53 protein-coding genes (2 of these 53 only partly in view) are annotated in these 55,938 nt (G+C 65.8%); 24 read left to right on the top strand and 29 right to left on the bottom strand.

What is annotated here, in order from left to right; genetic code table 11:
* Positions 1–1,646, bottom strand: the 5' portion of a protein-coding gene (cckA, locus tag WOC76_RS09990; protein WP_341107176.1) for a cell cycle histidine kinase CckA. 874 nt of this gene lie to the left of the window's left edge; the window shows 1,646 of its 2,520 coding nt (coding positions 1–1,646); it begins with the start codon at positions 1,644–1,646; its stop codon lies off the left edge, out of view.
* Between the two features lie 294 nt (positions 1,647–1,940).
* On the opposite strand from cckA, the gene WOC76_RS09985 reads away from it, so the two are divergent.
* The gene (locus WOC76_RS09985) at positions 1,941–2,831 is read left to right on the top strand and encodes a hypothetical protein (protein WP_341431399.1); all 891 of its coding nucleotides are present in this window, start codon (positions 1,941–1,943) and stop codon (positions 2,829–2,831) included.
* A 66-nt stretch (positions 2,832–2,897) separates the two neighbouring features.
* Here WOC76_RS09985 and dksA read toward each other — a convergent pair whose 3' ends face one another.
* Both dksA and WOC76_RS09975 read right to left on the bottom strand, forming a co-directional pair.
* The gene (gene dksA, locus WOC76_RS09980; RefSeq protein WP_341107181.1) at positions 2,898–3,314 is read right to left on the bottom strand and encodes an RNA polymerase-binding protein DksA; all 417 of its coding nucleotides are present in this window, start codon (positions 3,312–3,314) and stop codon (positions 2,898–2,900) included.
* A 141-nt stretch (positions 3,315–3,455) separates the two neighbouring features.
* Positions 3,456–4,673, bottom strand: coding sequence for an NADP-dependent isocitrate dehydrogenase (locus tag WOC76_RS09975; protein ID WP_341107182.1), 1,218 nt, complete (start codon positions 4,671–4,673; stop codon positions 3,456–3,458).
* Positions 4,674–5,132: 459 nt separating this feature from the next.
* Here WOC76_RS09975 and WOC76_RS09970 point away from each other — a divergent pair, with 459 nt between their 5' ends.
* Positions 5,133–5,318 (top strand): hypothetical protein, encoded by a 186-nt coding sequence (locus WOC76_RS09970; RefSeq protein ID WP_341107183.1) that lies wholly within the window; start codon positions 5,133–5,135, stop codon positions 5,316–5,318.
* A gap of 54 nt (positions 5,319–5,372) precedes the next feature.
* Here WOC76_RS09970 and WOC76_RS09965 read toward each other — a convergent pair whose 3' ends face one another.
* Complete coding sequence (locus WOC76_RS09965) at positions 5,373–5,516, bottom strand: hypothetical protein (RefSeq protein WP_341107184.1); 144 nt, start codon at positions 5,514–5,516, stop codon at positions 5,373–5,375.
* A 29-nt stretch (positions 5,517–5,545) separates the two neighbouring features.
* Between WOC76_RS09965 and WOC76_RS09960 the strand changes: the two genes are divergently transcribed.
* The gene (locus WOC76_RS09960; protein WP_341107186.1) at positions 5,546–6,187 is read left to right on the top strand and encodes an outer membrane protein; all 642 of its coding nucleotides are present in this window, start codon (positions 5,546–5,548) and stop codon (positions 6,185–6,187) included.
* Positions 6,188–6,269: 82 nt separating this feature from the next.
* Here the strand turns inward: WOC76_RS09960 and WOC76_RS09955 are convergent, their stop codons facing one another.
* Together WOC76_RS09955 and WOC76_RS09950 are read right to left on the bottom strand one after the other, a co-directional pair.
* Positions 6,270–6,818 carry a hypothetical protein gene (locus WOC76_RS09955; protein ID WP_341431398.1) on the bottom strand — a complete coding sequence of 183 codons (549 nt, stop codon included), beginning with the start codon at positions 6,816–6,818 and terminating at the stop codon, positions 6,270–6,272.
* A gap of 165 nt (positions 6,819–6,983) precedes the next feature.
* Complete coding sequence (locus WOC76_RS09950; RefSeq protein WP_341107189.1) at positions 6,984–8,318, bottom strand: peptide MFS transporter; 1,335 nt, start codon at positions 8,316–8,318, stop codon at positions 6,984–6,986.
* A gap of 109 nt (positions 8,319–8,427) precedes the next feature.
* Between WOC76_RS09950 and WOC76_RS09945 the strand changes: the two genes are divergently transcribed.
* From WOC76_RS09945 to WOC76_RS09935, 3 genes are read left to right on the top strand one after another with little or no spacing between them, the layout of a single operon-like run.
* Positions 8,428–8,850, top strand: a complete 423-nt coding sequence (locus WOC76_RS09945; RefSeq protein WP_341107190.1) for an SxtJ family membrane protein — start codon at positions 8,428–8,430, stop codon at positions 8,848–8,850.
* Positions 8,851–8,867: 17 nt separating this feature from the next.
* Positions 8,868–9,020 carry a DUF5989 family protein gene (locus tag WOC76_RS09940; RefSeq protein WP_341107192.1) on the top strand — a complete coding sequence of 51 codons (153 nt, stop codon included), beginning with the start codon at positions 8,868–8,870 and terminating at the stop codon, positions 9,018–9,020.
* Positions 9,021–9,030: 10 nt separating this feature from the next.
* On the top strand, positions 9,031–10,866 hold the full coding sequence (locus WOC76_RS09935; RefSeq protein WP_341107194.1) for a carbamoyltransferase family protein: 1,836 nt from the start codon (positions 9,031–9,033) through the stop codon (positions 10,864–10,866).
* Positions 10,867–10,982: 116 nt separating this feature from the next.
* Here the strand turns inward: WOC76_RS09935 and WOC76_RS09930 are convergent, their stop codons facing one another.
* Together WOC76_RS09930 and WOC76_RS09925 are read right to left on the bottom strand one after the other, a co-directional pair.
* Positions 10,983–11,450 (bottom strand): flavodoxin family protein, encoded by a 468-nt coding sequence (locus tag WOC76_RS09930; protein ID WP_341107196.1) that lies wholly within the window; start codon positions 11,448–11,450, stop codon positions 10,983–10,985.
* A gap of 12 nt (positions 11,451–11,462) precedes the next feature.
* On the bottom strand, positions 11,463–11,642 hold the full coding sequence (locus WOC76_RS09925; protein ID WP_341107197.1) for a hypothetical protein: 180 nt from the start codon (positions 11,640–11,642) through the stop codon (positions 11,463–11,465).
* A gap of 175 nt (positions 11,643–11,817) precedes the next feature.
* Here WOC76_RS09925 and argC point away from each other — a divergent pair, with 175 nt between their 5' ends.
* Positions 11,818–12,738 carry an N-acetyl-gamma-glutamyl-phosphate reductase gene (gene argC / locus WOC76_RS09920; protein ID WP_341107199.1) on the top strand — a complete coding sequence of 307 codons (921 nt, stop codon included), beginning with the start codon at positions 11,818–11,820 and terminating at the stop codon, positions 12,736–12,738.
* A 6-nt stretch (positions 12,739–12,744) separates the two neighbouring features.
* Here the strand turns inward: argC and WOC76_RS09915 are convergent, their stop codons facing one another.
* Positions 12,745–13,764: a transglycosylase SLT domain-containing protein gene (locus tag WOC76_RS09915; protein WP_341107200.1), complete on the bottom strand. Its 1,020-nt coding sequence runs from the start codon at positions 13,762–13,764 to the stop codon at positions 12,745–12,747.
* A gap of 217 nt (positions 13,765–13,981) precedes the next feature.
* On the bottom strand, positions 13,982–14,443 hold the full coding sequence (locus WOC76_RS09910; protein WP_341107202.1) for an outer membrane protein assembly factor BamE: 462 nt from the start codon (positions 14,441–14,443) through the stop codon (positions 13,982–13,984).
* A 221-nt stretch (positions 14,444–14,664) separates the two neighbouring features.
* On the opposite strand from WOC76_RS09910, the gene WOC76_RS09905 reads away from it, so the two are divergent.
* From WOC76_RS09905 to WOC76_RS09870, 8 genes are all read left to right on the top strand, one after another.
* Entirely contained in the window at positions 14,665–15,261 is a 597-nt protein-coding gene (locus WOC76_RS09905; RefSeq protein ID WP_341107203.1) for a YceD family protein, read from the top strand.
* Positions 15,262–15,456: 195 nt separating this feature from the next.
* Positions 15,457–16,530, top strand: a complete 1,074-nt coding sequence (gene plsX / locus WOC76_RS09900) for a phosphate acyltransferase PlsX (protein WP_341107205.1) — start codon at positions 15,457–15,459, stop codon at positions 16,528–16,530.
* Positions 16,527–17,516: a beta-ketoacyl-ACP synthase III gene (locus WOC76_RS09895; protein WP_341107207.1), complete on the top strand. Its 990-nt coding sequence runs from the start codon at positions 16,527–16,529 to the stop codon at positions 17,514–17,516. Before plsX ends, WOC76_RS09895 begins: the two co-directional genes overlap by 4 nt.
* A 259-nt stretch (positions 17,517–17,775) precedes the next feature.
* Entirely contained in the window at positions 17,776–18,270 is a 495-nt protein-coding gene (locus tag WOC76_RS09890; RefSeq protein WP_341107208.1) for an integration host factor subunit alpha, read from the top strand.
* A 59-nt stretch (positions 18,271–18,329) separates the two neighbouring features.
* Complete coding sequence (gene radA, locus WOC76_RS09885) at positions 18,330–19,718, top strand: DNA repair protein RadA (protein WP_341108804.1); 1,389 nt, start codon at positions 18,330–18,332, stop codon at positions 19,716–19,718.
* 199 nt (positions 19,719–19,917) lie between these two features.
* On the top strand, positions 19,918–20,529 hold the full coding sequence (locus WOC76_RS09880; RefSeq protein WP_341107209.1) for a CvpA family protein: 612 nt from the start codon (positions 19,918–19,920) through the stop codon (positions 20,527–20,529).
* An 88-nt stretch (positions 20,530–20,617) separates the two neighbouring features.
* Positions 20,618–22,108 (top strand): amidophosphoribosyltransferase, encoded by a 1,491-nt coding sequence (gene purF / locus WOC76_RS09875; protein WP_341107211.1) that lies wholly within the window; start codon positions 20,618–20,620, stop codon positions 22,106–22,108.
* Positions 22,109–22,140: 32 nt separating this feature from the next.
* The gene (locus tag WOC76_RS09870; RefSeq protein WP_341388184.1) at positions 22,141–22,872 is read left to right on the top strand and encodes an SDR family NAD(P)-dependent oxidoreductase; all 732 of its coding nucleotides are present in this window, start codon (positions 22,141–22,143) and stop codon (positions 22,870–22,872) included.
* Between the two features lie 32 nt (positions 22,873–22,904).
* Here WOC76_RS09870 and WOC76_RS09865 read toward each other — a convergent pair whose 3' ends face one another.
* Complete coding sequence (locus tag WOC76_RS09865; RefSeq protein ID WP_341107212.1) at positions 22,905–23,444, bottom strand: DUF992 domain-containing protein; 540 nt, start codon at positions 23,442–23,444, stop codon at positions 22,905–22,907.
* A 293-nt stretch (positions 23,445–23,737) separates the two neighbouring features.
* Between WOC76_RS09865 and WOC76_RS09860 the strand changes: the two genes are divergently transcribed.
* Complete coding sequence (locus tag WOC76_RS09860; RefSeq protein ID WP_341107213.1) at positions 23,738–24,580, top strand: EcsC family protein; 843 nt, start codon at positions 23,738–23,740, stop codon at positions 24,578–24,580.
* Here the strand turns inward: WOC76_RS09860 and WOC76_RS09855 are convergent, their stop codons facing one another.
* Complete coding sequence (locus WOC76_RS09855; protein ID WP_341107215.1) at positions 24,581–25,801, bottom strand: alginate O-acetyltransferase AlgX-related protein; 1,221 nt, start codon at positions 25,799–25,801, stop codon at positions 24,581–24,583. It abuts the gene before it with no gap.
* Positions 25,802–25,804: 3 nt separating this feature from the next.
* A complete protein-coding gene (locus tag WOC76_RS09850; protein ID WP_341107217.1) occupies positions 25,805–27,322 on the bottom strand; it encodes an MBOAT family O-acyltransferase in 1,518 nt (505 codons plus the stop codon).
* Between the two features lie 143 nt (positions 27,323–27,465).
* On the opposite strand from WOC76_RS09850, the gene tyrS reads away from it, so the two are divergent.
* Positions 27,466–28,728: a tyrosine--tRNA ligase gene (tyrS, locus tag WOC76_RS09845; RefSeq protein WP_341107219.1), complete on the top strand. Its 1,263-nt coding sequence runs from the start codon at positions 27,466–27,468 to the stop codon at positions 28,726–28,728.
* Here the strand turns inward: tyrS and WOC76_RS09840 are convergent.
* Both WOC76_RS09840 and WOC76_RS09835 read right to left on the bottom strand, forming a co-directional pair.
* Positions 28,725–30,422: a hypothetical protein gene (locus WOC76_RS09840; protein WP_341107220.1), complete on the bottom strand. Its 1,698-nt coding sequence runs from the start codon at positions 30,420–30,422 to the stop codon at positions 28,725–28,727. The genes tyrS and WOC76_RS09840 overlap by 4 nt on opposite strands.
* A gap of 102 nt (positions 30,423–30,524) precedes the next feature.
* A complete protein-coding gene (locus WOC76_RS09835) occupies positions 30,525–34,067 on the bottom strand; it encodes an AsmA-like C-terminal region-containing protein (protein WP_341431397.1) in 3,543 nt (1,180 codons plus the stop codon).
* Positions 34,068–34,197: 130 nt separating this feature from the next.
* Here WOC76_RS09835 and WOC76_RS09830 point away from each other — a divergent pair, with 130 nt between their 5' ends.
* Positions 34,198–34,773 (top strand): peroxiredoxin, encoded by a 576-nt coding sequence (locus WOC76_RS09830; RefSeq protein ID WP_341431396.1) that lies wholly within the window; start codon positions 34,198–34,200, stop codon positions 34,771–34,773.
* A gap of 78 nt (positions 34,774–34,851) precedes the next feature.
* Here WOC76_RS09830 and WOC76_RS09825 read toward each other — a convergent pair whose 3' ends face one another.
* Positions 34,852–35,769: a tetratricopeptide repeat protein gene (locus tag WOC76_RS09825; RefSeq protein WP_341107228.1), complete on the bottom strand. Its 918-nt coding sequence runs from the start codon at positions 35,767–35,769 to the stop codon at positions 34,852–34,854.
* 158 nt (positions 35,770–35,927) lie between these two features.
* Here WOC76_RS09825 and WOC76_RS09820 point away from each other — a divergent pair, with 158 nt between their 5' ends.
* The 3 genes from WOC76_RS09820 to WOC76_RS09810 all read left to right on the top strand — a co-directional run bounded on the left by WOC76_RS09820 (position 35,928) and on the right by WOC76_RS09810 (position 38,137).
* Entirely contained in the window at positions 35,928–36,251 is a 324-nt protein-coding gene (locus WOC76_RS09820) for a YbjQ family protein (protein ID WP_341107229.1), read from the top strand.
* 49 nt (positions 36,252–36,300) lie between these two features.
* Positions 36,301–37,527, top strand: a complete 1,227-nt coding sequence (gene rnd / locus WOC76_RS09815; protein ID WP_341388166.1) for a ribonuclease D — start codon at positions 36,301–36,303, stop codon at positions 37,525–37,527.
* A gap of 235 nt (positions 37,528–37,762) precedes the next feature.
* Entirely contained in the window at positions 37,763–38,137 is a 375-nt protein-coding gene (locus tag WOC76_RS09810; protein ID WP_341107231.1) for a group I truncated hemoglobin, read from the top strand.
* A gap of 63 nt (positions 38,138–38,200) precedes the next feature.
* Here WOC76_RS09810 and ppx read toward each other — a convergent pair whose 3' ends face one another.
* From ppx to WOC76_RS09745, 13 genes are all read right to left on the bottom strand, one after another.
* Positions 38,201–39,733, bottom strand: coding sequence for an exopolyphosphatase (gene ppx, locus WOC76_RS09805; protein ID WP_341431395.1), 1,533 nt, complete (start codon positions 39,731–39,733; stop codon positions 38,201–38,203).
* A complete protein-coding gene (locus WOC76_RS09800; RefSeq protein ID WP_341107232.1) occupies positions 39,726–41,960 on the bottom strand; it encodes an RNA degradosome polyphosphate kinase in 2,235 nt (744 codons plus the stop codon). Before WOC76_RS09800 ends, ppx begins: the two co-directional genes overlap by 8 nt.
* 69 nt (positions 41,961–42,029) lie before the next feature.
* Complete coding sequence (locus WOC76_RS09795) at positions 42,030–42,734, bottom strand: hypothetical protein (RefSeq protein WP_341107234.1); 705 nt, start codon at positions 42,732–42,734, stop codon at positions 42,030–42,032.
* Between the two features lie 3 nt (positions 42,735–42,737).
* Positions 42,738–44,015 (bottom strand): AI-2E family transporter, encoded by a 1,278-nt coding sequence (locus WOC76_RS09790; protein ID WP_341388159.1) that lies wholly within the window; start codon positions 44,013–44,015, stop codon positions 42,738–42,740.
* Positions 44,016–44,018: 3 nt separating this feature from the next.
* Complete coding sequence (locus WOC76_RS09785; RefSeq protein ID WP_341107237.1) at positions 44,019–44,567, bottom strand: CDP-alcohol phosphatidyltransferase family protein; 549 nt, start codon at positions 44,565–44,567, stop codon at positions 44,019–44,021.
* A gap of 28 nt (positions 44,568–44,595) precedes the next feature.
* Positions 44,596–45,387 (bottom strand): ABC transporter permease, encoded by a 792-nt coding sequence (locus WOC76_RS09780; RefSeq protein WP_341107239.1) that lies wholly within the window; start codon positions 45,385–45,387, stop codon positions 44,596–44,598.
* Entirely contained in the window at positions 45,384–46,298 is a 915-nt protein-coding gene (locus WOC76_RS09775; RefSeq protein WP_341107241.1) for an ABC transporter permease, read from the bottom strand. Before WOC76_RS09775 ends, WOC76_RS09780 begins: the two co-directional genes overlap by 4 nt.
* A complete protein-coding gene (locus tag WOC76_RS09770; protein WP_341107243.1) occupies positions 46,295–47,347 on the bottom strand; it encodes an ABC transporter ATP-binding protein in 1,053 nt (350 codons plus the stop codon). The genes WOC76_RS09775 and WOC76_RS09770 overlap by 4 nt, the downstream gene beginning before the upstream one ends.
* On the bottom strand, positions 47,344–48,048 hold the full coding sequence (locus WOC76_RS09765; RefSeq protein ID WP_341107244.1) for a class I SAM-dependent methyltransferase: 705 nt from the start codon (positions 48,046–48,048) through the stop codon (positions 47,344–47,346). Before WOC76_RS09765 ends, WOC76_RS09770 begins: the two co-directional genes overlap by 4 nt.
* A complete protein-coding gene (locus tag WOC76_RS09760; protein ID WP_341107245.1) occupies positions 48,045–48,530 on the bottom strand; it encodes a DNA polymerase III subunit chi in 486 nt (161 codons plus the stop codon). Before WOC76_RS09760 ends, WOC76_RS09765 begins: the two co-directional genes overlap by 4 nt.
* 72 nt (positions 48,531–48,602) lie before the next feature.
* Positions 48,603–48,917 carry a BON domain-containing protein gene (locus WOC76_RS09755; protein WP_341107248.1) on the bottom strand — a complete coding sequence of 105 codons (315 nt, stop codon included), beginning with the start codon at positions 48,915–48,917 and terminating at the stop codon, positions 48,603–48,605.
* A gap of 69 nt (positions 48,918–48,986) precedes the next feature.
* Positions 48,987–49,391 carry a DUF4383 domain-containing protein gene (locus tag WOC76_RS09750; RefSeq protein WP_341107250.1) on the bottom strand — a complete coding sequence of 135 codons (405 nt, stop codon included), beginning with the start codon at positions 49,389–49,391 and terminating at the stop codon, positions 48,987–48,989.
* Between the two features lie 202 nt (positions 49,392–49,593).
* Positions 49,594–51,138: a leucyl aminopeptidase gene (locus WOC76_RS09745; RefSeq protein WP_341107252.1), complete on the bottom strand. Its 1,545-nt coding sequence runs from the start codon at positions 51,136–51,138 to the stop codon at positions 49,594–49,596.
* Positions 51,139–51,506: 368 nt separating this feature from the next.
* Here WOC76_RS09745 and lptG point away from each other — a divergent pair, with 368 nt between their 5' ends.
* The 3 genes from lptG to WOC76_RS09730 form a co-directional block, all read left to right on the top strand.
* Positions 51,507–52,592 carry an LPS export ABC transporter permease LptG gene (gene lptG / locus WOC76_RS09740; protein WP_341107254.1) on the top strand — a complete coding sequence of 362 codons (1,086 nt, stop codon included), beginning with the start codon at positions 51,507–51,509 and terminating at the stop codon, positions 52,590–52,592.
* Positions 52,592–55,162 (top strand): LPS-assembly protein LptD, encoded by a 2,571-nt coding sequence (locus tag WOC76_RS09735; RefSeq protein WP_341107255.1) that lies wholly within the window; start codon positions 52,592–52,594, stop codon positions 55,160–55,162. The genes lptG and WOC76_RS09735 overlap by 1 nt, the downstream gene beginning before the upstream one ends.
* An 87-nt stretch (positions 55,163–55,249) precedes the next feature.
* A protein-coding gene (locus tag WOC76_RS09730) for a DsbA family protein (RefSeq protein ID WP_341107256.1) crosses the window boundary here: on the top strand, positions 55,250–55,938 show its 5' portion. The gene runs 103 nt beyond the window's last position; 689 of the gene's 792 nt are visible here — the first part of the coding sequence; the start codon lies at positions 55,250–55,252; its stop codon lies beyond the right edge, outside the window.

Here is a 55,938-nt window from a genome sequence, read left to right as displayed (position 1 = left end):
AGCAGCAATTGCAGTTCCGACAGCGCGTCGCCGAGCTGGAGCACCTGCGGCCGCAGCGTCTGACGCCGGGAGAAAGCGAGCAACTGGCGCGTCAGTCCGGCCGCGCGCTCGGCCGTCGCCTTGATCTGGCGGATGTCCTTGAAGCTCGGGTCGGTCGGCCGATGGCTCGAGAGCAGGAAATCGGAATAGCCGATGATCGCCGTCAACATATTGTTGAAATCATGCGCGATGCCGCCCGCGAGCTGGCCGACCGCGTTCATCTTCTGCGACTGGGCGAATTCTTCCTGAAGCTTGCGCTGCTCGCTGGTGTCGAGCGCATAGATCGTCGCGCCCTTCTGGCCGCTGTCCTCGGCGGGAGAGACGAAGAAGCGCGCCGAACGCGGGCCGGCGCCCTCCTCGAAGGAGACATTCACGGGCTTCGCGTCGCCCTTGCCGTCGATTGCGTCCTCTATCGCCTTCCGCAGCGCCTCGGCGTCGCGCTCGCCGAGCCCCGCGAGCAGCGACCAACCCTCCCGCGCCGCGCCCACCTTCAGCGCCCGCGGCAAAAGCTTGGCGAAGGCGGCGTTGGAATCGAGCACGCGGCCCTCGACGTCGAGCGTCGCGATGGCCATGGGCGTTGAATTGAAGAAACGCGCGAAACGCACTTCAGCGGCGCGCAACCCCTCTTCGGATTTCTCGCCCGCAGCGCGATTGAGCACCAAAGTCCGCGACGCGCCGGCGGCGCCGTCCTGGCCGAAGGCGACCTGATGCAGCAGCCGCACCGGCAGCGGACGGCCATCGCGGCAGCGCAGATCCAGGTCGATCTGATCGGTGCGCACCTCGCCCGGCGCGCCCGACACCGCCGCCAGCAGCGCCGCCCCATTATTGGCCACGATGGAGGCGAGCGTGGCGCCTCCCGAGCCGACCTGAGTGAGATCGTAGCCGAGCCAGTTGGCAAGCGTCTTGTTCATGTAAGGCACAGCGCCGTCGGGCGCGGCCGAGAAGAAGCCTGCCGGCGCGTGATCGAGAAAGTCGATCGCGTGCTGCAACTCCTGAAAGACGCCCTCCTGCCGCTGGCGCTCGCCCGTCACATCCGCCACGCGCCACAGCGACGCCCGCGGCCCCGACTGCGGCAGCGGGCGCACCTGAATGCGGTACCAGCCGACCGGCGCCCCGTCCGTGAGCGGCGGCGAAAGGCGCAACTCCTCGACATGCGGGGTGCCGGCCCGGGCCGCCTGGGCGAGGCGGTAGATCGCCTCGGAGACCTCAGGCGGCCCGGAGAACAATCGCTCGACAACCTGGAGGCTCGAGGCGTCGCGGGCGCCGCAAAGGTCCATATAGGCGTCGTTGGCGTAAGCGATCTGCCTGTCGCCCATGGTGACGAGCAGGCCCTCCGTCGTGGACTCGGCGATGAGCCGGGTGATGTCGTTGCGCGCGACGCGGGGCGAGAAATGGATCAGCCCGACCGCATAGGCGAAGAGGAAGAAGACCCCCGCCACCGCGAAGAGGGCGAGCGAGAGCATGACGAGGCGCGGAGCCATTGTCGCGGGCGCAAGGAAATAGGCGCCGAGAACGGCGAGAATCGCGAGAGCGAGAGCGAGCACCAGCCAGGCGCTGCCCGGCCGCTCGTTTCGGTCAAATGCAGACGACGCCGTCCTGTCGGTCATACTGAACGCCCCGGATCCCCGCGCCCGGAGCTTGGCGATCCGGACGATTCGATTCTGCATGCCAGAATATGGTTAATGAAGGCGATCGTCGAAAAAGCCCGCGCCGCGCTCGATTTGCGAAACCGCGCGGCGCGTGGAATCGGTCGAAAGAATGGCCGCCGGCCGGCAAGATGGCAACGACTCATGGGGTATTTCGCGTCAAATTAACCAATGATTAACCTTTTGGCGCAGGGTTGCCAGAAATACTGTTAGATTGGCAACGTAAACGCGCGTTCGAAGAGAGACCCGCACTTCATGCAAGACAGATTCTCACAGCTGCTCCCAATACTTGGGGCAATCGTGGCGTTCCTCATCGCCGCGCTCCTCGTCCTCTACATCATCCGTCTGCTCTTCGGGCGCAGAATCCGTTCGGCGAGCGCCAAAAAGGGCCCGCGGCGGCTGGACGTGATCGACGTTTTCGATCTCGATCGCGAACGTCAGCTCGTCATCGTGCGACGCGACGACACAGAGCATCTGCTGCTGATCGGCGGGCCGAACGACCTTCTCGTCGAAGGCTCGATTTCGCCCTCGGAGGCGATGGCCGCGCGCACGGTCCGGGAGGCGCGGCCCGCGCAGGCTCCTGCTCCGGCCTGGCCGCCAGGCCCCTCGGTCGAACCAGCGGCGCCCGGCCCCGCGCCGAAGCCCGCCGCCGTCCCCGGTCCTGGTCCTGGTCCGGCGCCCAAACCCGCCGCCGCCGGCCCGCTCAACCTGCCGCCGGATCTCTTTGCGCCCGCGCCGAGCAAGCAGCCGGCCCCGCCGGAGCCCGCGCCCGTCCCGCACCCGCGGCGAGCGCCCGCCGCCGCCAGCCCCGCCCCGCCAGCGCCGCCGTTTCAGCGTCCCGCTGCGCCGCCGCCTCGTCCGGCCGCGCCCCGCCCCGCGACGCCGCCATTCCTCGCCCGGACGCAGCGGATGATCCAGCCCAAGGGGGACACGGCGCCGCCGTCGTCCGCGCCTGCGCCCAGCTCGCCCACAGCAGCCCCGCCCGCGGCCGCGAGACCCCCGGCGCCGCCCGCCGCGCCGCCACCGTCTCCGCCGGGCCCTCCGGCTCCGGCGGCCGCTCCCCTGCCCGCGCCGGCAGATGTCGATCCGCTGGAGTCGCTGGAAGCGGAAATGGCCCGCCTGCTCGGCCGGCCCGAGAAGGAATAAAAAAGAAAGGGCGTCGCGGTGCTGGCGACGCCCTTTTCTTTCTGATTGCTGTAATCGCCGACCCGATCAGTCGTCGCGATAAACTTTCTCCCGCCGCTCATGGCGCTCTTGCGCCTCGATCGAGAGCGTCGCGATTGGCCGCGCGTCGAGCCGCTTCAACGAAATGGGCTCCCCCGTCTCTTCGCAATAGCCATAGGTGCCGTCCTCGAGCCGGCCGAGCGCGGCTTCGATCTTGGCGATAAGCTTTCTCTGGCGGTCGCGGGCGCGCAATTCGATCGCCCGGTCTGTTTCCGAGGAGGCCCGGTCCGCGAGGTCAGGATGATTTTCGTTTTCGTTCTGGAGCGCCGCGAGCGTCTCGCGGCTTTCGTGCAAAATATCTTCTTTCCAAGCAAGCAGCTTGCGCCGGAAATATTCCCGCTGCCGGTCGCACATGAAAGGTTCGTCTTCCGACGGTTTGTAGGTCTCGTCCAGATCCACCGTCATTGCCGCTATTCTCCCATGGGGCTATAGGCGGCGCCTATATAGACGGGCCGCGTGTCAGATACAATCGAAGTATGTGGCGAAGCTGGCTTGAAACCGACCGATTTCCGGTTCCGCCGTCGTGCGGCGCCCATCGGCTCCCGATCACGCTCGGACCATCGCCTTGCGAAGGTTTTCATCGACCTTGTCCAGGAAGCCGGTTGTCGACAGCCATTTTTGATGATGGCCGACGAGCAGCGCCAAATCCTTGGTCATGCAGCCCGATTCGACGGTCTTTACGCAAACCTCCTCCAGCGTCTTCGAGAAGCGCGCCAGTTCGGCGTTGTCGTCGAGCTTGGCGCGATGGGCGAGTCCTCGCGTCCAGGCGAAAATCGACGCGATGGAATTGGTGGAGGTCTCGTGGCCTTTCTGGTGCTCGCGATAATGGCGCGTCACCGTGCCATGGGCCGCTTCCGCCTCCACGGTCTTGCCGTCGGGCGTCATCAGCACGCTCGTCATGAGGCCCAGCGAACCAAAGCCCTGAGCGACAATGTCGGACTGCACGTCGCCGTCGTAGTTCTTGCAGGCCCAGATATATCCGCCAGACCATTTGAGCGCCGACGCCACCATGTCGTCGATGAGGCGATGCTCGTACCAAAGGCCGAGCGCCTCGAACTGCGATTTGAACTCCCTGTCGTACGCCTCCTGGAAGATGTCCTTGAAGCGGCCGTCATAGGCCTTGAGAATCGTGTTCTTCGTCGAGAGATAGACGGGAAATTTGCGCTGGAGGCCGTAATTGAAAGTGGCGCGCGCGAATTCGAGGATGGACTCGTCAAGATTGTACATCGCCATGGCGACGCCGGCGCCGGGGAATTTGAAGACTTCCTTCTCGATGACCTGCCCGTCCTCGCCCTCGAATTTGATGGTGAGACGGCCCTTGCCCGGAACCTTGAAATCGGTGGCGCGATACTGATCGCCATAGGCGTGGCGGCCAACGACGATGGGCTGCGTCCAATGCGGCACGAGGCGCGGGACGTTGTTGCAGATGATGGGCTCTCGGAAGATGACGCCGCCGAGGATGTTGCGGATCGTGCCGTTGGGCGACTTCCACATTTCCTTCAGGTTGAATTCCTTCACCCGCGCTTCGTCGGGCGTGATGGTGGCGCATTTGACGCCCACCCCGTGCTTCTTGATGGCATTGGCCGCGTCGATCGTCACCTGATCATTGGTCGCGTCGCGGTTTTGAATCGAAAGATCATAATAGAGAAGATCGATGTCGAGGTAGGGCCGGATCAGCTTGTCCTTGATGAAGGCCCAGATGATGCGGGTCATTTCATCGCCATCGAGTTCGACGACGGGATTGGCCACTTTGATCTTCTGCATGACTGATCGATCCCCGGACTACGCGCGCGCCTTATAGCCCCGCCCCGGCGCCAGGGAAAGCGCCGTCCGGCCGCTGCAGATCCGCAGGATGCAGCCTGACGCATCAAGGGCGCCATGGCAGTTCGAGAGCCCCCAAAGCTAGAGCGTGACAATTAGTGGCAATTTCGGCACAGACAGGCGGAAAGTGACAATAGTACGCAAAACCACATTGCCCTCACGCTCCGGCGAGATTTTATTCATTTTCCGAACCTGTTTCGACGATGCTCAATATTTGGTTACAAAGGCAGAAACCGATGAGGAAGATTGTCTCACTTACCGCCTCCGCGGCAATTCTCGCCAATGCTGCGTTTCCCGCAGCGGCGCAACCGCTTCTTCCTTTTCTGCCGACGGCGACATGGACGGGCTTCTACGCTGGCCTGAACGCTGGCTATTCCATCGGAACAAATGATTCGATTCGTAATGCAGCCTATGGCTCGCCGGGAGCGTTCGCCGTGCCCGGCGGCGGATGCGGCGGAGGGGGCGGCGGCGGAGGCGGCGGCGGCGGAGGCGGAGGTGGCGGCTCTGGCGGCGGCGGGGGCGGTTCTGGCGGCGGCGGCGGCAGCCATGGCGGCGGCAGCGGCCTCCTTTCACAAATCGCCACGATAACCCAGACGATCGGCAATACGTCGAGCGGCGGAACGGCCGGCAACCAGGGGTCGATCATTCAAATTCAGGCCCCGGTGGGCTCGGGAGGCCACAAGCCCCCGCCGCCGCCTCCGCCACCGCCTCCCCCGCCGCCGCCTCCGCCGCCGCCGCCTCCGCCTCCTCCGCCACCGCCGCCTCCGCCGCCACCTCCTCCGCCATGTCCGGGCATACTCCCCAATGCCGCGGCCATGTCGCAGCTGGCTACTCTGGCGAATACACAGTCGGGCGTCGTGGGCGGCGGCCAGTTCGGCTACAACTTCCAGGTCGGGCCGAATTGGGTGATCGGCTTCGAAACCGACATCCAGGGTTCGGGCTCTCGTGGAGCGTCATCGGGCGGCGGCGGCGGCGCAGTCGGAGGAGGCGCCGCGCAGCAAGTCGCGATTGGCGGCATGTCCGTCAGCGCCGGGCTGGATTACATCGGCACGGCCCGCGCCCGTGTGGGCTATCTGCTGAGCCCGGCCATGCTGGTCTATTTGACCGGCGGCCTGACCTATGGCGGCGCCTACGCGAACGTGACGACGAACGCCAATGTCGGATGGAGGATCGGCTCTCTGGGCTTCAGCCAGACCTATTTCGGCGGCGGCCAGCAGAGCCAGACTCTCGCCGGCTGGAACGTCGGCGGCGGCGTGGAATGGATGGTCGCGCCGGGCTGGTCGCTGAAAGCTGAATCGATCTACTGGAACCTCGGCAATCTGAACACGCCGACGGCCAGCTTCGGTTCGGCAGGCGGCGTCGCCGGCGCGGTGTTCGGCGCCACGCAGGTGAATTACCAGGGCGTGATGGCGCGCGTCGGCGTCAATTATCACACGAGCTGGCTGCCGGGACTCTGACGGCGGCGAACAGCGAAAGCCCGGCCATTTGGCCGGGCTTTTTTTATTGCCCGCGCTTATTGCCCGCGCGAGTTGCGACGGATCATCTCCTCGACCAAAAAAACTCGAGTTTTTCGATGATCTGCGCCGCCGGGCTTTCCGTGAAGGCTGCGGTCAAGAACGGCGTATAGGTCTGATCGAAGGCCCTGTTGGCGTCGTCCCGCAGGGCTTTGAAACCGCCTATGTCCGGCTTCGCGCCGATCGCAAAAAGCATCCACTGATAGCAGAGGTCCCCGGTCTCGGTGATGTGATACGAGCCGGTGGCGCTCCGGATGTTGAAATAATTGGCGATGAGTACGGCGTCCCTCTTCCGCGCATTCGGGATTTGAATTGGCGAATTGACGTGAATACCCAGTTTGCGGCGACTCTCATTCACGGTCAGAGTATAAACAAACGGCTCCCCATGCCGGATATAGATCGTCGTCACGAAATCGGAGCCGCTCTCCGGATCGTGCTGAATACGATCCTGCCACCCCCATGAAAAAATCGTATCCTGCAAAACATCTCTCATGGGCGTTGGCTCTCTTCCACGCGCATGCCCATCCGCAGGCGATTTGAGGCACGACGTGGACGCCATAATTTCCAACTCCATCCGAACGCGACTGCAAAATGAAAACCGCGCCCGAAAGGCGTTTCCCTTTATGCTTTTTTGGCGCGATTAAGAATGTTCTCTACAAATATTAACAGTCTGTAACAGGGCCGGTAAGCACGAGGGGGATCCTCTAAAAATGGCTCCGGGCAATGCGCCGACCCGGCGTCAACGCAGCGCGTCTCGTAACGGCGCGCGGAGAACTTCGATGAGCAACGCCGCGGCGACGCCGAGTCCGGAGACGAATATGAAGAACGGCGCGCCGCCCAGGCTCGCCCATAAACTTCCGATCCAGCCCGCGAGAAGATTTCCGAGAAACATTGAAGTAAACCAGACGCCCATCAGCGCCGAGCGCGAGCCGGCGGGCGCAAGGTGAGAGACGAGCGACAGGGTGATCGGAGAGAAATGCAGTTCGGCTAACGTAATGACGACAAAATAAGCCAGGAGCCACAGCCAGCTCGCCTTGCCGCCAGCGCTCAAGGACGCCGCGACAGCCATGATCGCATAGCTGAGTGAGACGCCGAGACAGCCCATGGAGAGCTTCCACATCGCCGAGGGCTCGCGACCGCGCCGGGCGAGACGTCCCCACAGGGCGACGAGCGGCGGGGTGAAGAGAAAGATCATCAGCGGGTTGAACGCCTGAAACCAGGTCACCGGAATTTCCGCCCGCCAGCCAAAGAGCTCGACGCCGCGGTCGGTGCGCTCTGCGGCCCAGACCGCGATCGTGTTCCCCTGCTGTTCAAAAGCCGCCCAGAACAGGGCGGAAGGCAGAAAAAGGAGCAGAATGCCCAGGACGGCGCGGCGGAACTGACGCCGCGACGCGGGCGTCGCCTCTGTGCGTGGCGCAGAAGCCTCTGGCAATCTTGGAAGACCGTAGAGATAGGTCGCGAGTCCGATCGCCATGCCGACGCCGGCGCTGGCGAAGCCATAATGCCAGCCGACCGCCTCGCCGAGCGTGCCGCAGACGAGCGGCGCGAAGAAAGCGCCGACATTGATTCCGACGTAGAAGATCGAATAGCCGCGGTCACGGCGCGGGTCGTCGCTGGCGTAGAGCTCGCCGACCTGAGTGGAGATATTGGGTTTGAACGCCCCGCAGCCGAACGCGATGAGCGACAGAGCGATAAGAAAAAACGGTTCATAGGCCATCATGAAATGGCCGGCGACCATCATGGCCGCGCCGAGCGCGACGGTCCGCGCCCGGCCCAGCAGGCGGTCGGCGACGAACCCCCCGAGAATCGGCGTCAGATAGACCAGGCCCGTATAGAGACCGTAGATCTGCGAGGCGAAGGGCTGCGGCCCGAGCGGACCGGACAGGGATTCGAGCGCGTTTTTCAGCGCCGCGAGCCCCAGCGCCCGCTCCATGCGCCCCGGCTCGAGGAGATAATCGACCATGTACAGGACGAGAAGCGCGCGCATCCCATAATAGGAGAATCGCTCCCACATCTCCGATCCGAAGAGTATCGCGAGCCCCGGCGGATGTCCGGCAAATACATTCAACTTCATTGTCTTACGTTCATATTCTCAGCAGGGAGCCCAATCCGCCCTCCGCGTCGGTTGCGCTCGCCGGGCGAGGTCGATAAGAGGGTTGTTCCCTTGTCGCAGAGACAAAGCAATGGCCGGTCACGAGACTCTCAAATCCAATCGCAAAGTCGAATTGGGGTCGAACAGGAATTTCGGCCTCGTCTTTTCCGGCGTCTTCGCGTTTCTGGCCTTCTGGCCGATGATCCGTCACGGCGAAGCCGTCCGCTGGTGGGCGCTCGGTCTTTCCGCCGCATTTCTCGGCGTTGCGCTCGTCGCGGATCATCTTCTCGCGCCGCTCAACAAGCTCTGGTTCCGTTTCGGCCTCCTGCTCCATTCGGTCGTCGCGCCGCTGGTCATGGGGTTCCTGTTCTACGGCGCAGTGACGCCGGTCGCTTTCGTCCTCCGCGCGATGGGCAAGGATATTCTGCGCCTCTCCCGCGGCGACGAGAAAAGCTACTGGATCGAGCGCGCCCCGCCCGGCCCCGCGAAAAATTCGATGGGCCAGCAATTCTGATGCTCCTGGAGGCAGACATGTCGTCGTTCTTGAAGGAATTCCTGGCCTATCTCCGCACGCGCAAGAAGTTCTGGCTGGTGCCGCTCTTCGTGCTGTTCCTGCTCTTTGGCGCGCTGTTCTTCCTCGGCCAGGGCTCCGTCGTCGCGCCCTTCATCTACACGCTGTTCTAAAGAGCCCCTCATGCTGATCCTCGGCGTCTCGGCCTTCTATCATGATAGCGCCGCCGCGCTTCTGCGCGACGGCGAGATCGTCGCTGCGGCGCAGGAGGAGCGTTTCACGCGCATCAAGCACGACTCCGCCTTCCCGGAGAACGCCGTTCGCTACTGCCTCGAGGCGGCGGGCGCGAGCGGCGCGGATGTGGACCATGTCGTGTTCTACGAGAAGCCATTCGTGAAATTCGAACGGCTTCTTGAAACCTATCTCGCCTTCGCGCCGAAGGGCTTCGAATCCTTCCGCAAGGCCATGCCGCTGTGGATCGGCGAGAAGATCTTCCAGAAGGACATTCTTCTGGAGGCGTTCGGCCGCGTCGATCCGGCGCTTGCAGAGGGCGAGAAGCTGCTCTTCTCGGAGCATCACTTCTCACACGCCGCTTCAGCCTTCTACCCGTCGCCCTTCGAGCGCGCGCTCGTGCTCACCATGGACGGCGTCGGCGAATGGACGACGACCTCGGTCGCGCTCGGCAATGGCTCGAATCTGCAGATCGTCAAGGAAATCCATTTCCCCCATTCGCTTGGCCTGCTCTATTCGGCGCTGACCTATTACACCGGCTTCAAGGTCAATTCGGGCGAATATAAAGTCATGGGCCTCGCCCCTTATGGCGAACCCAAATATGCAAAAATGATGCTCGACGAACTGATCGACGTGAAGGCGGACGGATCCTTCCGCCTCAATCTCGATTACTTCGACTATTGCACGGCGCTGAAGATGACGAACGACAAGTTCGATCAACTCTTCGGCGCGCCCGCGCGCAAGCCCGAGGACCGGCTCGAACAACGCCACATGGATCTCGCCGCCTCCGTGCAGGCCGTGACGGAAGACGTGGTGCTGCGCCTGACGCGCGCGCTTGCCGCCGAAACGGGCGAAAAGAACCTCTGCCTCGCCGGCGGCGTCGCGCTCAATTGCGTGGCCAATGGCAAGGTGCTTCGCGACAAGAGCTTCGAGAATATCTTCATTCAGCCGGCGGCTGGCGATGCAGGGGGCGCGCTCGGCGCCGCGCTCGCCGCCTATTATCACCAGAAGGAACAGCCGCGCCGCGTCACGCCCGGCAAGGACGCAATGAAGGGCTCCTATCTCGGCCCGACCTATGCGCAGTCCGACATAGAGAGCCGCCTGCGCTCGGTGGGCGCGCGCTTTACGGTGGTCGATGACGCGGGGGTGATCGAGGAAACCGCGCAGGCGCTCGTCGCCGGGCAGGCCGTGGGCTGGCATCAGGGGCGCATGGAATTCGGACCGCGCGCGCTGGGCGGACGCTCGATCCTGGGCGACCCGCGCTCGCCGACGATGCAGAAGGCGCTCAATCTCAAGGTCAAGTTCCGCGAGAGCTTCCGCCCCTTCGCGCCGTCCGTGCTGCGCGAGCGCGTCTCGGACTGGTTCGAGATCGACTGCGATTCGCCCTACATGCTGCTCGTCGCCAATGTGAAGCCCGAGCACTGCCGACCCATGTCGGCGGAGGAGCAGGCGCTCTTCGGCATCGACAAGCTCAACGTGCCGCGCTCCGACATTCCGGCCGTGACGCATGTGGATTATTCGGCGCGCATCCAGACGGTGCACGCCGACACGAATCCGCGCTACCACCAACTGCTGACGCGTTTCGAAGAGCTGACCGGCTGCCCGGTGCTGATCAATACGAGCTTCAACGTGCGCGGCGAGCCGATCGTCTCGACGCCGGAAGACGCGTTCCGCTGCTTCATGGGCTCGGACATCGAGTTCCTCGCGGTCGGCAACTGCATCCTGCGCAAGGCCGATCAGGACGCGTCGCTCGCGCTCGATTACAAGAACGCCTTCGAGCTGGACTAACCGCGACGGCCTTGTGGCATGGCGTTCGGATCGGCCGGCGGGACAAGCCCCGGTCGTGATGCGCACAGGACGACCCGGCGCGCGCTTGTCTCCGCGACTTGCGCCGCCGCCACGACCTAAAACACCCCGGCCTCCAGCCCCGCCGCCATCGCCATGCCGACGTCGCGGCACTGGTCGATGAACTCGGGCCGCCACGCGCCCCGGCAGATCAGCGGCTCCTGGACGGTGCGCCAGCGCAGGCCCGTGACGATGGTTTCGACGCCGCGCCGCGTGCCGGTTCCGTCGCTGCCGGCGCGGATGCAGAGCGCATAGGGAAGGCCCTGCGTGCGTTCGAGGCAGGGGTAATAGCAGCGATCAAAGAAATCTTTCATCGCGCCGCTCATATAGCCAAGATTTTCGGGCGTCAGCAGGATGACGCCGTCCGCCGCCAGAACGTCGTCCGCCCCCGTCTCGAAGGGGCTCAGCGCGCGCACCTCCACCCCTTCTATCTCAGGCGCGCGGGCGCCGGCGAGCAGCGCGTCGCGCATGGCTTGCGTATTGGGCGACGGCGCGTGCGCGATGACGAGAAGGCGCTTCCCGCTCACGCTGATCCCGCGTCATCTTGGATGAAACTCCGGAACGCTGACCGCGCCCACCCAGACCGCCGCGCCGACGACGACGAGCAGCAGCAGGATGAAACTATAGGCCAGCACGGAATAAACTGACGCCTTCCAGAGAGAATCGGCAAGGAAAGCTCCATAATTCTTGAAGTTGTCCCTCTCAGGCTGTCCAGTCATGACGTCGCCTCGGCTATTTGCAAGAAGGGACGCGCGCCCCTTTCTTCCATTAAGCTACCGCGCCCCGTCAGAGAGGCCAGTCCGGTTCAGGCTCCCGAGGCCCCTCGTGTTGACAAGGGAGGATGCAGCCATCATCCAAGCCACGGGCAAAGGAGCCGCTTCGGGACACTCTCAAATGGCCAACAAAATCTTCATCGACGGCGACGCCGGGACCACGGGCCTCGAGATCCGCGAGCGCCTCGCCGGCCGGCGCGACATCGAGATCGTCACCATCCCGGCCGAGAAGCGCAAGGATATCGAGGCCAAGCGCGAAGTGCTGGCCTCAGTGGACGTCGCCATCCTCTGCCTGCCGGACGACGCGGCGAAAGAGACGGTCGCGCTTTGCGACGCGCTCGGGGACAAAGCCCCGCGCCTGCTCGACGCCTCGACCGCGCATCGCGTCGCGCCAGCTTGGGTCTATGGCTTCCCGGAACTCTGCGCCGGTCAGGCCGAGGCGATCGCCAAGGCCGCGCGCGTCGCCAATGTCGGCTGCTATGCGACGGGCGCCATCGCCCTTTTGCGCCCCCTCGTCGACGCCGGCCTGATCGCGCCCGATCAGCCGCTCACCATCAACGCCGTCTCCGGCTATTCGGGTGGCGGCCGGCAGATGATCGAGGCTTACGAAAAAGGCGCGGCGCCCGCCTTTGAGCTCTATGCGCTGGGGCTGGAGCACAAGCACCTGCCCGAGATCATGGCCTATGCGAGGCTTGCGGCGCGGCCGCTCTTCGCGCCCTCGGTCGGCAATTTTCGGCAGGGAATGCTGGTCTCGATCCCGCTCCATCTCGACTCCCTGCCCGGCAAGCCCAAGGCGGCCGATCTGGAGGCCGCCTGTCGCCGCCATTACGCGGGGGCGAAGCATGTTCGCGTCATGGAGGCGCCGGCGAGCGGGCGCATCGACGCGCTCGCCCTCAATGGCTCGGACGATATGGAAATCTTCGTCTTTTCGAATGAAGCCCGCCGCCACGCCGTGCTCGTCGCCCGCCTCGACAATCTCGGCAAGGGCGCGTCCGGCGCGGCGGTGCAGAATCTGGACCTGATGATCGGGGCTGGAGCCTGAGCCCCGTCAGTCCGTATAGGCGGTGACGCCGGCCGGCAGCTTGGCGGCAACGTCGTTGTAGCGGCTGGTGCGCTTGTCCATCATCGCCTCGAAGGCTTCATGGACCTCGCTCACCGTGCGGTCCTTGAGTCGCCGCCCATGCTGCTCGTAGAAGATCGGCTTGTTGGCGCGGGCGGGCTTCGGCAGGAGCGCCGCGGCCGACATCTCGGGCGAGTCGACCATCGCCCTCATGAACTTTTCGGTGTCGTCTGGCCCGAGGAAGTGGATCAGGTAGGTTTCGCCCGCCGTCAGCGGGCGGCCAACCTTCTCCGCGATCTTGGCGCTGTCCTTTTTCAGCATCTCGGCGGCCAGCGCCGCGGAAAGATAAGGATCGTTGCGCAGGTTGAGAATCTTCGCGCGTTGCTGGCGGGGCGCCGCCTCTTCCGAGATCGCCTTCGCCTCTTCCGCGCGGCCGTAGCGATGGCCAAAGTCCCTGAGCGCCTTCAGCCAGGTCTTCTCGACGAACTGAAACAGGCCGCTCGCGGAGGACGTACGCGCCTTGGCGGTGGTGTGGAAGTTAGATTCCTTGTCGGCGATCGCCATGAGCAGCGCCGGGTCCATCTCCGTCTTGTTCGCCGCCTGGACGACGCGCTCGACGATCGACTGGTGCACGGTTACCGGCCCGAAACGCATTACGCCGAGCGCGTCGGCGCCCTCGTCCTTGCCGAACAGCCGATGCGCCCAGGTGAGCGCCGCCTGTTCGAGCGAGAAATCGCTGTCGAGCGCCGACTCGTCCTCAGCGCGAGCCGCCTCCAACAAGGGCGCGCCGACAGGGCGCAGCTTGGGCACGCGGCTCAGCTTTTCATAATAGGGAGTGTCGCTGCGCTGGATGGTGAGGCTCAGGGCCGCAAGCGTCGACAGAACGGCGCCCACGCAAACGGTCCGGAGAAGGAGATAGAAAGAGCGACTGGCGCGCATCAGCGCCCAGCGGTCGCCCAGACTCATTCTGCGCGCGGACTCATTGGCAGGCTGCATTCGATCCGTCATGCGGCGCATAAGCTCCCTTGCTCCGCGAAATGCGGCTCAATCAAGAGCTTACGCGCATGGAACGGCGAAAGAGCGACGCAGACGGCCACGTCCGCGCCACATTGCGGATGGCCGAAACAATCAATAAACTTTTGAAAACAAGGTAAATATTAACTTAATGGACGAGGACTCCCGCCCTCGGCCACATTTGCGCCACAGGCCGCCCGGCCTCGAAGCATCAAAGCGATACCTTCGACAGAAGACTCTGAATCAGGTGATAGTCCGGCCCGGCGACGGGAGTCGTGCGCGACAGGAAATCCACCGGCTTGCCGTCCTCCAGGCCATAGTCCGCGACTCGGGTAACCTTGCGGGATTTGTCGAAATAGACCGCCAGGACGCGTTGGTCCGTGATCTTCTGCGGCATGAAGGCAAGAGAGCGTTCGAGGCGCTGGCTGACGTAATACCAGGCGTCGCCGCCGATGGTGGACGTCGTCGAGGGCGTGCCCAGCGCCTGGATGACCTGCGGCGCCGCCATGCCGGGCTTCACCTGCTCGGCCTTGCGCGTGTCGATGACTGCGCCGCGATTGATGACGCCCTCGTAACCGAGGCAGCCCGCGAGCGACGCCGCAAGGCAAACGGCCGCCGCGGCTCTCACCGCCGCCGCGCCTGAAAAGGAAATGTGCAAGGCCCGCCCCGCCATCATATTCTCCAAGCTATGGCGCAACGCGCGAAAGAGCGCGCGTCCGACGTGATGCTATCGGGCTTGCCTAGCCTTCGATGGACGCGAAAGCAAGCCGGTCGTCTTCCCAGGGACGGCTCGCCAGGGACGGTTCGCGAGGGACGGTTCGCGAGGGACGGCTGGCGCGCGGGCGCCGTTGCCCGTATCTAGATTCGAACGGAACCGGCCGAGGAGTAGAGACGATGACGGACAAAAGACCTGGCGGCGAGGGGGCCGCGCGGGGCGCGCCGCCGCTTTCCCGTCCGCTCCTGCTCGCGGAGATCCCGCCAGAGGGGCTCGAGATCGAGATCGCCGCGTCCGAAACGGAGCGCGACGCGCTCGCGAGGCTCAACGCCATCCCCGCCATCCTTTCGCTCACGGCCGATCTGCGCGCGCGGCGCTGGCGTGGCGACGGCATGGAAGTCTCGGGCGCGTTGCGCGCCCGGGTCCGGCAGACCTGCGTGCTCACGCTGGAGGATTTCGAGGCTGACGTCTTCGAGCCGATCGACGTGCGTTTCGCGCCGCCGCAGGAGGCGCCGCGTCCGCGCTCGAGGCGCCACGAGCCAGAGCCCGAGACGCTGGATCACGATGCGCTCGGCGAGGATCCGCCGGATGAGCTCATCGGCGGCGCCGTCGATCTCGGCGGCGTGGTCGCTGAATTCCTGACGCTGGCGCTCGACCCTTATCCTCACAAGCCCGGCGCGGAGTTCGCGGAGCCGGCGCCCGAGAGCGGCGCCGATGTCGTATCGCCCTTCGCCCAGCTTCGGCCCGCGCGCGGCAAGCCGCCGGCGGAGGGCTGATCCCTCGTCGACTCCGCGTGGCACTTGCGCCCAAGCGCCGCAAATGGCAATCACGCGCGCGGAACAGGCGCCTTGGCGCAGCGCCCGGCCGGCCGAGCAGGCCGACGCGCGCATCTCTTGAAAAATGACAGGCCCAGGCCCGCGCCCCTGAAGGCGCAGCGGCAAGAGCGGCGGCGTTGGGGAGACGGCACGGGAATGGCGGAGAAAGTTCGGATCGCGGTCGACGCGATGGGCGGCGATTTCGGCCCGTCTGTAACGGTTCCCGGCTGCGCTCTCGCCCTCGATCGCAAGCCCGACAGCCGCTTTCTTATCATCGGCGACGAGAGGGCGATTCGCGCCGAACTTGCAAAACACCCCCGTCTCGCAGCGGCTGCGGACGTTCGCCATTCCGACGTGTCGATCCGCATGGACGACAAGCCGAGCCAGGCCTTGCGCTATGGCCGCCGGGTCTCCTCCATGTGGATGGCGATCGAGGCGGTCAAGAGGGGCGAGGCCGACGCCGCGGTTTCGGCGGGCAATACCGGCGCGCTGATGGCGATGTCGAAAATCTGCCTGCGCACCATGCCAGGGGTCGACCGTCCCGCGCTCGCCTGCCTGTGGCCGACGCTTCGCGGCCACTCGATCGTGCTCGATGTCGGCGCCTCGATCGGGGCCAACGCCAGCCATCTCGTCGATCTCGCCATCATGGGCTCGGCCATGGCGCGGGTGATTCTCGAGCTGGAGCGCCCGACCGTCGGCCTGCTCAACGTCGGCACGGAGGAGATCAAGGGCGTCGAGGAAGTGAAGGCCGCCGCCGCCACGCTGCGCGAGTCGAACCTTCCCGGCCTCGATTATGCCGGCTTCGTCGAGGGCGACGGCATCGGCATGGGCGCCGTGGACGTCGTCGTGACGGAAGGCTTCACGGGCAACATCACGCTGAAGACCGCCGAAGGCACCGCCAAGCAGATCGCCGCCTATCTGCGCGCGGCCATGGGCGGTTCGCTGCTTGCAAAGCTCGGCTATCTCCTTGCCCGAGGCGCCTTCGCCGAACTCAAGGGCAAGATGGACACGCGCTCGATTAATGGTGGGGTCTTCCTCGGCCTCGAAGGCGTCGTGATCAAGAGTCACGGCGGAACCGACCATGTCGGCTTCGCCCGCGCGGTCGAGATCGGCCACGACATGGCCAAGAGCGACCTCATGAACCGCATCCGCGACACGGTCGCGCTGGCGCATCGCTTGGGAAGCGGTTCGACCTCCACAGACACTCCCCCGCAGGAAGCCGCCCAGTGACGACGGAACATTCCCTTTTGCGCTCCGTCGTTCTCGGCGTGGGCTCCTATCTCCCTGCCAGAACGCTGACGAATGATGATCTCGCGCGGATGGTGGACACGAGCGACGACTGGATTTTCCAGCGCACGGGCATCAAGGAGCGCCACATCGCCGCGCCGGGCGAAACGACCTCCATGCTCGGCGAGAAAGCCGCCCGCGCGGCGCTCGAGAGCGCCGGCCTTGAGCCGAACGACATCGACCTCATCATTGTCGGCACGTCGACGCCCGACTGGACCTTTCCGTCCACGGCGACGCAGATACAGGCGGCGCTCGGAATAACCCATGGCGTCGCTTTCGACCTTCAGGCCGTCTGCTCGGGTTTCGTGTTCGCGGTGACGACGGCCGACAAATTTCTGCGCTCCGGCTCGCACAAGCGCGCGCTGGTGATCGGCGCCGAAACCTTCTCGCGCATCATAGACTGGGAGGACCGCACGACCTGCGTTCTCTTCGGCGACGGCGCCGGCGCCATGGTGCTGGAGGCGCGCCCCTCCACCGGCGCCATGGACGAGCGCGGCGTCCTCACGACCCATTTGCGCTCGGACGGACGCCATCGCGCGAAGCTTCACGTCGACGGCGGCCCCTCGGCGACCCAGACCGTCGGCCATCTCCGCATGGAGGGCAAGGAAGTCTTCAAATTCGCGGTCGGCAAGGTGACCGACGTCGTCGCCGACGCCTTTGCGGCGACCGGGATCACTCCAGAGCAGATCAACTGGTTCGTGCCTCATCAGGCCAACCGGCGCATCATCGACATGTCGGCGCAAAAACTCGGCATCGCTCCCGAGAAAGTCGTCGCCACGGTGCACCTTCACGGAAACACCTCCGCGGCCAGCGTTCCGCTCGCCCTTTCCGTGGCCGTGGCGGATGGCCGCATCAAAAAGGGCGACCTCGTAATGTTAGAGGCTGTTGGAGGTGGTTTCACCTGGGGCTCAGCGCTAATCCGTTGGTAAGCTTGAGCATTTGCACCTCGCCGAGACAAGGGCGCCAAAGGCAACAGCCTGATTCTGTTACGATTCGTTGCTTCTTTCCTTTATTGCCAAGCTTGCATTTGATCCAATTCTGAAAAAATCTGCGGCTTGACGGCAGGAGACCCGACCAAAGGCGCGGGTTTCCGCCAGGCTGCGGAAGCAACAGGTTTTTTTGCCGGGTCGAGGGCCGGCCAACGTCGTTGCTTCAGGAAAGTTGTTTCTCTGATTGTAGGGCTGAACAATGGCTCAGGCTGAATCCCATTCTTCCGTTTCATCTCTTGCCGCCCAGGACGAAGAAATCAAAACCCTGACGCGCGCCGACCTCGCCGAAGCGCTGCACCGGCGCACCGGCTTCGCCAGGGGGGACGCGGCGAGATACGTCGAGATGGTTCTGGAGGAGATTTTCGACGCCATTACGTCACGCGACGACGTCAAGCTGTCGTCTTTCGGAGCCTTTCAGATTCGCGCCAAACGCGAACGGCAGGGCCGCAATCCCAAGACCGGCGAGGGAGCGAAAATCACCGCCCGGCTGGTGGTGACGTTCAGGCCCTCCAACGTCTTGCGCGCCCGAGTGAACAACAAAGCCGCGGACGCCGAAAGGCGCGAGGGCGACGGCGCCTTGAAGGGTGACGGCCAGGCGACCGGCGGCCAGGCGATCGGCGCCACTGCGGCTGGCTCGCGCGCTTATGGCTCGCGCCGCGGCGACGAACTGCACAGCGACGGCGCGACGCGCTGACCCTGCCCACCTCGCCAGCCGCCCCTTGACAAGGCGCGCTGGCGATGCGCCAAGCGCGCATGGCCAAACCCCGCTCCTCTTTCGTCTGCCAGAACTGCGGCGCCGTCGCGTCGCGCTGGCAGGGTCGCTGCGAAGCCTGCGGCGAATGGAACGCCATCGTCGAGGAAAGCGACCCCGGCCCGGCCGCCGTGCGCGCGACCCGCGGCAGGGCCTTCGAACTCGAGGGCCTCGCGGGATCCGATAAGCCGGCGGCGCGCATCGTCACTGGCATAGATGAATTCGACCGGGTCACCGGCGGCGGCTTCGTGCCCGGCTCGGTGCTGCTCCTCGGGGGCGAGCCCGGCATCGGCAAATCCACGCTTCTCATACAGGCCTGCGCCGCGCTGGCGCGGCGCGGCGCCCGCGTGATCTACATTTCTGGCGAGGAGGCCGTGGCGCAGGTTCGGCTGCGCGCCGGCCGTCTCGATTTGTCCGACGCTGCGGTCGAGCTCGCCTCGGCGACGCAGGTGGAGGACATTCTCGCCACCTGCGCCACGGGCAAGCGCGCGGCGCTGATCATCATCGACTCGATCCAGACCATGCACACGGAGGTCGCGCCCTCGGCGCCGGGCACTGTGACGCAGGTGCGGGCCAGCGCCCAGGCGCTGCTGCGCTACGCCAAGACGAGCGGCTCGACGATCATCCTCGTGGGTCACGTCACCAAGGATGGGCAGGTCGCGGGACCGCGCGTCGTCGAGCACATGGTTGACGCCGTCCTGTCCTTCGAGGGAGACGCCGCGCATCACTTCCGCATGCTGCGCGCCTCGAAGAACCGCTTCGGCGCGACCGGGGAGATCGGCGTTTTCGAAATGACGGGGCGCGGCCTCGCAGAGGTTGCGAACCCTTCCGCGCTGTTCCTCGCGGGACGCGACGCCTCGGCGCCGGGCGCCGCCGTTTTCGCCGGGATGGAAGGTCAGCGGCCGATGCTGATCGAGATTCAGGCGCTCGTCGCGCCGACCTCGCTCGGCACGCCGCGCCGCGCCGTCGTCGGCTTCGACCAGAGCCGGCTGTCGATGATTCTCGCCGTTCTCGAAGCCCATGGCGGCCTCAAGCTCGGCATGCATGATGTCTACCTCAATGTCGCCGGCGGGCTGCGCGCCGACGAACCGGCCGGCGACCTCGCCGCCGCGGCGGCGCTGGTTTCGTCCCTCACCGGCGCGGTGCTGCCCGCCGATCAGGCGTTTTTCGGAGAGATCGGGCTCTCGGGGGCGATCCGGCCAGTGATCCACGCCGGCATGCGGCTGCGCGAGGCGGCGAAGCTCGGCTTCCATCAGGCAGTGCTCGCGCAAGCTCAGCAGATCAACGAAGATGACCGGCGCATCGGTTTGAAGCTGCGGCCCTGCGCCGACGTGGGCCAGCTGGTGGCGGCCATCGCCCAGACCGCGCCCCGGTCGCGCGGCGGCGCGTGAGGCGATTTAACCTTTATGCTTTCCGCCGGCGGTTGAGTTGCGCTAGAAGCATGCGGTCACGACCGCCGGGGCGAGACCCCGCCGAGGTCCGGAAGCGACGGCGCTTTGCAGAATGCCGCGACGGGGCGCGCCCCGCGCGACGGCCTTTGGGCATTTGCCCGGAATCACGAGCGTCACGGCGACAAGGAAGAGGACTGCGATGCCGTCATACCTTGATCTGGCAGTTATTATCATCGTGCTGATCTCGGGCATGCTCGCCCTGCTGCGCGGATTCACGCGCGAAGTTCTGGCGATTGCGTCCTGGGTGGCGGCGGCCGCTGCGGCCTATTATCTCCACCCCATGGCCCTGCCCTATTTGAAGCCATACATCTCGAAGGACGAGATCGCGCTCGCGGCGTCGGTCGCGGCGGTGTTCTTCGTGGCGCTGGTCGTCGTGTCGCTGTTCACGGTGAAGCTCTCCGACCTGATCCTCGACTCCAAGATCGGGGCGCTGGATCGGTCGCTCGGCTTCGTCTTCGGCGCGGTGCGCGGGCTGCTGCTCGCCATCGTCGCCTTCGTCTTCTACAGCTGGCTGGTCCCGGACGCCAATCAGCCAGAATGGGTGCGCAACGCCCGCGCCAAGCCGATCCTCAATGCCGGCGGCGACAAGCTGCGCGAAATGCTGCCCGACGACATCGACACGATCATCGCCAAGATCAAGGCCAAGAAGGGCGGTCATCATCCGGCGGAGGAGACGCCGCCGTCGGAGGCGGAGCCCGAGAAGGCCGAGATGCCGGCGCCCGACAAGGAGCCGGCGGGAGAAAAGCAGTAAGCGCAACCGCGCGGGCGGCTTGCGATTGGCGAGCAGACAGGCAAAGCTGACGCTTGCGGCGGCGGGCGCGAGGCATGGGAGACGACGGATGACCGAATCGACGCATCATCAACACCTTCCCAGCCAGCTGGAGACGACCGACGATCTCGACGGCGACAGGCTGCGCGAATATTGCGGCGTGTTTGGCGTCTTCGACCTGCCGGACGCCGCAGCGATCACCGCGCTCGGCCTGCACGCGCTTCAGCATCGCGGCCAGGAGGCCGCCGGCATCGTGAGCTTCGACGCCGGCCGCTTCCACGGCGAACGCCGGCTCGGCCTCGTCGGCGACCATTTCTCCAAGGAAAGCACGATCAAGCGCCTGCCCGGCTCGGCGGCGATCGGCCATGTGCGCTACGCCACGACCGGCGAGACCATGCTGCGCAACGTCCAGCCGCTTTTCGCCGAGCTGAACACCGGCGGCTTCGCCGTCGCGCACAATGGCAATCTCACCAACGCCCAGGCGCTGCGCCGCGATCTCATCAAGGAAGGCGCGATCTTCCAGTCCACCTCCGACACGGAGGTGATTCTTCATCTTGTGGCGAGGAGCCGCAAGACGCAGCTCATCGACCGGTTCATCGAGGCGCTGCGCACCATCGAGGGCGCCTATTCGCTGGTCGCGCTGACGAACAAGAAGCTGATCGGCGCCCGCGATCCGCTCGGCATCCGCCCGCTCGTCATCGGCGAGCTCGACGGCAAATATATTCTCGCTTCGGAGACCTGCGCCCTCGACATCATCGGCGCGCGCTTCGTCCGCGACGTGAGGAACGGCGAAATCGTCGTCATTTCGGATAGCGGACTCGAGAGCCTGGAGCCCTTCCCGCCGCAGGCGATGCGCCCCTGCATCTTCGAATATATCTACTTCGCCCGGCCCGACTCCGTCGTGCATGGCCGCCCGGTCTATGAGGTGCGCAAGGCCATGGGCCGCGAGCTCGCGCGCGAGAAGCCCATTGCGGCCGACGTGGTCGTGCCGGTGCCGGACTCAGGCGTGCCGGCGGCGCTCGGCTATTCCCAGCAATCGGGCATCCCCTTCGAACTCGGCATCATCCGCAACCATTATGTCGGCCGCACCTTCATCCAGCCGACGCAATCGGTGCGCGAGGTCGGCGTGCGCATGAAGCACAGCGCCAATCGTTGCGTCGTCGAAGGCAAGCGCGTCATCCTCATCGACGACTCCATCGTGCGCGGCACCACCTCGGTCAAAATCGTACAGATGATGCGCGACGCGGGCGCGACGGAGGTGCATTTCCTCATCTCCTCGCCGCCGATCACCCATCCGGATTATTACGGCATCGACACCCCGCAGAAGGACAAGCTCCTCGCCGCGACGCATACGCTCGAGGAAATGCGCGCCTATGTTGGCTGTGATTCGCTGGCGTTCCTCTCGGTTGACGGCATTTACCGCGCCATGGGCTATCCCGGCCGGGACAACGCCCGCCCGCAATTCACCGACCACTGCTTCACCGGGGATTATCCCACCTCGCTGACTGACCTCGTGGAAGAGAACCGCGCGCAAGTCTCGCTGCTTGCAGAGGCAAGCTGAGAAAACGCGCCCGAGGGACGGAACGCTCGATATTGTCTACATCCCGCATCGCCCTAGTCACCGGCGCGTCGCGCGGCATTGGCCGCGCCATCGCTCTCGAACTCGCGCGCAATGGCGTCCATGTCGTCGCGCTCGCGCGCACGCAGGGCGCGCTCGAGGAACTCGATGACGAGATTCGCGCGATGGGCGCGGAGGCGACCCTCGTTCCTTGCGACGTGACGGATTTCGACGCGCTCGACCGGCTCGGCGCGGCGCTGTTCCAAAGATGGGGGAAGCTCGACGTCTTCGTCGGCAACGCTGGCGTGCTCGGCCCCCTATCGCCGCTAGCGCATGTCGATGTGAAGGACTGGAACCGCGTCATGGCGGTCAATGTCACCGCCAACTGGCGCCTTATCCGCTCGCTCGATCCTCTGCTGCGCGCTTCCAGCGCCGGACGGGTGGTTTTCGTGACGTCGAGCGCCGCCTACAAGGCGCAACCCTATTGGGGACCTTACGCCGTCTCGAAGGCGGCGTTGGAGGCCATGGCGCGCACCTATGCGGCCGAGACAAGGGACACGGGCGTGACGGTCATGATCGCCAACCCTGGCCGGATGCGGACGCGCATGCGCGCCCAGGCCATGCCGGGCGAAAATCCGGCGACCGTGCCTGCCCCCGAGGATTTCGCAAAAAAATGCCTCCCGCTCCTTGCGGCCGAATGGGCCGAGAGCGGGAGGCTCTATGATTTTCCCACGGACCGGCTGATGGAATTTCACCGGCCGGCGTGAGCGGCGCGGGGCCGCGCCCCGCGCCCGCGCCATCAATGATGATGATGGCGGCGATGCTTCCGGACGACCGGCGCCGGGGGCGGCGGCGGCGGCACATAGGTCAGCGTCAGGCTTTCGACGCCCGCGTTCCAGCCGAGACCCGAGCCCGCTTCGATATTGAAAGGCTGCAGGGAGAAGGTGTTGTCGGAGCCGCCGACCAGCATCGCGCCGCCGCCGCCCACGCCGATCTTGGCCGACACATTCGGGCCCATGTAATTGCCGGCGAGCGCGCCGGGGCCAACCTGGCCCGTCGCCGCGACGACGCCCCACGCCAGTTCGCCCTGGCCGTTGATCGAAATGTTCGGGCCGACCTTGGTCAGCGTGCCGGTGTAGTGCGACGGCGTCGCGCCTTCCGCATCGTCCGAATAGGTGCAGTCAATCTGCTGGTTCTCGATGAGAACGCTCAGGCCGTTGCCGAGCAGGCGGCACTGAAGGGTGCCGACCCGGTCGCCAGCGGAAGCGGCGGCGGGAGCCATGAGCGCCAAAACGCAGGCGCCGCCCAAAATGTGACCCAGCTTGAAACGGGTGGACATTGAAACTCCTCCTCTTTTTCCCTTCGGGCTCAAGGGCCCTTTTCGCGATCGCAGGTGAATCTGAAACTGCGACGCATGGGACGCCCTTATAGGACATCCAACGAGATCGCTACAGTGTTAGCCCGCGAAGAATGCGCTTGCCTTGCGCCCGCGCACGTCGCGGCGCGGCGGAACCTCGAGAATCGCCAGCTTGCCCAAGCTCTTGCCGAGAGGCCGCCAATAACCGATCTTGTCGGAGCGTCCTTGGCGCGCCTTACAATGCGGCACTCGGACGCGGCGGGGAGAGGAGACTCATGAGCGCAAAACTTCCTGTTTTGTATCAGGCGGGCCTCTCCGGCTCGGACCGAGAATCGCTCCGGGCCGCTGTGGCGGCGCTGGAGAGGCAGAGTTTCGCCAGCCGGATCGCGCGCCTCACAGGGCGGCAGGTGGGGCTGTTCGGCCAGTCCCTGCCCCCGGAGCTCCATCAGGCGGCGCTGAACGCCGCGCAACGGGCGCTCTCGGTCGCCCTCAATGTCGCGCTGTCCAGTCTCGAAGGCGCGCCCAGGGGCGATACGACCCGCTTCCATCGCCGTCTTGCGGCCTTCGCCGGCGGCGTGGGCGGCGCCGTCGGGCTTGCCGGCCTGCCCATCGAACTGCCGCTGTCGACGACGATCATGCTGCGCTCGATCGCCGACATCGCCCGCAACGAGGGCGAGAACCTGCGCGAGCCTGAGACGGGTCTCGCCTGCCTCGAGGTCTTCGCGCTGGGCGGGCACGCGGGAGACAATGTGCTCGAGGGCGGCTATCTCGCCATTCGCGGCCTGCTGGCGAAATCCGTGAGCGACGCCGCGCGCTTCGTCGCCGCGCGCGGCATGGCGCAGGAGAGCGCGCCCGCGCTGGCGCGCTTCCTGAGCCAGCTTTCTTCGCGCTTCGGCATGGTCGTCTCGCAGAAAGCGGCGGCGCAGGCGGCTCCGGTTGTGGGCGCCTTGAGCGGCGCGGCGATCAATCTGGCCTTCACCGAGCATTTTCAGACGCTGGCGCGTGGGCATTTCACCATGCGCCGGCTGGAACGGGTCTATGATCCCGTGATGGTGCGCGCGGAATATGCACGAATCGCCCGCGAGGAAGGCTATTGGGAGGCCCCGGCGGGGGCCTGATCATCGCGTCGCGGCGGCCAGCAGGTCCGGAACCTGGCCCATCTCGCCGATCACCGCCTCGTTCTCTTCGAGCAGAACGACCTCGGAGGCGGCGAAACCGCGCTGGAATTCGCTGTCCTTCGCGATCGTGTCGTCGATCGGCTGGTTGAAATCCTCGGCACGGTTCGCAAGGCGTCTCCAGCGCAGCGATTCTCCCGGCCGCGCGCCCTTCATGTAATGCCAATAGTCGATCTGCGCTCCGCAGGGGGCGTCCGCCAGATCGATGAGCGCCTCGATGAGAAAGCTGCCGCCGACGGCGAAGAGCCGGGGCGGCTTATCGCAAGCGCGGGCGCTCCTGCCGGTGACGGCCGCCGAAGGATAACGCCAGTCCGACCACAGGAGATTGAGGAGCCTGAGCAGATCGATGTCGGCGCCCGCCGCCTCGTCGCGCTTCCGCCAGTCGAAATCGTAGGCGGGAAGCGCCGTGGCCTTGCCCTCGTTCAGCCGCTGCGTGAATGCGCGTGTCGCAATCGCCGCGCCGAGCACATTCCAATGCGTGCCGCCGGGCGGAAAGAGGTCGATCGCATAATCCGGCGCAGCCGCCCGCGAGAGAGACGCCCCGTCGATATAGGCGACGCCGCGCGCATCGAGCGCCGCGAGATAGGGCGCGAGCTTGTCGGTCGAACCGCGCGCCAGAGCGGGGCAACTGATCTTCTCGGGAAGATAGCGGCTGTACAAAGGCGCTTTCGACGGCGAAATTAGATAGACGAACGCCTTCCCTTTCGCCCCGGCGGCGTCCTGTATGCCCCGAATCCGCGACGCCCAGGCGTCAACGGCGGCCGGATCGGGCGCAGCCCCGCGCGCGCAGAACTCGTCGATGTAGTATTTTTCGAAGAGATGCCGCTCGCGCCCGATGACGATATCGGGCGCCCCCGAAACGCCGAGGACGGAAAAGAGAAACTGGTTTCTGATCCGCACCGCCAGGGGAAACACCGGCTGGAGTTGGCCAACGGACGACGAGACGGCCTTCTGCGTCTCGCCCGCCAGAAAGGCGCTGACGCTCCAGGGCGCCGGCTGCGGCGGGACGACGCCCCATAGAGGCTGGGAGCTTCGAATGCGCAGCTTCGGCCAGTCGGTCGAGACGGCGAGATTCCAGGCGTTGACCAGCAGCAGCGCGAAGAGAAAACCTGCACAGCCGAGAATCGGCAGGCGTTGGACATAGAGAAGGCGGGCGCGCGTCATGGCCTAGAACCGGAAGTAGATGAAGGGCTTGAAGGGCTCGGCCAGCCCCTTGGCCAGCGCCGCCAGAAAGAGCAGCGCCAGCGCGCTGTTGGCGAGGAAGGCGTGGCGACGCGCGAGCGCCAGCCAGTCGATCCCCTTCTCCACGCCGAGGCGCTGCAAGATGCAGACGCCGCCCGCGACGAACGCCATCGCGACGACTTGCGGAGGGGCCACGACGGCCGCGTCGCCCGCGGCCCAGGGGCGCATCATGACGGACAGGAAAGCGCTCGCCTGCGCCATCGACGCGGCGCGAAACACCGCCCACCCGACCATGACGACGAGCAGGGTCACGATATTTGCGAGCCAGTCCGGCAGTCGCTTCAGTCGGTCGAGCAGGAACAGCCGGTCGAGAACGAGAAAGGCGCCGTTGTAAACGCCCCAGAAGACAAAGGGCCAGGCGGCCCCGTGCCAGACGCCCGACGCGAGAAAGCAGATCCACAGATTGAGATAGGTGCGAACTTCGCCCTTCCGGTTTCCGCCCAGCGGAAAATAGAGATACTCGCGAATCCAGCCCGTGAGCGACATGTGCCAGCGCCGCCAGAAATCGGTGACGCTGGTGGCGATGTAGGGCATGTTGAAATTCTCGAGCAGGCGGAAGCCGAACATGCGCGCGAGTCCGATCGCCATGTCCGAATAGCTCGAAAAATCGAAATAGATTTGCAGCGTGAAGAAAGCGACGCCCATCCAGGCGCCGGCGAAGCCGAGAGACGCCGCGTCGCGGGCGAAGAGGGCGTCCGCGCCGCTCGCCATCACATCGGCGATCAGGACCTTTTTGACGACCCCTAGCATGAAGCGCGAAAAGCCGTTGACGAAATCGTCCATGCCAGCGCGCGGACAGGCTTCGAACTGCCCCACGATGTCGTGATATTTGATGATCGGCCCGGCGAGCAGCTTGGGGAAGAAGAAGACGTAAAGCGCATAAAGCAGCGGCCCCCGCGCCGGCGCCGTCACGCCGCGATAGACGTCCACGAGATAAGTGATCTTCTCGAAGACGATGAAACTGACGCCGATGGGCAGAGCAATCGCCGGAATGTTGAGCCCTGGCAGGGTCAGCGCGCGCAACAGCGCGTCGAGGTTGAGCGCGAGAAAGCCCGTGTATTTGTAGTAGACGAGAATGGCCACATTGGCCGCGACGCCAAAGGCGAGCCAGCGCCGGGCCGCCTCCTGCGCGCCTTTTTCCCCGCTCGCCGCGTCGTGAACGGCCAGATCGCCCGCGCCGCGCGCCTGCGCGGCGACAAATCCTGCGGCGGGTTGCGGCGCGGCGCGGGCCTTGAGCATAGAGATCCGCCGCGCCACGTAGAGATCCATCGCGACCGAGGCGAAGACTACGAAAATAAAAGCCGGCTCCCGCCAGCTGTAGAAGATGATGCTGGCGACGAGCAGCAGTAGCGCGCGCATATGGGGCCGCGCGCCAAGCAGGACGTAGGCGAGATAAACCGCCGGTCCAAATATGAACAGGAACAGCGGTTCGTAGAACAGCATTCAGGACTCTGAGGTTGCGTCGGGGCAAGCCGCCGGCGGACGTCCGGCTTCTACCAAATGCCGGCACGGAGCGGAACCCTGAGCCTCATCGAACCGGCGCGCCGTCTTGCGCACAGGCTTTCGAGCCCCTATCACCCTGCCCCATGGCCGACGATTTCTCCCCCAAATCCGACTTTTTGCGCGTGCTCATGCAGCGCGGCTTCGTTCACCAGTGTTCGGACTTCGCCGGGCTCGACGAAAAGGCCGCCGCCGGCGGGCTCGCCGCCTATATCGGCTTCGACTGCACGGCCCCCTCGCTGCATGTCGGCTCGCTGCTGCCGATCATGATGCTCGCCTGGCTTCAGCGGACGGGCGGACGGGCGCTGCCGCTCATGGGTGGCGGCACCACCCGCGTCGGCGATCCTTCCGGAAAGGACGAGAGCCGCAAGCTGCTGACGGTCGAGCAGATCGACTCGAACAAGGCCTCGATCCGCCGCGTCTTCGAGCGGTTTCTGACCTTCGGCGACGGCCCCGCCGACGCGCTGATGCTCGACAACGCCGAATGGCTCGCGGGGCTGAACTACATCGAGTTCCTGCGCGACGTGGGCCGGCACTTCTCGGTCAACCGCATGCTCACCATGGACTCCGTAAAGCTGAGGCTCGAGCGCGAGCACGAACTCTCCTTCATCGAATTCAACTATATGTGCCTGCAGGCTTACGATTTCGTCGAGGTGAACCGGCGCCACGGCGCGCTGCTGCAAATGGGCGGCTCCGACCAGTGGGGCAATATCGTCACCGGTCTCGACCTCGGGCGGCGCATGGGAACGCCGCAGCTCTACGCCCTGACCTCGCCGCTTCTGACCACCGCCTCGGGCGCCAAGATGGGCAAGACGGCGGCGGGCGCGGTCTGGCTCAACGCCGAGATGCTGTCGCCCTATGATTACTGGCAATATTGGCGCAACACCGAGGACGCCGACGTCGCCCGCTTCCTGAAGCTCTTCACCTTCCTCCCGATGGAGGAGATCGCGCGGCTTGCGGCGCTTCAGGGCGCGGAAATCAACGAGGCGAAGAAGACCCTCGCCACCGAGGCGACGGCGCTGGTCCATGGCCGCGACGCCGCTGAACAGGCCGCCGAGACGGCGCGGGCGACCTTCGAGGAGGGCGCCCTGGCGCTGTCCTTGCCAAAGGTCGCCATTTCCGCCGAGGAGATCGCCGCCGGCCTCGGCGTGCTGTCGGCCTTCGTCAAGGCGGGGCTCGTCGCCTCGACGGGCGAAGCGCGCCGCCAGATCAAGGGCGGCGGCCTGCGCGTCAACGACGCCGTGGTGACGGACGAGCGCGGGACTCTCTCCGAAAAGGACTTCGAGAAGGACGGCGTCGCGAAACTTTCCCTCGGCAAGAAGAAGCACGTCCTGCTGGAGCGCTGTTAAGACGCCTTCGCCGGCGTGGCTCCGACGCCGTCAAGATGCACCCGCCGCGCCTCCAGCGCCGGGCCGGACTCCCACTGCCAATACCGGCGCGACACGCCCGAGGGATCGCGTGGGCGGCCCTCCGCCTCGCGCTCGTGCTGCCACGCCATGTCATAGGGGGCCGCCGATTCCGCCGCGAAATAGGCGGGCTTCTTGCCGTGATGGGCGGGGCCGGCGGCGTGAATCGTGCAGGTCGGACGCGCCGGATCGAGATGGTTCAGGACCACCGGCTCGTCCTGAACGCGGACCTCGGTCACCTGCTGGATGAACCAATATTCCGCCGTATCCGCCGGCGCGCCATTTCGGCGCCTGCGGCTGGCGATCCGCGCCGCGACCAGCGGGAACTGTCTTTCGACCCGGTCATGGGAGACGACTCGCGTCGGCCCATAAAGCGTCGTCGCCGAGCGCGTGGTGTGATCGTCGTAAATCAGCAAGGCGGAGTGCGGATTGGACCAGAGCTTCGCCGCATGCCCATGCACGGCGTTGCCGGTAAAATAGGGGATGAGCACAAAGGTCCGCCTGCCCTTCTGAGCCACGAAGCCGGCGAGGCCGATGTCGCCGTTGCGCGGCGAAACGCCCGGCAGGCCAGACGCCGAAACCGTCGCCTGGAAGATTTCGAATTGCGCCCCGACCAGCAGGTCGAGCGGCAGGCTCGGCGACCAGGCGTGCGGCCAGGCGGCGCGCGCGGGCGCCGGCGCGGCCGGGCGCTTGACGAAGAGATTTTGCGAACACTGCGTAAAGGCTTCCTCGACGCCGCCGACGAGAAAGCGGAGCTCGGCGTTCATTCGGTCCGCGGCCCGGCGCCAGGGTTCGAGTTCGTCCGCCGCCAGCGCATAGTCATGGAGGAGCTCGTCGGGCGTGAGCGCCTCGACGCCAAAGAGCGTGACATGCAGCCCCATCGCGTCCGGGTCGTAAGGGTGGAGCGCGAGAATGGCGAGTTTGCCGCTCTCCAGCGCCGCCTGCGCCACCTCGAGCGAAGCGCCGAGTGCGCCGCGCCGCCGGGCGCGAACGCGGCTTTCGGCGCTGCGCATCGCCTCCCCGGCCATCAGGCGCCGGTAAGAGGCAGGCGCCGGGCCGCGCCCGGAAAGCCAGCGTTCGAGCCGCGCCTGTTCGCCAGCCTGACCAAGCCTCGGCAGGAAGAGCGGCGTCGCGACCGTCTGGTGGTCCAGAACGAGGATTGGCCCCGCGCCGTGGATTGATTCCGACGCCGCCATGACCACCTCGCGCCGCCGCCCCCACAAGCCGCCGCGTGGCCTGGACCCGGCTCCGAGAATGGCGAGCGTCGCCGTCTGGGCGAAAACGCCCATGGTCGGGTTGAGATATTGGCGATACTGGCGGCGATAGAAATTGTCCGCCCCTTTGGCGACCACGGCCGTCTTGTCGCGATCCGCCCCGGCGAGCTGCGCGCCGATCGCATATTGCAGGACATGCTCGGCCGCCGGGCCCGGCGCCTCCGGGCGGCGCAGCCATTTTTCCGCGAGGCGCTCACGCAGGGCCGGCGGCGCGGCGCAGGCGAGGCGATGGAGCAGCGTATAGGCGCGGGAGATTTTGTAGGGGTCGGACGGACTCGCCCGCAAGACCTCCAGAGAGCCGCCCGGAGCTCGGACGAGACGGGAAACCGCATCGACCCCAGCATGATAAACAGTAAAGTTCATGATCTATATCTTGGCGGTGAATAATTCTGATCAACGCCGAAAAGGAAATCATAGAGTCCACAGAAATAAAAGCGGAGCCGTTACAACGGCTTTGCCAGAGCTTTATTGGCGGCCACTGTCCGGCAGCCGGGTCGTTCCGTCGAGGACGCCCATGATCTTGCGGATCATCCCCGGCGCGATGGCCGAAAGCGGGTTGACGTTCACGACCGGAGACGAGAGCGATCCCGTGAGTCTGTAGCTCAGCGCAAAAATGCCCTCGTGCTGGCCGCCGGCGATCACGAAGCCGAGCACCGGGATGTTCGAGAGCAGGCTGTTCAGCGCATAGGCCGGCACATAAGAGCCCGCGAGGTCGAGGCGGTCGCGGGGGAAGTCGATGAAGCCGTCGAAGGTCATGCCGATTTCCGGCCCCGACATCACGCCTTCGCGCACCGAGAGGCGCCCCCCGGACCAGGTGAAGCCCGACTGCAATCGGCCGATACGCACGGAGTCGGGATCGAATCGAATGTTGCCTCGATCGTCCGCGCGCTGCACGCCGCCCTGCGCCATCAGCTGGCGAATCGTCGGCTCGCCCTTGAGGAAGAAGTCGCGGACGCGAATCATGCCCTCGGCGCCGTTCTGGCCGAGCTCGACATTGGCGTTCAGCACGCCGCTTTCCATCTTCCGGTAGATATCGACGAAAGCCAGAAGCGAGCCAGCGTCATTGGTCGAGATCTCTATCATCGGATTGCTGTTCTGGCCGCGCGACAGCGCCACCGCCAGTTGCTCGCGGCCGAACGAGCCCGTGAGCGACACGAAGCGCGGCCGCCCCCCTTTGCTCGAAAGCCTGAAATCCACATTGGAGAGAATTTGCTTTCCATGGCCGGTGACGATCGGGGACTTGAACTCGAGGTCGATGTCGTCGCCCGAGCTTTTCCCGACGCCCGAGAGCGGCTTGTCGGCCCCCGAGCGAATGAGCGAGCCGAGCATCGGCCGCGCGTCCCAGTTCGAGCCGCGGGCGACGACCTTGATCGCGTCTCCGACGCGCGAAATGTCGAGCCGCATGTCGTCGCCCGGCGAGAGCCGCACCGGCGCCAGCCGCGCGCCGCGCAGCGCGCCTTCCTTCGACAGTTCGATCAATCCCTGCGCCTGCGCGGAGCCAGCCTCGAAGCTGAACTGGTCGAGCGCGATGCCGTCGCCACGCTTCACGAGCATGAAAGACGCCCGCGCCGGCCGCCCGGCGGGCTTCGTCATGCCGGGGATGGGATTGTCGAAGACGGCCCGCGTGAAGTCGAGCTCGATGTGAGCGTTGAGATCTTCGACCGGGAGCGGCGTCTTGACGACGGCCGACACGGGGCCGGCGACGCCCCCCATGGCGTAGCCCGCGCGCTGGCGCGCCGCGTCGTCGAAGGTGAAGGTCACTTGCGCCTGCGCCGGGCCCGTCTCCCCGAAGCCGCGCCTCACGTCGAGCGTGGCCGGCGCGCCATAGATTCGGCCGCCGCCGCTCACCTGGAGGCCAGAGCGGTCTGCAAGGACCCGCAGCGTCGCCCCCTCGAGCCGTTCCTTGCCGATGAGCCGCTCGATGACGAGATTGCTCGCCGTCGCGTCGATCGCGAAAGTCGTCATCTCGTCGCGAGCCTTCTCGCCGATCTCGAAGTCGATCTTCAGCCGGCCGTCGATCTGGCCCTTGATGGCTCCGGGGTCCACCGGAATGGACGCATGGCTCGCGATGGCGGGAATGGCGAGAACGTCCGCCACGGCCTCCACGCTGCCCGCGACCTTCAGATCGAGTACGGCGGGAGTCGGACGCAGCGCGTTGTCGGCAACCGAGAAACGTCCCTGCTCGATTGCGAGCTTGCGGCCGGGCGCCGGTTCGAGCGCGCCGGAGGACGCGTCGAAAGAAGAGGTGCGGCCCGTGATGCGCAGCCGCCCGTCGATCCCGGTGAGCGGCGCCATGCCCGGCAGCACCTCGACGACGCTGGCGTTGACGATTTCGCCCGTGACCTCGACCGAGTCATCCGGCGGGGGGCGCTCGTAGCGCATGGCCGTGAGCGCGGCGTCGTCGAAGGCGCCGGCCCCATGCGCCCGCCGGATAACGCCAGCCGGCACATGATCGACGAACCAGGTCCGCACTCCGGCCGCCACATGCGTCGGCCAGAGCCGTGAGAGCGCGCGGATCTGCGTGTCCTCGACATCAAGCGTGTAGGAAACCCGTGTTTCGCCCCGGTAGATCAGCGCCCCCGTCGCCGCCACCCGCAGATCGGGGCCGGAGAAGGCGAATCTGTCGGCGAGCACCCGCCCCTGCCCGGCCATCAGGCGGGCCTCGAGCTGGCCCTCCTCGATCGGAACCGTCATCTCGCCCGCGCGCTCGGGCGTGATCTGCGTCGGCTTGACGAGGCGCAGGGCGATCATCCAGGCGTCGGCCCCCGGATCGGCGCCGGGCGGCAACTCCGCGGGCGGCGCCGCCTCGCCCGCGAGCGCCATGTCGAATCCGCCGGCCTTGAACTGGAGCGGGGCGATCACGACCTTGCGCTCGTGCCGACTCCAGGCCGCCTGTCCGGCGATGCGCTGGATCATCACCGGCTCGTGATCCGGCTCGTCGAGACGGAAGAAACCCTTGCCGATCTCGAAGGCGCCCTTGGCGTCGAGCACGATGTCGTCGCGGGAGAGAGAAAAGCTCATGTCCACGCCGAGCGGCGCGTCCGTGTCGAAGCCTGTCGTGCGGAAACCGCCGATCAGCGCGATTTCGTCGATCCTCAGGTCGCGCACGCGGGCGACGAAGGAGCGGGATTGGCCGGGCGCGCCCCTGGCGGCCGCCGTGGCGGTCCAGCGCCCGGAGGGGCCGGTCGCGGCAAGGCTGAAGCGCATGGCCTCTTCGCTCTTGGTGAGGCTGATCGCAACGTCCTTGTACACGATGACGCGATCGACCGTGCGGTCGTCGATCGTGAGCCGCCCCTGCAGCAGGCCGAGGCGGTCGAGCGTTCCCACCGGGCTGTTGGGGCTCGTCGCAAAGTCCATGAGGCTGCGCAGCGCGGCCGCGCCGGTCTTGAGCAGCGCCACGCGCTCGGGAGCCATTGCCGGCGCAGGGGCAGCCGAGGCCGCCGGGGGAGCGATTTTCGGCGTCGTGAGGGGGTCGGCGCCAGCCGAAAAGGCCATCGTCCCGTCCGCCTGAAGCGAGAGCCTGAGGTCGAGATCCAGCGCCTCGAGGCGGCGCGGCTTAATGTGGCCGAGCAGCAGCGAGGGCCAGTCGATCGACAGCACGGCGCGCGGCGCCGCGAGGACGGCGCGCCCACTCTCCTTCACGACGAGGTCGTCGACGGAGAGGGTCGGCCCGCTATCGCTATTCGTGAGAGACGCGCCGCGGAGCTGGAAGGCGAATTGACCGGCGAAACGCTCGTCGAGCGCCGCAACGATGCGCGGCGTGAGCCATGTGAGGCTGATCGGTCCCTGCGACAGCATCGCGAAGAAGACGCCGAGCGCCACGCACAGCAGCGCCAGCGCGGCGATGCCGCCAAAGGCGAGCCCACGCAGCCATCGCGAGCCGCGAAGATCGCCCGAGCCCCCCGGCCATGAGTTCCCCGGCCACGAGCCATGCGCACGGTTTCTCGGCGGCCGCGCATCGAAGCCCAGCCGATCCCCGCGATCCTCGCGCCCTCTTTGGTCGGTCAAAAATCCTCGCTAATGGGCTCGAGTCGCCCATAAATGGCGCTTGCCTGTCGAGCGGCGCACTTGCCGGGCGGCGCCATCCCTGCATTGTTCAGCTCAATTTTAATTGCGGTTGCGACGAAAGGAAGGCGCAATGGCGACGAAAGCGGCAAGCAGCAAACCGGCGGCGGCGAAATCTGACGCCAAGCCAAAGGTAAAAACCGAGAAACAGGCGGCGGTTAAGAGCGAAACGGCCGCCGCGGTCCCTGCCCTCGCGGAGGGCGATCCGGCGCCAGCCTTCGCCCTCCCCGGCGCCGGAGGCGAGACCGTCTCGCTCGCCTCATTTGCGGGCAGAAAGGTGGCGCTCTATTTCTACCCGAAGGACGACACCTCGGGCTGCACCAAAGAAGCTATCGAATTCAACGCTTTGCGCGACAAGTTCGCCAAGGCGAAAACCGTCGTCGTCGGCATGTCGCCCGATTCGCCCAAGAGCCACGACAAGTTCCGCGACAAATACGAGCTGACCTTGCCGCTGGCCGCCGACGAGACCAAGGAAACGCTCGCCGCCTATGGCGTATGGGTCGAAAAAAGCATGTACGGCCGCAAATATATGGGCGTCGAACGTTCCACCTTCCTCATCGACCCGTCAGGACGAATCGCGAAAATCTGGCGCAAGGTGAAAGTGCCTGGCCACGCCGAGGAGGTGCTGGCCGCCGCTGAAGCGTTGTAAAGCGGCGGGTGGCATGCCCGCGTCCGGCGCGGGCATTCTGTTTGCAGGGCTCCGCGTCGCCTGAGTGACGCCGGCGCCTCAGTGCTCGTGCTCGACCGCCGCAGGCGCGGCGTCGGGCGCCGGCCCGCCGCCCGCGGCTTTCTTCGCGAGGATCTTGGCCATGTCCTCCTCGCCCTTCTTGGCGGCGGCGAGGTCGGGCTTCAACGCCAAAGCGGCGGCGTAATCCGCCTTGGCGCGTTCGAAATCCTTCTTGCCACGCCAGGCGTTGGCGCGGTTGAGCAAGGCGGTCGCATTTTTCGGATCGAGTTTCGCGGCCGCCTCGAAGTCGGCGAGCGCCTTGTCGTAATCGGCCTTGGCGTAATAGCAGCCGCCCCGCCCGATCAGCGCCGGCACGAGCTTCGGGTCCCGCTTCAGGGCCTCGGCGTAATCCGCGATGGCGCGGGCGTGATCGCCCTTTGCATGGTAATAATTCGCCCGCGCGGCGAGCGGCGCGGCGGATTTGCCGTCGAGCTTCACAGCCTCGTCGATATCGGCGAGCGACTTTTCGGCGTCGCCCTTGGCGCGCCAGGCCGAGGCGCGCGCCATGAAAGCGGCGGCGTTCTTCTTGTCGTGGGCGATCGCCTGATCATAGTCCGCGATCGCCGCGTCGAGATCGCCCTTTGCGTGATGAGCCGCGCCGCGCGCCAGCAAGACGACCGCCGATCCCGGCTCGACCTCGAGCGCCTTGCCGTAATCTTCGATGGCGTGGGCGTAATCGCCCTTCGCCTGATAGGCGCCGGCGCGATTGACGTAGGCGGCGAGCTGATTGTGCTTGGATTCCTTGTCGATCGCCTCGATCACCTGCGTGCAGCCGGCGATGCGCTCGTCGGGATTGCTGGAGCGGCACAGCTTCCAGCCGGGGCTGACGCCGGCGGAATGGGCGGCCAGCGCCTGCGAGGAGCCCACACATAAAATCAATGCCGCCGCGAAAGCGGCGCTGCGAGACGAGGCGACCATGTGTCGGATAGGCTCCGTGAAGATAAAGAGTGGCGGGACGATCCTACTCGCCCGGCGGCGCGGAGCAACCGCAATTTTCCCGCGTTTTGCGCATGGGGACAGCCCGGTTACGCTAGGGAGAGCCCGGCGATTCGCCGGAGCGTCGGGCGGGGGCCTTCATGATCGTATCGACGACGAACGAGATCGCGGGTTATCGTATCGTTCAGCATCTTGGGCTTGTGCGCGGCATCACGGTTCGGTCCCGATCCGTCGTCGGAAATTTCGTCGGCGGCCTGCAGGGCGTCTTCGGCGGCAAGCTCTCGGTCTATGTCGAATTGGCGGAAACCGCGCGGCAGGAGGCTTTCGACCACATGTGCGAACACGCCGCGCAGGGAGGCGCTAACGCGATCATCGGGATGCGCTACGACGCCAATGAGATCATGGACGGCGTGACCGAGGTGCTGGCCTACGGCACCGCTGTTCTTGTCGAACGTACGGCATAATGTCAAAAATGCTTCTGCCTCAGGGCGAAACTGGGTAAACTGCATTTCAATGAGCCTGTTGACCACCACCGATGAGCTTGCGGCCGTCTGCGACCGGTTTTCGCGCCACCCCTTCGTGACGGTGGACACCGAATTCCTGCGGGAAACCACCTTTTGGCCGAAGGTCTGCGTCATCCAGATCGCCTCGCCGCAGGAGGCGGTTGCAATCGACGCCCTTGCCGAGGGAATCGACCTCTCTCCCTTTTTCGCGCTGATGGCGAATAAGGAGGTCGTCAAGGTTTTCCACGCCGCCCGGCAGGATCTGGAAATCATCTGGCGGCTGGCGCGCCTGATTCCGACGCCCCTCTTCGACACCCAGGTCGCCGCCATGGTCTGCGGCTTCGGCGAACAGGCCTCCTATCTGGAGCTGGTCAAGGCGATCACCCGCGCAAATCTCGATAAATCCTCGCGCTTTACCGACTGGTCGCGCCGCCCGCTGTCGCCCGCGCAGATCGAATACGCCATCGCCGACGTCACCTATCTGCGCGACATCTACGCCACGCTCCAGGCTCGGCTCGAACGTTCGAACCGGCTCGACTGGCTCGCCGACGAAATGGAGACGCTCACCTCGCCCGCGACCTATGAGCAGCATCCGGACAATGCCTGGGAAAGGCTGCGCCATCGCGCCCGCAAGCCCCGCGACCTCGCCGTGCTCATGGAGCTCGCCGCGTGGCGCGAGGCCGAGGCGCAGAGCCGGGACGTGCCGCGGTCGCGCGTGCTCAAGGACGACGTATTGATCGAGATTGCGCAGTCGGCGCCCAAGAACGCGGAGGCGCTGGCCAATCTCCGCTCCTTCCCCAAGGGTATGGAGCGCTCGCGCGCCGGCGCGGAGATTCTCGCCGCCGTTGAGCGCGGCCTCGCCCGTGATCCCGGCAGCGTCCCGCGCATCGAGCGCGAAAGGCGCGGCTCGAACGGCGCGACAGTGGAACTTCTGAAGGTTTTGCTTCGGCAGGTGACGGAGCAGACCGGCGTCGCCGCGAAAATGATCGCCACCGTCGAGGACCTCGAAGCCATCGCCGGCGACGACCGTGCCGACGTGCCCGCGCTCAAGGGCTGGCGGCGGACCATTTTCGGCGAAAAGGCGCTTGAGCTGAAACGCGGTCGGCTGGCGCTCGCCGTCGAGAATGGCAAGGTCGTCACCTTCGACTGGCAAGAGGCCGAGGCGGAAAGCGCGCCCCGGCCCCGCTCGGGAGATGGCGTCGTCGAAGCCCCCGCAGAGGCTTCAGCCTCCAACTGATTTTTTAAACGCCGGATAGCCGGCAATGCGTTTGCCTCGCCCATGTGGAGGGGCGTCCGCGCTTGGCGCTCGTGTCATGCCCGGCTGGAGGCGCATGCGGGACACGAGGGGGCGAGCGGAGCGCTGCCTTGCGCGAAACTTACTGGTTCTATTAGGTTTTCATCTGTTGGCCATTGAAGCCGTCAAGGACAAGCACTAGCCTCGTGTCGTTCCAAAACAGACATGAGGGGGTTCTATGACGAGCCTGTATGAGCGTCTCGGCGGCGAAAAGGCCGTCGATGCGGCGGTTGAGCTGTTTTATCGCAAAGTGCTGGCGGACAGCCGTATCGCGCCCTTCTTTGACGGCGTCGACATGGACCAGCAGATCGCCAAGCAGAAGTCCTTTCTGACCATGGCCTTTGGCGGACCGAACGAATACACCGGCCTCGACATGCGCAATGCGCACAAGCGACTCGTCGAAAAGGGTCTCAACGACTCTCACGTCGACGCAGTCATCGAGAACCTGAACAGCACGCTCCGCGAGCTCGGCGTTCCGGAGAACGAAGTGAAGGAAGTGGCCGCGCTTGCCGGTTCGGTGCGCGCTGACGTGCTCGGACGCACCGCGGCCTGAGGCGACTTGCGGAATCTCGCCCGGCGCATCTTTCGCCGGGCGAATTTTTCTCGGTCCGCGCTGCTAGCCCGCGATTTCTATCGCCGCGTCGGCGCCAAGCAATCTTCCGAGCGTCTTGAGGCGACTGAGCACGCGATCGCTGGCCAGATCGGCGTAATCGGCCGGCAGCGTCAGCGCCAGCATTCCCCTGCGCAGCCTCATGCTGGTTCGCGGCAGGACCCCCGGCATCGAGGCCGACAGCAGATAGGCGGCGCGCATGGCGGCGCCGAGGATGCGGGCGCGCGCGAAGAGCCGCGTCGTCAACAGGCTGCGCACCATGCCGATTCCCGCGCCCCCCTCCGGCCCCTCGTGACGGATGACGATGGCGAGCGAGAGATAGGCGCGGCCCGGATGATCGACCGAGACGAAAGGCCCCTGCGTGACGATATTCATCGCCCGCTCGGCGCGATATTCGGGATGGGCGCGCCAGGCGATGTCGGACAGCAGGCAGGCCGCATGGCGCAGGCGCTTTTCTTCAGGCGTTTCGTCGATCTCGCTCGACTCCATGAAGGCGTCGGTCCAGGCGATCAGCTCATCGCCATAGCCCGGCGCGCGCGCGAACGTGCCTTCGAGTTCGCGCGAGGCGGAGAGCAGCGGGTCGATCCTGCGCTCGCTCTCGGAGAGGCGTTCGAAAAGGACGCCCTCGCGAACGCCGGCGGCCGAAATCACGATCTCGCGCGGCTTGGCGCGGCGGATGATTTCGTCGAGGACGACGGCGCCGTAAGCGAGCAACGGCCGGCGCGCAGCCGACACCACGTCGATGTCCTCGATCGCCGCGCTGTCGATGTGTTCGACGAGCGCCGCGAAATCGGCCGCTTCGCCAGTCTGGATGCGGTAATTGTGCATCACGCCGAGCGGATAGTTACGCTGGCGCATGTGCAGCTTCGCCAGCGAGCGCCAGGTGCCGCCCACCGCATAGAAGGTGCGGCCCTTGAGCTGTTCCAGGGGCTTGGCGCCCGCGATGGCCTTGCGGGCGATGCGCGTCGCCTCCCTTGGCGAGCGCCGCGAGGCGTCCATCAGCGCCAGCCCGCCGAGCGGCAGGGTGACGCCATTGCCGAGCGCGTCGCCCTTCACGTCGATGAGTTCGAGCGAGCCGCCGCCGAGATCGCCCACGACGCCATCCGGCTGATGAATGGAGGAGACGATCCCGAGCGCCGACAGCTCGGCCTCGCGCCGGCCGGGCAGCAGGCTGATCTCCCGGCCGATGGCGTCGCGCGCGGCGTCCAGAAATGCCGGCCCGTTCTGCGCGTCGCGCGCCGCGGCCGTGGCGATCACTTCAATGTCGAGAACCCCCATCATGCTGCACAAGGCGCGATAGCGGCGCAGCGCCTTCAGCGCCTTTTCCACGCCTTCTTCCGGCAGACGGCCCGTGGTCACCACGCCCTTGCCGAGGCCGCACATGGCCTTTTCGTTGAAGATGGGCGTCGGCGCGCGCGAGAGCCCCTGATAGGCGACGAGACGCACGGAGTTGGAGCCAATGTCAACGATGGCGACCGGGCGCACGGCGCTGGGCGCGGGCTGTTCGACCGGGCGCGAACGCAGGAATCGTTCAAGCATCTTGCTTGCGCTTCAGGAGCGAGCGCGGGCGCGAGTCCTTGAGGGACTTGCCGCGCCCCGAAAGGCTCGGATGGGTCATGAAATATTGATGCGCGTTGAAACGCTCCTCATTTTCTCCGGGCGTGATGCGCTGCGAGGAGCCGTCCGGCAGCACGCGATAGCTCTGCTCATTGTCCATGAGATTGGCGAGCATGATCTGATCGAGCAACTGCTGATGCACGGTTGGATTGGCGATGGGCATCAGCACCTCGACGCGCCGGTCGAGATTGCGCGGCATCAGATCGGCCGAGGAAATATAGGCGTGCGCGCGCGGATGGGGCAGCTTGTGACCGCCGCCGAACGCATAGACGCGCGCATGTTCGAGGAAGCGCCCGACGATCGACTTGACGCGGATATTCTCGGAAAGGCCCTTCACGCCCGGTCGCAGGCAGCAGATGCCGCGCACGACGCAGTCGATGGAGACCCCCGCCCGCGACGCCATGTATAGCGCGTCGATGATTTCCGGATCGACCAGCGCATTGCACTTCAGCCAGATAGCGCCGGGCTTGCCCGCCTTGACGAATTCGATCTCCTGCTCGATGTGCTCGATCAGCTTCTGCTTCAGCGAAATCGGCGAGACGGCCATGCGCTCGAGGCCGGCCGGTTCGGCATAGCCCGTAATGTAGTTGAAGATGCGCGAGACGTCGCGACCAATCGCGGGATCGGCGGTGAATAGAGAAATATCCGTATAAACGCGCGCCGTCACCGGATGATAATTGCCCGTGCCGATATGGCAGTAGGTGGCGAGCCCCGACCCTTCGCGACGCACGACCATGGAGAGCTTGGCGTGCGTCTTGAGCTCGATGAAGCCAAAGACGACCTGCGCGCCCGCGCGCTCCAGATCGCGCGCCCAACGGATATTGGCCTCCTCGTCGAAGCGCGCTTTCAATTCCACGAGCGCGGTGACGGATTTTCCGGCCTCGGCGGCCTCGACCAGCGCGCGCACGATGGGGCTGTTGTTGGAGGTGCGATAAAGCGTCTGCTTGATCGCGACGACATTGGGATCGCGCGCCGCCTGCTGCAAAAACTGCACAACGACGTCGAAGGATTCGTAAGGGTGATGGACCGCGAGGTCCTTCTGCTTGATAGCGACGAAACAGTCCCCGCCATTATCGCGCACGCGCTCGGGAAAGCGCGGGTTATAGGGCTTGAACTTCAGATCTGGCCGGTCGAGCGCGACGAGTTCGGAAAGATCGTTGAGCGCCAGCATGCCGTCAATCTCGAAGGTCTCGCTCGGCTCGACCTCCAGCTCGTCGGCGACGAGGGCGCGCAGCGATTCAGGCATGTCGGCGGCGACTTCTAGCCGGATCACGGAGCCGCGGCGCCGGCGCTTCAGCGCGGTCTCGAAGAAGAGAACGAGATCCTCGGCCTCTTCCTCCACTTCGAGATCGCTGTCGCGGATCACGCGGAAGAGCCCCTGCCCGCGCAGCAGATAGCCGGGAAAGAGCCGCTGCGCGTTCATCGCAATCAGCGTTTCCAGCAGCATGTAACGCTCGCGCCCGCCGGCGGGATTGGGCAGATGCACAAAGCGTTCGATCTTGGGCGGCAGACGCACCAGCGCCTGAAGCGTCTTGCGGTCTCCGGGCCGCACGAGCTCCAGCGCCAGCGTGAAACCGAGATTGGGGATGAAGGGGAAAGGGTGCGCCGGATCGACGGCGAGCGGAGTCAGCACCGGGAAGATGCGGTTGAGGAAGTGGTCTTCGAGCCATTCCCGGTCCGCCTTGGAAACATCGGCGGGCTCGACGATCGCAATGCCGACCTCCTCGATCTCGCGACGCAGCTCGCGCCAGCGCCGCAGCTGCTCGTTGGTAAGGAGGACGACCCGCTCGTTGATCTTGGCGAGTTGCTCGGCCGGCGTCAGCCCGTCCTGAGAGACGGCTGTGAGACCCGAGCGGATCTGTCCGCGCAGGCCCGCGACGCGCACCATGAAGAATTCATCGAGATTATTGGCGGAAATGGAGAGGAATCGTAGCTGCTCGAGCAGCGGATGGCGCCTGTTGGACGCCTCCTCCAGAACGCGGCGGTTGAATTCCAGCCAGGAAAGCTCCCGGTTGATGAAACGCCGCGGCGAGGCCGCAAGTTCCTCCGGATGCTCCAGAATCTCGCCTGCGGGGTCCATCACCTCTATGGCGGCGGCCTCGATTTCGGTCGCGCCGCGCGCGGCATTCTCTCTCATATTGGCTGTCATGCCCGCTGTCCCGTTTTCCCCATATTGCCACAATGGCGACAAAGCCGGCAGGACGAAAAGCGGCCTTGGTCAATCCTCTCTTCCGCCATCCGGGACGGCGAAAGCCTCTAAAACTTCAGCGGCCAAGGCCCGCGTCGCCGGCCGGCCGCGGGCGAGCGCCTCGCGATCCAGCGCCGCGACAAAAGCGCGCGCGGCGTCGAGAGAACGCTCCAGACGCAAAGCCGCATAAGCGAGCGCCGGCGCTTCCACGATCAGCTGGCGGTCGCGAAAGAGCTTGTCGAGCACCGCCCGCATCAGATCGTCGTCCGGCGCGCCGATCTCCACCACGGGCGCACGACGCAAGCGTGACAAAAGATCGGGCAGCGAGATGTCCGCCGCCGTCCGCAGGCGGCGCGCGCTCATCAGCACGAAGACGCGATGCTCCACCGCGAAATTCAGCAGGTGGAAAAGCGCGGTTTCGTCCCGCACGTCCTCCAGACCGTCGAGGACGATCGCCGCGGGCGCGGCGGCGGCGAGCGCCGCGAGGGGCGGCAGATTCGCGGGGTCGGCCGCCAGCGCCTGCGCGCGCTGGCGGAAAATCGCCAGAAGATGGCTCTTGCCGCTCCCCGGCGGGCCGATGAGCGTGAGGATGCGATCCGGCCAGTCAGGCCAGCGCTCGACCATGGCGAGGGCCGCCGCATTCGACGGCGCGGACAGAAACTCCGCGCGGCCGAAACGCGGCGCGAGCGGAAGCTCCAGCGGCAGCTGCGCCGGCGCGCGCGCGCCTTCCCTCATGGATCAGGCCCGGTCACGGGCGTAGGGCGGCTCGCGGTAGAGCGCGCTCGCGCGGTAGCGGCGGGCGAGGAAGCGCATCAGCGCGCCGAGCGCCGCGGCGACCGGGACGGCGACGATGAGCCCCGTGAAGCCGAAAAGCGCGCCGAAGGCGAGCAGCGCGAACATGATCCACACCGGATGAAGGCCAACCGAGGCGCCGACGAGACGCGGCGAGAGCACATAGCCATCCATGATGAGGCCCGTGGTCACGATCGCCACCGCCTCGATCGGCAGGTTGATGTGCGGCCAGGCCTGCACGATGGCGATGATGATCGAGAGCACGAAGGCCGTGATCGAGCCAACATAGGGAACGAAGCTCAGAATGCCGGCGATCACGCCGATGAGAAAGCCGAAGTTCAGACCGATGGCGGAAAGACCGACAGCGTACCAGACGCCGAGAAAGAGACACACGAGCGACTGGCCGCGCACGAAGCCCGCCAGCGCGCGATTGATGTCGCGCGCCAGCATCCGCACATCCTCGCGATGACGCGGCGGGATGAGATCGTCGACGATCTCGACCATGTGATCCCAGTCGAGCAGCATGTAAAAAGCCACGACCGGTGTGATGACGATGAGCGAGATCACATTGATGAAGGCATAGCCGCGCAGCAGCAGCGACTTTGCGAAATCCCCAACGAGAACGGCCCCCTGGCTCGCCAGATCGTTGAAATACTTTTCCACGTCGAGATTCGCGCTGGCGCCGCCGAGCCCGTATTTTTCGAGATACTCCCGGAAATACTGGCTCGAGAAATGCGTGCTCCACTCGATGACGAGGCCGTGCAGCGTTTGCAGATAGCCGGGCAGCGCCGTGACAAAGCCCGCCATTTGATGCGTGAGGATCGGCAGCAGGATGACGAGCGCCGTGACGACGAAGGCGATGAAGGCGGAAAGCAGCAGCAGCGCCGCGCCAAGCCGCGACGCGCCCCAGCGTTGCAGCCGGTCGGCGACAGGATCGAGCAGATAGCCGAGCGCCGTGCCCGCCACGAAAGGCGCGAGGACCGGGCTGAGCAGATACAGGATCGCGCCCACGGCGAGGAGCGCCACCCCCCATAGCATGAGCTGGCGCTCCAGGCTGAGCCCCGCCCATTTGACCGTCACGATTCGCGTTTCCTGCCGGGCTTCCTGCCGCGTTTCCGGCCCCGCTTCCCGCGCCGCCGCCACGGGCGCCGCCGCCGAAGACAAATCCACGGGTTTGCGCGCCCCCCCGCGACGGACGGCGGCCCCCTGCTCCTGCTTCGCCATGGCTCAAGGCCTCATATGCTGGACCCAGACCCACAGATAGACGGTCGCGGAAGCGAGCGTCAATGCGGCGACGCTCGCGATCAGGAACGTTTCCAGCGCCTCCAGACGGAAGCCATAGGCGGCGCCCCCGAGAATGAGGGCGGCGAGCAGAAGCTGCGCGGCGGTGGTGAGTTTCGAGGCGATATGCGGCCGGACCTTGATTGGCCGGGAGAGGAACCAGGCCACGCTCACGCCCCCGATGATCAGGGCGTCGCGCGAGACGATCAGAATGGCGAGCCAGGCCGGCGCCTGCCCCTTGATCGCGAGCGTCACATACATGGAGATGAGAAGCGCCTTGTCGGCGAGCGGATCGAGCACCGCTCCGAGCTCCGACTGGAGATTGAACGTCTTCGCAAGCCAGCCGTCGAGCGCGTCCGACGCGCCGGCGACGAGGAAGATCAGGAAGGCGGCCTGCCAACGCGCCTCCGCCATCATGGCGATGATGGCGGGCGTAAGCACCAGCCGCGCGATGGTGATGAAATTCGGCAGAAAGGCGAACCAGCGGGGGACCATGCTGCCTATGTGGCGCGCAGTCCGTCAATCACAATCCCCGGCGTCTGCCCGCCTGCATGACCAGCGCCGAGACGCCGAGCGCCACCGCCACGGCGCCGAGCAACAGCGTCGAAATGGCGTTGATCTGCGGCGAGACGCCGAGCCGGACCTGGGAATAGATGCGCATCGGCAAGGTCGTCGCCCCCGGCCCGGTCGCGAAGCTCGCGATCACGAGATCGTCGAGCGAGAGGGTGAAGGCGAGCAGAAAGGCGCTCGCCATGGCCGGCGCGATCTGCGGCAAGGCGACCAGCACAAAGGCTTTCGCGGGCGTGGCGCCGAGATCCATCGCCGCTTCTTCGAGGGTCGGATCGCAGCCGCGCAAGGCGGCGAGCAGCGCGACTGTCGTGAAGCACATGGTGAAGGTCACATGTCCGATGACGAGCGTCAGGAACCCCCGCCCGACGCCCAGCGCGACGAAGCAGGAGAGCAGCGCGAGGCCCAGCACCACCTCAGGGAGGACGAGCGGCGCGTGAACGGCGCCAAAAAACAGCATGCGCGAGCGAAAGCCTCCGAAACGCGCCAGCGCGACCGCCGCGAGAAGCCCGAGAAGGGTTGCGATGGCCGCCGAAAGGAGAGCCGCCGCGAAACTGATCTTGGCGGATTGCAGGAGAAGCTCGTTCTCGAGCAGCGCGGCATACCATTTCGTCGAGAAGCCGCCCCAGACGGAGACGAGCCGGGAGGCGTTGAAACTCATCGCCGCCAGAATGACGATGGGCGCGTAAAGGAAGACGAAGCCCAGAGAGAGCGTCGCGATGCGCGCGGCGTTGGCGGAGCGGCTCACCGGCGCCCCTCCTCTTCCCTCAGCCGGGCGCGCTCCCACATCAGAAGCGGAATCAGCAGAATGGCGACGAGGACGACGGCGACCGCCGAAGCCGCCGGCCAATCGTGATTGGCGAAGAAATCGTTCCAGAGCGTTCGGCCGATCATCAGCGTGTCCGAGCCGCCGAGAAGATCGGGAATCACGAATTCGCCGACCGCCGGAATGAAGACGAGGAGCGCGCCCGCGATGACGCCGTCGCGCGAGAGCGGCAGCGTCACGCGCAGAAAGACCTGCGCCGGCGTGGCGCCGAGATCGGCCGCGGCCTCGCGCAGGCTCGGGTCCTGCCCTTCGAGCGCGGCGTAGATCGGCAGCAGCATGAAGGGCAGATAGGAATAGACGATGCCGATGATCACGGCGCCGCTCGTGGCGAAGAGGACGAGCGGCGCGTCGATGATCCCGAGCGCCATGAGCGCCGTATTGATGAGGCCTTCGTCTTTCAGCAGCGCGATCCAGGCATAGACGCGGATGAGGAAGCTCGTCCAGAAGGGCGCGGCGGCGAGCCCGATGAGAAAGGGCCGCCATGCCCGCGGGCTGCGCGCCATTGCGAGCGCGAAGGGATAAGCGACGAAGAGCGTCACGAGGGTGGAGACGGCCGCTATCCAGAGCGAGGAGACATAGGCGTCGAAATAAAGGTTGTCGGAAACGAGCGCGCGATAGTTGTCGAAGGTCAGCGACTGCGCCTTGGCCCAGAACGCCGCGAGCGTATCCGAGAGCGCGAAACGCGGCTCGTAGGGCGGGCGCGCCAGCACCGAGTGGGAGAGCGAAATTTTCGCGATGAGCGCCATCGGCGCGAGGAAGAAGGCCGCGATCCACAAATAAGGGATCGCCAGCGCGAGGCGCTGGTTGAGCGAGAGCCGGCGCCGCCCGCTCATGGCTCGTCCGCGAAGAGGACGCCAGCGTCGGGCGCAATCGTGAGCCTGACCTCGTCGCCGATCGCAAAGCGGCCGTCATAGGCGCCGACGCGCAACGTCACGTCCGGCGCGACGCGCACGCGCAGCAGCGTATATTCGCCGCGGAAGACGAAATCCTCCACGCGCCCGGCGACGCCCGCGCCCTCGCGCGAAACGCCGATGCGCTCCGGCCTTATGCTCAATGTCGCGCGCGCGCCATCCGGCAGCGCGCAGTCCGCGCGCGCAAGAAAGCCGAAGGGCGTCTCGAATGTGGCGGCGGCGCCGTCCCGCCGGATGAATCCTTGCACGAAATTGGTCTCGCCGACGAAGCCCGCGACGAAACGCGTCGCCGGGCGTTCGTAAATATCCACGGGCGAGTCGATCTGCTCCACCTTGCCCGCGCGCATCACGGCGATGCGGTCGGCAAGCGCGAGCGCCTCGTCCTGATCGTGGGTCACGATGACGAAGCTGGTCTGCGTCTTGCGCTGAATTTCCTTGAGCTGGAACTGCGTCTCCTCCCGCAGCTTGCGGTCGAGCGCGCCGAGCGGCTCGTCGAGCAACAGCAAGGCCGGGCGCGGCGCGAGCGCGCGGGCGAGCGCGACGCGCTGACGCTGCCCGCCCGAAAGCTCATTGATGCGCCGCGCGCCGAAGGGCGAGAGCTGCGTCATGTCCAGAAGTTCGGTCACGCGCGCGCGGATCGCGTCCTTGCCCTCGCCCTTTCGGCGCAGGCCGAAGGCGACATTCTCGAAGACGTCGAGATGCGGAAAGAGCGCATAGGACTGGAACATCATGTTCACGGGCCGCCGATGGGGCGGCACGCCGGCAAGATCGGCGCGGCGCAACGTCAGGCGTCCCGCGTCGGGCGTCTCGAAGCCGGCGATGCAGCGCATGAGCGTCGTCTTGCCGCAGCCAGACGGCCCGAGCAGCGCGAAGAACTCGCCGGCCCCGACCTCCAGGGACACGCCGTCGAGAGCGGCGACGGCGCCGTATCTCTTCGTCACGCCCTCGACGCAGAGCAGCGGCGCGCTCACTTGCCGCCCTCTCGGCGAAACAAGGCGCGCCAGTGGCGGACAATGGTTTCATCGGCAGGAATGTCATCGAGCGAGACGAGGCGCAGATCATCGACCGCGAGCGACTCGATTTGCGCGCGCGAGAGCGGCCAGGGCGGCCCGTCGATCCGCTGATCTTCGTCGCGCGCGCGCGAAATGACGAGCAGCGCGCCGCCGGGCGCGACGAAGGAGGCGAGCGCCCGCGCCGCCTCCGGCAGAAGCGCGTCGGGCAAGGCTTGCAAAGTGTAAAGCTCGTGTACGAGATCAAACACGCCACGCCACGCCGGCGGCGCGCCGAAAAGATCGGCCGCGCGATAATCGACCCTACTCTCGGGAAAGCGCCGCTTGGCCCAGTCGATGGCGCGCGGCGCGAGATCGAAGGCCGTGACGCGCGCGCCGGCCGCGGCGAGCGCCTCGGCGTTGTCGCCGAGCCCGCAGCCGACATCGAGCGCGCGCAGGCCGGCGAGCGCGCGCCCGGCGAGCCATTGCGAGAGCGCGGGATGCGGCGCGAGCCCGGCCCAGGGCACGCCGGCCGGATCGTCGCCCGCAAGCTCGTAAACGGCTTCGAACCATGCGCGCCGATAGGGATCGGCGTCGAGGCCGCCCGCGCGCTTGTGGGGATCGATGGCGTCGAGACGCGCGCGCGCCTTCGCGCGCCGCTCGGCGAAATCTTCGCTTGTCATGAGGCTGCCTTCGGCTCGCGCGCCTTTTCCACCCAGCGGCCGCTTTCATCCTGCTGCTGATAAACGAGCGTCTCGCCGGCGGCGCGCAACTCGCGCCACTGCGCGCGGGCGCTCGCAAGTTCTTCCGCTTCGTTCTCCTCGAACAGAAGAACCGCCCGCAGGCGCGGCGCGGCCTTGCTCGCAAGGCAAGGCGCGACTCTCACGCCTTCGAGGAAAATCCGGACATCGGCCTGGTTGGGATTTTCGTCGGTCGTCGTCAGATAGATGGGCTGTGTTTCAGGCGAGGCGTCGGCGCGCGTTCCATGCGGGAGAAAACTCTCCGGCCTGTAGCGCCACAAATGCTCGTCGAGCGCGCGCATCCGCGCCTCTGTCGCCGCCTGGACGACGACGCGCCAGCCGCGCGAGATAGACCGCTCCAGCAAGGTCGGCAGCGCGTCTTCGACGCGTCGGGTCTTGAGGTGGTAGAAGGAGATTTCGACCATGGTGGCGCGCCCTCCCGCCCGGCGGCGACGCCTTTGATGGCCAATCTCCGGCCGGCGCGCAAGACCCAGCGGTCATGTTGTCTTGCCGGCGCGCGAGGCCCAACAGGGCGGGTCGCTGGCGGGAAAGGATTCGACGCCCGCCTCATAGACAACGTCCTCCTCCGCCTCATAGATCAGCGCGACCGCGAGATCGCAGCGGATATGGGCCCGGCGTGCGAGCCGGGCGACAATCTGCTCCGCTCGAGCCTTCTCCTCATGCGTGTTGACGGCGCCCTTGACCGCGACTTCCTCGCCATGGACCTCGATGAGGATGCGCGACAGGTCGACGCCACGCTCCTGCAAGGCCTCCTGAATCGCCGTCTTCACGTCACGCGGAAGCGCGCTCATGCAACCCTCCCTGAAATAGATGCGCCGCAGCGACGGACTGCGGCGCAATGCATCTTACCAGAGGGCGCGTCACATATGCGCCGTCGTCACCCTGTCGGTGTCTTCCGCCGTCGCGGCGAAGCCAGCCCAGAGCATCACCAGCGCGAGCACCAGATGCAACCAGTTGTCCGGCGCGTTATTGGCGATCGCCTCGAGCGTCCGCAGCGAGATGAATCCGAGGATGGTCATGATCGCATAAATGACGCCGAAGACGCGGAGCGTGATCACCGGCACGTTGTAATAGGGGCTCGCGAGCAGGATGCCGCCGGTTATGAGATGCACGATGTTGTGGAAGGTATTGACCTCAAAGACCCCACGGTAAGAGACGAGCGGATTGGGGAAGAAGCCGAGGATGCCGACGATGATGAAAATCACGCCGAGGGTTTTCGCCACCACGTCGGCATTCCAGCCCCTGGCTGCAAAGCTGCGTTCCATCGAAGTTTCCTTTCGCTCTTTCGCCGAACCCGATTCACGGGACGATGCGTTGGGGAATGCGCGCATTCCCCCTGCGTCACACAACGCGTAGTTGGGACGGAGCGAAGGGTTTTCAAATAAAAAACGTGGGGCTTGCGACAGCCGAGCGAGACGGCCGGGCATTTCCCGGCCATCTCTGCGCGCATGTCACAAAGCGCGCGCGTCAGCCCTCGTAGTAATCCTTCACGAGGCGGTCGAGCAGGCGCACGCCCCAGCCCGAACCCCAGCTCTGATTGATGTCGCTCGCCGGCGAGCCCATGCCGGTGCCGGCGATGTCGAGATGCGCCCAGGGCGTCTTGCCGACAAACCGCTGGAGGAACTGGGCGGCGGTAATGGAGCCGGCGTGGCGACCGCCCGTGTTCTTCATGTCGGCGAACTTCGAGTCGATGAGCTTGTCGTAAGCGGGACCCATCGGGAACCGCCACAGCTTCTCGCCGGTCTCGGTTCCGGCCTTGACGAGGCGCTCGGACAATTCGTCGTTATTGGAAAACAGCCCGCCATACTCCTGGCCGAGCGCCACCAGAATCGCGCCCGTTAGCGTCGCGAGATCGACGATGGCGGCGGGCTTGTGCTTCTCGATGACATAAGTGAGCGCGTCGGCAAGCACGAGGCGGCCTTCCGCGTCCGTATTGATGACCTCGATGGTCTGGCCGGACATGGATTTCACGATGTCGCCGGGGCGTTGGGCCTTTCCGTCGGGCATGTTCTCGACGAGGCCGAGAATGCCGACGACATTCGCCCTGGCCTTGCGCGCAGCGATGGCGTAGAGCGCGCCCGTGACGGCGGCGGCGCCGGCCATGTCGCCCTTCATGTCCTCCATGGAGGCCGCCGGCTTGATCGAAATGCCGCCGGTGTCGAAGACGACGCCCTTGCCGACGAAAGCGACAGGCGCGGCGTCGGCGGCGCCCCCATTCCAGCGCAGCACGACGAGCCGGCTTTCGTTCTCGGACCCCTGCCCGACGCCGAGCAGCGCGCGCATCCCGAGCTCAGCCATGGCCTTCACGTCGAGAACCTCGACCTCGACGCCGAGCTTCATGAGTTCAGAGGCGCGGCGGGCGAATTCCTCAGGCGAGAGAACATTGGCGGGCTCGTTGACGAGCGTGCGCGCGAGAACGACCGCCTCGGCGGTCTGGCCGGCGGCGGCGACGAGTCCGCGCGCGCTGTCCGCATCGGCCACGCCAAGCTTGATCTCGACGGGGCCGTCCTTCTCCTCGTCCTTCTTCTTTGTCTTGTACTGGTCGAACTTGTAGGCGCGCAGCCAGCCGCCGAGCGCGAATTGCGCCGCCGCTTCTGCCGGCTCGGCGGGCGCCTCCGGCAGATCGAACAGCACGACAGCCGAGGCGCTCTGCCCGAGCTTGGCCGCCGTCTGGCCGCCGAGGGCGAGATAATCCTCGAATTTCGACGGCTTCTCCGCCTCGTCGGCGCCCCCGGCCCCTACGCCGATCAACAGGAGGCGGCTCGCCGCGACGCCCACCGGCGCGAGGATCTCCAGCGCGGAGCCAGCCTTGCCCTTGAACTTGGCGGCGTCGGCGGCGCGCTCGATCTGGCCCTCCGCGTCCTTCACGAGCGACTTGGCGCGGGCGCCGAGCGCAAGCTCCGCTCCGGCAAAGACGACGAGAGTGCGCGGCCGGCCGGCCTCTTCTGGCGCATGGGCGACGGCTTCCGCGTCGTCGAAAGAGAGGACCTCGAATTTGGCGTTGAGGGACATGGGCTGCCTCGGTGAGGACGCGGTCCGGAGCGATTGGCCGCGCTACAGGAACATTGGGCGCGCAATATCGCGGCCAAGGGCGCGGGTCAAATCGCGCCCCCAAATTGCCGCGATCCGTCGACTAAATGCGCCGTTGCCGAAAAGCAACGCTTGGAAAATGAATGCGTTGGACGCGCGCCCGCCAGGCCGCGCGCGCTTGCCTGGGGCGGCGCGAACGTCTAGCCAGTTCTTAACGAATGCTGAACGGGCGGATCCGTGAATTTCTTCGGCGCCGATTTCTTGGAGAGGGGTAGCCCAGGACCGATGGGGACGATGACGCGAAGCTGCGCGCCACTCGCTCCGGCCTGCCCGGCCGCGGGAGCGCGGCCATGATCGGCATGACGATCACCCGCTATTTCGCCATGCGCTTCATGCGCACCATCCTGGCCATTTTCTTCACGATCTTCTGCCTGACCTTCGTCGTCGTCTTCGTCGAGATGCTGCGGCGCGCCAGCGACAATCCTGCGGCCGGCGCCGGCACGGTGGCGCTCATGACAGCCATGAAGGTCCCCGCGGCGGCGGAGATGATTCTCCCCTTCGCCGTTTTGTTCGGCTCCATGGCGACCTTTGTCGACCTCACCCGCAAGCTGGAGCTGATCGTGGCGCGCGCCGCGGGCATGTCGGTCTGGCAGTTCATCACCCCGCCGGTGCTCACCGCCCTCACCATCGGGATCGTCTCGGTGACGATCTACAATCCGCTTTCCGCCATCATGAAGGAGCGCTCGGACCAGATGGAGTTCGAACTGTTCGGCCGGCCGGGCAGCGTGCGGTTCGACCACGGGCTCTGGCTACGTCAGCATGGGGTCGACGGCACGGCGGTCCTCTACGCCCAGCAGGCCGCGGACGGGGGGCGAAACCTGACGGCGGTCAGCGTCAATATCTATTCGGCGACCGGGGCCTTCGTGGAGCGCGTGCTGGCGGCGAAGGGCCACCTCGAGCCGGGCGTCTGGGTGCTGGAGTCGTCGACCGTAAGCGCGCCGGGAGAGCCGGCCCGTTTCGTCGGGACCTACATGCTCGCGACCGATCTCACGCCCGAGCAGGCCGCCGCGGCGGTGACGCCGCCGCAGGGCACCCCCTTCTGGGATCTTCCCGGCGTTGCGGAGCGCACGGCCGAGGCCGGCCTCGACGCCAGCGGCTACCGGCTGCAATTCCAGACGCTGCTGGCGCGTCCCCTGCTGCTCGTCGCCATGGTTCTCGTCTCGGCAAGTTTTTCGTTAAGGTTCTTTCGATTTGGCGGCGTGGCCAAGACGCTTTCAGGTGGCGTCGCAGCTGGCTTCGTGCTCTACATCGTGACGAAAGTTCTATCAGATCTCGGCGGCGCGGGGATGATCAGTCCTCTCGTCGCCGCCTGGTCGCCTGCACTCGTCGGGAGCATGTTGGGCACGCTTACTTTGCTCTATTCGGAGGATGGTTGATGCGCGCTCGCCGCCTCCGCTTTCTCTCTGCTGTCATGTCCGGCGCCGCCGCAGCGGTCGCGGGCGGAGCGCCTCTCCTTGCCGCGCCCGCCGCGCCGCAGGATGCTGGCGCGCGCATGGTCGTCGAAGCCCGGGAGATGATCTACGACGAGAAGAAAAACGTCGTCACCGCCGAAGGCCACGTCCAGATTCTCTACAAGGGCCGGCTTCTCGAGGCGGACCGGGTGGTCTATGACCGCAACACCTCGCGGGTCTATGCCGAGGGCCACGCCCAGCTCACCGAACGGGACGGAACGATCGCGCGCGCGGACCGATTCGATCTGACGGACGATTTCAAGAACGGCTTCATCGAGAGCCTCCAGGTCGACGCCGCCAACAACACCCATTTCAGCTCGCCGCGCGCCGAGCGCGCCGACGACATCACGACCTTCGAAATGGGTTCCTACACGGCCTGCGAGGCGTGCAAGGACGATCCCTCCAAGCCGCGCACCTGGCAGCTCAAGGCGAAGCGGATCATCCACGACAACGCCGAGAAGACGATCTATTACGAGGACGCTTCCTTCGAGTTGTTCGGCGTGCCGATCGCCTATGTCCCCTTCTGGTCCTCTGCGGACCCGACGGTGAAGCGCAAGTCCGGCTTCCTCACGCCGGTCGTCACCTATCGTTCGCAATTGGGCGCCGGATTCGGCGTGCCCTATTTCTGGGCGATTTCGCCCGATTCCGATCTGACCATTACGCCCACCGTCTTCTCGCGGCAGGGGCCGTTCCTCACAGGCGAGTTCCGCAAGCGGTTCGAGAATGGCGCCTTTACCTTCCGCGCGGAAGGCACGCATGTCGGCGACCAGAGCGCCTTCGCGATTGCGCCCTATGGGGCCGGCGACCGGCGTTGGCGCGGCGCGCTTCAGACTCGGGGAGAATTCGCGCCCAACGACCGCTGGCGCGCCGGCTGGGACATCACCGCCTTGTCGGACCGCTTCTTCCTGCAGGATTACAAGCAGTACAACTATCTGCTTCAGAACTATTTCTTCCGCGAATCCTCGTCGACGATCTATCTGAGCGGCCAGGGGCCGCGCAGCTTCTTCGACATGCGCGGCTATTATTTCCAGGTGCTGTCGCCCAACGACGTGCAGGCTCAGCAACCTGTCGTCCACCCGGTTACGGATTACAATCGCGTCTTCGACATCGACCCCGCCCGGACCGCCGGCGTCGGCGGCCAGGTCGAGATCGACGCCAATGTGACCAGCACCTCGGCCAATGTCGCAAACTACGAATCGATCAATCCGCGCACGCTCGACGCCGTTTACGGGCTCTATAACGTGTGCCAGCTGTATCAGCGCAGCACGATACCCGCGAACAGCCAGTGTCTGCTGCGTGGCGTTGGCGGCGGCTATCAGCATGCGACGCTGAGCGGCTCCTGGAAGCGCAAGGTCATCGATCCTGTCGGCGGCGTCTGGACGGCCTTCGCCTTCTCCCGCTTCGTCGGCAGCTATCTGGATTACGATCGCCAGGGCACGTTCCCGATCTACAACAACTCTTGGCAGCCGATTCCCAACGGTGCGCAAGGCTTCTTCCTCGATGGGCAGGATCAGCGTTTCCGCGGTCAGGCCCTGCCGGGAGTGGGCGCCGAGTGGCGCTATCCGCTGCTTGCGCGCAGCCCTCTCGGCGGCGTCGTCGTGGAGCCGATCGTCCAGCTGGTCGCGCGGCCGAACCAGACCTCGATCCCCTCGCTCGTCAACATGGACGCGCAGAGCCTGGTCTTCGACGACTCGACGCTCTTCGAGTGGAGCAAATTCTCCGGCTATGACCGCTTCGAGACGGGCGTGCGCCTGAACTACGGCGGACAGGCGACCATGTCGCTGGCCAATGGCGGCTTCGTCAACGCCATGATTGGCCAGTCGAGCCAGATTGCGGGCGCGAACTCCTACGCCACCGCGGACGCGGCCAATGTCGGCCTGGATTCGGGCCTCAACTCGCGGGTCTCGGACATCGTCGGCCGGTTCGCCTTCGCGCCGGCGTCCTTCGTCACCTTTGTCGCCAAGGGGCGCTTCGACAAGGACAATATGGTCGCCAAGCGCATCGATCTGTTCTCGACGATCAACTTCGATCCGATCACTTTCCAGCTCCAGTACGCGAATTACGCCTCGCAGCCCGCCATCGGCTTCGATGTGCGGCGCCAGGGCATGTCCGCGACCGGCCGCTATGATCTGACCAAAAACTATTTCCTCAACGGCACCGTCACCTTCGACATGAGCCGCTACCTCTATAACGGGCTGACGGCCGTTCCGGCGCTCTACACGACCTTCACGGGCACCAATCTCATCGGCAACGCGCCGGTCTTCTCGGTCGCCGCACTCGGCGCCGGCGTCGGCTACCACGACGAATGCGCGACGCTGATGGTCAATTATTCTCAGATCTACCAGCCGCAGGCCTATACGGGGCTGCCGGCGCGCAACCAATCGGTGATGGTGTCCTTGCAGTTCCGCACGCTTGGCGAGGCGCGCTTCAACTATGGCCTCGGCTCCGTGCTCGTGAACGACGGGGTTCGCAATCCGGCTCCCGCCGGCCTCTGAGGCCTTTGATTTCCGAGCGTCAATGACAGGCGCCGGGGCGTCTGATAGAAGCCCGTCACCAACGTCTTGCGCATGAAGGAGAAAGAGATGCGCCTTCCCCTGTCCCTGGCCGCCGCCCGGCGCGCTGTCGCGCTGGCCGCCGTCGCGGGCATCACTCTGACGGGCGTTGCGGCGTCGCACGCCGCCGACGCCTTCACGGCTCCGCAAAAGGCGGGGATCGAAAAGATCGTCCACGATTATCTCGTCGCCAATCCCGAGGTCATCCGCGAGGCGATCGACGAATTGAAGAAGAAGGAAGACGCCGCAGAGCTCGCCATGCGCGAAAAGGCGGTCGGCGAGTTGGGCGAGAAGATCACCCGCTCTCAAAATCAGGCTGTCGTCGGCAATCCGGACGGCGACGTCACGCTCGTCGAGTTCTTCGATTACAACTGCGGCTACTGCAAACAGGCGCTGGCGTCGGTGGCCAAGCTGATCGAGGGCGATCCGAAGTTGCGCGTCGTTCTGAAGGACTTCGCGATCCTCGGACCCGATTCCGTCGATGCGGCGCATGTGGCGACAGCGGCCCGTATGCAGCTTCCCGCCGACAAGTTCTGGGAGTTCCACAAGAAGCTGCTCGCCACGCGCGGCCATATCGGCAAGGCGCAGGCGCTCGCGGCGGCGAAGGAAGTCGGCGCCGACATGGACCGTCTGGAGAAAGACGCCAACAGCCCCGAGGCCCAGGCGGCGCTCAAGGAAGTGGCGACGATCGCCGAGAAACTCAAATTCGACGGCACGCC

The organism is Methylocystis sp. IM3 (assembly GCF_038070105.1).
Lineage (GTDB): Bacteria > Pseudomonadota > Alphaproteobacteria > Rhizobiales > Beijerinckiaceae > Methylocystis.
The sequence above is the reverse complement of the archived record's forward strand: the minus strand, read 5'-3'. Positions and strand labels throughout refer to the sequence as shown.

What these genes read in the sequence shown, in the direction of transcription:
- WOC76_RS09810 (WP_341107231.1), top strand. Translation starts at nt 37,763, where the DNA reads ATGACGAGCCTGTATGAGCGTCTCGGCGGCGAAAAGGCCGTCGATGCG.
- WOC76_RS09745 (WP_341107252.1), bottom strand. Translation starts at nt 51,138, where the DNA reads ATGTCCCTCAACGCCAAATTCGAGGTCCTCTCTTTCGACGACGCGGAA.
- WOC76_RS09775 (WP_341107241.1), bottom strand. Translation starts at nt 46,298, where the DNA reads ATGAGCGGGCGGCGCCGGCTCTCGCTCAACCAGCGCCTCGCGCTGGCG.
- WOC76_RS09940 (WP_341107192.1), top strand. Translation starts at nt 8,868, where the DNA reads ATGTCGTCGTTCTTGAAGGAATTCCTGGCCTATCTCCGCACGCGCAAG.
- WOC76_RS09910 (WP_341107202.1), bottom strand. Translation starts at nt 14,443, where the DNA reads ATGGCGGGGCGGGCCTTGCACATTTCCTTTTCAGGCGCGGCGGCGGTG.
- WOC76_RS09950 (WP_341107189.1), bottom strand. Translation starts at nt 8,318, where the DNA reads ATGAAGTTGAATGTATTTGCCGGACATCCGCCGGGGCTCGCGATACTC.
- dksA (WP_341107181.1), bottom strand. Translation starts at nt 3,314, where the DNA reads ATGACGGTGGATCTGGACGAGACCTACAAACCGTCGGAAGACGAACCT.
- WOC76_RS09795 (WP_341107234.1), bottom strand. Translation starts at nt 42,734, where the DNA reads ATGAGGGAAGGCGCGCGCGCGCCGGCGCAGCTGCCGCTGGAGCTTCCG.
- rnd (WP_341388166.1), top strand. Translation starts at nt 36,301, where the DNA reads ATGAGCCTGTTGACCACCACCGATGAGCTTGCGGCCGTCTGCGACCGG.
- WOC76_RS09975 (WP_341107182.1), bottom strand. Translation starts at nt 4,673, where the DNA reads ATGCAGAAGATCAAAGTGGCCAATCCCGTCGTCGAACTCGATGGCGAT.
- WOC76_RS09860 (WP_341107213.1), top strand. Translation starts at nt 23,738, where the DNA reads ATGAGCGCAAAACTTCCTGTTTTGTATCAGGCGGGCCTCTCCGGCTCG.
- ppx (WP_341431395.1), bottom strand. Translation starts at nt 39,733, where the DNA reads ATGCTTGAACGATTCCTGCGTTCGCGCCCGGTCGAACAGCCCGCGCCC.
- plsX (WP_341107205.1), top strand. Translation starts at nt 15,457, where the DNA reads ATGGCGGAGAAAGTTCGGATCGCGGTCGACGCGATGGGCGGCGATTTC.
- WOC76_RS09840 (WP_341107220.1), bottom strand. Translation starts at nt 30,422, where the DNA reads ATGAACTTTACTGTTTATCATGCTGGGGTCGATGCGGTTTCCCGTCTC.
- WOC76_RS09890 (WP_341107208.1), top strand. Translation starts at nt 17,776, where the DNA reads ATGGCTCAGGCTGAATCCCATTCTTCCGTTTCATCTCTTGCCGCCCAG.
- WOC76_RS09755 (WP_341107248.1), bottom strand. Translation starts at nt 48,917, where the DNA reads ATGAGCGCGCTTCCGCGTGACGTGAAGACGGCGATTCAGGAGGCCTTG.
- argC (WP_341107199.1), top strand. Translation starts at nt 11,818, where the DNA reads ATGGCCAACAAAATCTTCATCGACGGCGACGCCGGGACCACGGGCCTC.
- WOC76_RS09820 (WP_341107229.1), top strand. Translation starts at nt 35,928, where the DNA reads ATGATCGTATCGACGACGAACGAGATCGCGGGTTATCGTATCGTTCAG.
- radA (WP_341108804.1), top strand. Translation starts at nt 18,330, where the DNA reads ATGGCCAAACCCCGCTCCTCTTTCGTCTGCCAGAACTGCGGCGCCGTC.
- WOC76_RS09790 (WP_341388159.1), bottom strand. Translation starts at nt 44,015, where the DNA reads ATGGCGAAGCAGGAGCAGGGGGCCGCCGTCCGTCGCGGGGGGGCGCGC.
- WOC76_RS09735 (WP_341107255.1), top strand. Translation starts at nt 52,592, where the DNA reads ATGCGCGCTCGCCGCCTCCGCTTTCTCTCTGCTGTCATGTCCGGCGCC.
- WOC76_RS09965 (WP_341107184.1), bottom strand. Translation starts at nt 5,516, where the DNA reads ATGGCGGAGGAGGTGGCGGCGGAGGCGGCGGTGGCGGAGGAGGCGGAG.
- WOC76_RS09850 (WP_341107217.1), bottom strand. Translation starts at nt 27,322, where the DNA reads ATGCTGTTCTACGAACCGCTGTTCCTGTTCATATTTGGACCGGCGGTT.
- WOC76_RS09935 (WP_341107194.1), top strand. Translation starts at nt 9,031, where the DNA reads ATGCTGATCCTCGGCGTCTCGGCCTTCTATCATGATAGCGCCGCCGCG.
- WOC76_RS09960 (WP_341107186.1), top strand. Translation starts at nt 5,546, where the DNA reads ATGTCGCAGCTGGCTACTCTGGCGAATACACAGTCGGGCGTCGTGGGC.
- WOC76_RS09865 (WP_341107212.1), bottom strand. Translation starts at nt 23,444, where the DNA reads ATGTCCACCCGTTTCAAGCTGGGTCACATTTTGGGCGGCGCCTGCGTT.
- WOC76_RS09985 (WP_341431399.1), top strand. Translation starts at nt 1,941, where the DNA reads ATGCAAGACAGATTCTCACAGCTGCTCCCAATACTTGGGGCAATCGTG.
- purF (WP_341107211.1), top strand. Translation starts at nt 20,618, where the DNA reads ATGACCGAATCGACGCATCATCAACACCTTCCCAGCCAGCTGGAGACG.
- WOC76_RS09880 (WP_341107209.1), top strand. Translation starts at nt 19,918, where the DNA reads ATGCCGTCATACCTTGATCTGGCAGTTATTATCATCGTGCTGATCTCG.
- WOC76_RS09830 (WP_341431396.1), top strand. Translation starts at nt 34,198, where the DNA reads ATGGCGACGAAAGCGGCAAGCAGCAAACCGGCGGCGGCGAAATCTGAC.
- WOC76_RS09765 (WP_341107244.1), bottom strand. Translation starts at nt 48,048, where the DNA reads ATGACAAGCGAAGATTTCGCCGAGCGGCGCGCGAAGGCGCGCGCGCGT.
- WOC76_RS09760 (WP_341107245.1), bottom strand. Translation starts at nt 48,530, where the DNA reads ATGGTCGAAATCTCCTTCTACCACCTCAAGACCCGACGCGTCGAAGAC.
- WOC76_RS09925 (WP_341107197.1), bottom strand. Translation starts at nt 11,642, where the DNA reads ATGACTGGACAGCCTGAGAGGGACAACTTCAAGAATTATGGAGCTTTC.
- lptG (WP_341107254.1), top strand. Translation starts at nt 51,507, where the DNA reads ATGATCGGCATGACGATCACCCGCTATTTCGCCATGCGCTTCATGCGC.
- WOC76_RS09750 (WP_341107250.1), bottom strand. Translation starts at nt 49,391, where the DNA reads ATGGAACGCAGCTTTGCAGCCAGGGGCTGGAATGCCGACGTGGTGGCG.
- WOC76_RS09825 (WP_341107228.1), bottom strand. Translation starts at nt 35,769, where the DNA reads ATGGTCGCCTCGTCTCGCAGCGCCGCTTTCGCGGCGGCATTGATTTTA.
- WOC76_RS09915 (WP_341107200.1), bottom strand. Translation starts at nt 13,764, where the DNA reads ATGACGGATCGAATGCAGCCTGCCAATGAGTCCGCGCGCAGAATGAGT.
- WOC76_RS09970 (WP_341107183.1), top strand. Translation starts at nt 5,133, where the DNA reads ATGCAGCCTATGGCTCGCCGGGAGCGTTCGCCGTGCCCGGCGGCGGAT.
- WOC76_RS09955 (WP_341431398.1), bottom strand. Translation starts at nt 6,818, where the DNA reads ATGGAGTTGGAAATTATGGCGTCCACGTCGTGCCTCAAATCGCCTGCG.
- WOC76_RS09785 (WP_341107237.1), bottom strand. Translation starts at nt 44,567, where the DNA reads ATGGTCCCCCGCTGGTTCGCCTTTCTGCCGAATTTCATCACCATCGCG.
- WOC76_RS09800 (WP_341107232.1), bottom strand. Translation starts at nt 41,960, where the DNA reads ATGACAGCCAATATGAGAGAGAATGCCGCGCGCGGCGCGACCGAAATC.
- WOC76_RS09855 (WP_341107215.1), bottom strand. Translation starts at nt 25,801, where the DNA reads ATGACGCGCGCCCGCCTTCTCTATGTCCAACGCCTGCCGATTCTCGGC.
- WOC76_RS09945 (WP_341107190.1), top strand. Translation starts at nt 8,428, where the DNA reads ATGGCCGGTCACGAGACTCTCAAATCCAATCGCAAAGTCGAATTGGGG.
- WOC76_RS09905 (WP_341107203.1), top strand. Translation starts at nt 14,665, where the DNA reads ATGACGGACAAAAGACCTGGCGGCGAGGGGGCCGCGCGGGGCGCGCCG.
- tyrS (WP_341107219.1), top strand. Translation starts at nt 27,466, where the DNA reads ATGGCCGACGATTTCTCCCCCAAATCCGACTTTTTGCGCGTGCTCATG.